At 67.0% G+C, this 57,671-nt stretch carries 52 protein-coding genes and 1 pseudogene (1 of these 53 running past the window's edge); 19 read left to right on the forward strand and 34 right to left on the reverse strand.

Annotated elements, in window-relative coordinates; translation table 11 throughout:
* Positions 1-212 precede the first annotated feature (212 nt).
* Positions 213-653 (forward strand): limonene-1,2-epoxide hydrolase family protein, encoded by a 441-nt coding sequence (locus NS4_RS26285; protein ID WP_063062184.1) that lies wholly within the window; start codon positions 213-215, stop codon positions 651-653.
* 78 nt (positions 654-731) lie between these two features.
* On the opposite strand, the gene NS4_RS26290 is transcribed toward NS4_RS26285, so the two are convergent.
* Positions 732-1,652 carry a bile acid:sodium symporter family protein gene (locus NS4_RS26290; RefSeq protein ID WP_063062185.1) on the reverse strand — a complete coding sequence of 307 codons (921 nt, stop codon included), beginning with the start codon at positions 1,650-1,652 and terminating at the stop codon, positions 732-734.
* Positions 1,653-1,898: 246 nt separating this feature from the next.
* Here NS4_RS26290 and NS4_RS26295 point away from each other — a divergent pair, with 246 nt between their 5' ends.
* Positions 1,899-2,645, forward strand: coding sequence for an IclR family transcriptional regulator (locus NS4_RS26295; protein WP_084487736.1), 747 nt, complete (start codon positions 1,899-1,901; stop codon positions 2,643-2,645).
* Positions 2,646-2,716: 71 nt separating this feature from the next.
* On the opposite strand, the gene NS4_RS26300 is transcribed toward NS4_RS26295, so the two are convergent.
* On the reverse strand, positions 2,717-3,067 hold the full coding sequence (locus NS4_RS26300) for a winged helix-turn-helix transcriptional regulator (RefSeq protein ID WP_063062187.1): 351 nt from the start codon (positions 3,065-3,067) through the stop codon (positions 2,717-2,719).
* Between the two features lie 74 nt (positions 3,068-3,141).
* Between NS4_RS26300 and NS4_RS26305 the strand changes: the two genes are divergently transcribed.
* The gene (locus tag NS4_RS26305) at positions 3,142-3,750 is read left to right on the forward strand and encodes a malonic semialdehyde reductase (protein ID WP_063062188.1); all 609 of its coding nucleotides are present in this window, start codon (positions 3,142-3,144) and stop codon (positions 3,748-3,750) included.
* A gap of 2 nt (positions 3,751-3,752) precedes the next feature.
* Entirely contained in the window at positions 3,753-4,100 is a 348-nt protein-coding gene (locus NS4_RS26310; protein WP_063062228.1) for a DoxX family protein, read from the forward strand.
* Between the two features lie 77 nt (positions 4,101-4,177).
* Here NS4_RS26310 and NS4_RS26315 read toward each other — a convergent pair whose 3' ends face one another.
* Complete coding sequence (locus tag NS4_RS26315) at positions 4,178-4,882, reverse strand: GTP pyrophosphokinase (protein WP_063062229.1); 705 nt, start codon at positions 4,880-4,882, stop codon at positions 4,178-4,180.
* A gap of 397 nt (positions 4,883-5,279) precedes the next feature.
* Between NS4_RS26315 and NS4_RS26320 the strand changes: the two genes are divergently transcribed.
* Positions 5,280-6,386 (forward strand): LuxR C-terminal-related transcriptional regulator, encoded by a 1,107-nt coding sequence (locus NS4_RS26320; protein ID WP_063062189.1) that lies wholly within the window; start codon positions 5,280-5,282, stop codon positions 6,384-6,386.
* Positions 6,387-6,612: 226 nt separating this feature from the next.
* On the opposite strand, the pseudogene NS4_RS31735 reads toward NS4_RS26320, so the two are convergent.
* The 6 genes and pseudogenes from NS4_RS31735 to NS4_RS26350 form a co-directional block, all read right to left on the reverse strand.
* Positions 6,613-7,219, reverse strand: a pseudogene (locus tag NS4_RS31735) (IS3 family transposase); the annotation flags it as partial.
* 285 nt (positions 7,220-7,504) lie between these two features.
* Positions 7,505-8,590 carry a tyrosine-type recombinase/integrase gene (locus NS4_RS31740; protein ID WP_084487738.1) on the reverse strand — a complete coding sequence of 362 codons (1,086 nt, stop codon included), beginning with the start codon at positions 8,588-8,590 and terminating at the stop codon, positions 7,505-7,507.
* 776 nt (positions 8,591-9,366) lie between these two features.
* Positions 9,367-12,306: a PrgI family protein gene (locus tag NS4_RS31745; RefSeq protein ID WP_084487739.1), complete on the reverse strand. Its 2,940-nt coding sequence runs from the start codon at positions 12,304-12,306 to the stop codon at positions 9,367-9,369.
* Positions 12,303-14,180: a TrbL/VirB6 family protein gene (locus NS4_RS26340; protein ID WP_157106254.1), complete on the reverse strand. Its 1,878-nt coding sequence runs from the start codon at positions 14,178-14,180 to the stop codon at positions 12,303-12,305. Before NS4_RS26340 ends, NS4_RS31745 begins: the two co-directional genes overlap by 4 nt.
* A 1-nt stretch (position 14,181) precedes the next feature.
* Positions 14,182-14,586, reverse strand: coding sequence for a pilin (locus NS4_RS26345; RefSeq protein ID WP_245665741.1), 405 nt, complete (start codon positions 14,584-14,586; stop codon positions 14,182-14,184).
* Positions 14,583-15,509, reverse strand: a complete 927-nt coding sequence (locus tag NS4_RS26350; RefSeq protein ID WP_063062192.1) for a hypothetical protein — start codon at positions 15,507-15,509, stop codon at positions 14,583-14,585. Before NS4_RS26350 ends, NS4_RS26345 begins: the two co-directional genes overlap by 4 nt.
* A gap of 443 nt (positions 15,510-15,952) precedes the next feature.
* Here NS4_RS26350 and NS4_RS26355 point away from each other — a divergent pair, with 443 nt between their 5' ends.
* The 6 genes from NS4_RS26355 to NS4_RS26380 all read left to right on the forward strand — a co-directional run bounded on the left by NS4_RS26355 (position 15,953) and on the right by NS4_RS26380 (position 23,794).
* Positions 15,953-16,615, forward strand: a complete 663-nt coding sequence (locus tag NS4_RS26355; protein WP_157106255.1) for a hypothetical protein — start codon at positions 15,953-15,955, stop codon at positions 16,613-16,615.
* A gap of 54 nt (positions 16,616-16,669) precedes the next feature.
* Positions 16,670-17,680, forward strand: a complete 1,011-nt coding sequence (locus NS4_RS26360) for a TRM11 family SAM-dependent methyltransferase (RefSeq protein WP_063062194.1) — start codon at positions 16,670-16,672, stop codon at positions 17,678-17,680.
* Complete coding sequence (locus tag NS4_RS26365) at positions 17,677-20,217, forward strand: helicase HerA domain-containing protein (protein ID WP_157106256.1); 2,541 nt, start codon at positions 17,677-17,679, stop codon at positions 20,215-20,217. The genes NS4_RS26360 and NS4_RS26365 overlap by 4 nt, the downstream gene beginning before the upstream one ends.
* A 39-nt stretch (positions 20,218-20,256) precedes the next feature.
* Positions 20,257-21,279: a replication-relaxation family protein gene (locus NS4_RS26370; protein WP_084487740.1), complete on the forward strand. Its 1,023-nt coding sequence runs from the start codon at positions 20,257-20,259 to the stop codon at positions 21,277-21,279.
* Positions 21,280-21,286: 7 nt separating this feature from the next.
* Positions 21,287-22,300, forward strand: coding sequence for a C40 family peptidase (locus NS4_RS26375; RefSeq protein ID WP_063062196.1), 1,014 nt, complete (start codon positions 21,287-21,289; stop codon positions 22,298-22,300).
* Between the two features lie 87 nt (positions 22,301-22,387).
* On the forward strand, positions 22,388-23,794 hold the full coding sequence (locus tag NS4_RS26380; RefSeq protein ID WP_169811816.1) for a cutinase family protein: 1,407 nt from the start codon (positions 22,388-22,390) through the stop codon (positions 23,792-23,794).
* 86 nt (positions 23,795-23,880) lie between these two features.
* Here NS4_RS26380 and NS4_RS26385 read toward each other — a convergent pair whose 3' ends face one another.
* The 12 genes from NS4_RS26385 to NS4_RS33720 form a co-directional block, all read right to left on the reverse strand.
* The gene (locus NS4_RS26385; protein ID WP_157106257.1) at positions 23,881-24,330 is read right to left on the reverse strand and encodes a hypothetical protein; all 450 of its coding nucleotides are present in this window, start codon (positions 24,328-24,330) and stop codon (positions 23,881-23,883) included.
* Between the two features lie 87 nt (positions 24,331-24,417).
* Positions 24,418-25,185: a hypothetical protein gene (locus tag NS4_RS26390; protein ID WP_157106258.1), complete on the reverse strand. Its 768-nt coding sequence runs from the start codon at positions 25,183-25,185 to the stop codon at positions 24,418-24,420.
* A 431-nt stretch (positions 25,186-25,616) separates the two neighbouring features.
* Positions 25,617-26,567 (reverse strand): hypothetical protein, encoded by a 951-nt coding sequence (locus tag NS4_RS26395; RefSeq protein ID WP_157106259.1) that lies wholly within the window; start codon positions 26,565-26,567, stop codon positions 25,617-25,619.
* 566 nt (positions 26,568-27,133) lie between these two features.
* A complete protein-coding gene (locus tag NS4_RS26400) occupies positions 27,134-27,700 on the reverse strand; it encodes a hypothetical protein (RefSeq protein WP_063062201.1) in 567 nt (188 codons plus the stop codon).
* A 140-nt stretch (positions 27,701-27,840) separates the two neighbouring features.
* Positions 27,841-29,589: a VWA domain-containing protein gene (locus NS4_RS26405; protein ID WP_245665743.1), complete on the reverse strand. Its 1,749-nt coding sequence runs from the start codon at positions 29,587-29,589 to the stop codon at positions 27,841-27,843.
* 44 nt (positions 29,590-29,633) lie between these two features.
* Positions 29,634-30,809, reverse strand: a complete 1,176-nt coding sequence (locus NS4_RS26410) for an AAA family ATPase (RefSeq protein WP_063062203.1) — start codon at positions 30,807-30,809, stop codon at positions 29,634-29,636.
* Positions 30,810-31,566: 757 nt separating this feature from the next.
* Positions 31,567-33,390 (reverse strand): AfsR/SARP family transcriptional regulator, encoded by a 1,824-nt coding sequence (locus NS4_RS26415; RefSeq protein WP_157106260.1) that lies wholly within the window; start codon positions 33,388-33,390, stop codon positions 31,567-31,569.
* Between the two features lie 22 nt (positions 33,391-33,412).
* Complete coding sequence (locus tag NS4_RS26420) at positions 33,413-34,120, reverse strand: DUF8176 domain-containing protein (RefSeq protein ID WP_063062205.1); 708 nt, start codon at positions 34,118-34,120, stop codon at positions 33,413-33,415.
* 109 nt (positions 34,121-34,229) lie between these two features.
* Positions 34,230-35,372 (reverse strand): lipase family protein, encoded by a 1,143-nt coding sequence (locus NS4_RS26425; RefSeq protein WP_157106261.1) that lies wholly within the window; start codon positions 35,370-35,372, stop codon positions 34,230-34,232.
* Positions 35,373-35,407: 35 nt separating this feature from the next.
* A complete protein-coding gene (locus tag NS4_RS26430) occupies positions 35,408-36,532 on the reverse strand; it encodes a lipase family protein (protein ID WP_169811817.1) in 1,125 nt (374 codons plus the stop codon).
* Positions 36,529-37,764 carry a cutinase family protein gene (locus NS4_RS26435; protein ID WP_245665745.1) on the reverse strand — a complete coding sequence of 412 codons (1,236 nt, stop codon included), beginning with the start codon at positions 37,762-37,764 and terminating at the stop codon, positions 36,529-36,531. The genes NS4_RS26430 and NS4_RS26435 overlap by 4 nt, the downstream gene beginning before the upstream one ends.
* Before the next feature lie 5 nt (positions 37,765-37,769).
* A complete protein-coding gene (locus tag NS4_RS33720; RefSeq protein ID WP_063062208.1) occupies positions 37,770-38,399 on the reverse strand; it encodes a hypothetical protein in 630 nt (209 codons plus the stop codon).
* Positions 38,400-39,278: 879 nt separating this feature from the next.
* Here NS4_RS33720 and NS4_RS26445 point away from each other — a divergent pair.
* Positions 39,279-40,097: an MmyB family transcriptional regulator gene (locus tag NS4_RS26445; protein ID WP_063062209.1), complete on the forward strand. Its 819-nt coding sequence runs from the start codon at positions 39,279-39,281 to the stop codon at positions 40,095-40,097.
* Positions 40,098-40,131: 34 nt separating this feature from the next.
* On the opposite strand, the gene NS4_RS32460 is transcribed toward NS4_RS26445, so the two are convergent.
* The 5 genes from NS4_RS32460 to NS4_RS26460 all read right to left on the reverse strand — a co-directional run bounded on the left by NS4_RS32460 (position 40,132) and on the right by NS4_RS26460 (position 45,859).
* Positions 40,132-40,275 (reverse strand): hypothetical protein, encoded by a 144-nt coding sequence (locus tag NS4_RS32460; RefSeq protein WP_157106262.1) that lies wholly within the window; start codon positions 40,273-40,275, stop codon positions 40,132-40,134.
* Positions 40,276-40,643: 368 nt separating this feature from the next.
* The gene (locus tag NS4_RS26450; protein WP_157106263.1) at positions 40,644-41,927 is read right to left on the reverse strand and encodes an IS256 family transposase; all 1,284 of its coding nucleotides are present in this window, start codon (positions 41,925-41,927) and stop codon (positions 40,644-40,646) included.
* A gap of 432 nt (positions 41,928-42,359) precedes the next feature.
* Positions 42,360-42,629, reverse strand: a complete 270-nt coding sequence (locus NS4_RS32465; RefSeq protein ID WP_157106264.1) for a hypothetical protein — start codon at positions 42,627-42,629, stop codon at positions 42,360-42,362.
* A gap of 2 nt (positions 42,630-42,631) precedes the next feature.
* Complete coding sequence (locus NS4_RS26455) at positions 42,632-43,825, reverse strand: cytochrome P450 family protein (protein WP_369690227.1); 1,194 nt, start codon at positions 43,823-43,825, stop codon at positions 42,632-42,634.
* A gap of 258 nt (positions 43,826-44,083) precedes the next feature.
* Complete coding sequence (locus NS4_RS26460; RefSeq protein ID WP_084487745.1) at positions 44,084-45,859, reverse strand: FAD-dependent monooxygenase; 1,776 nt, start codon at positions 45,857-45,859, stop codon at positions 44,084-44,086.
* Between the two features lie 239 nt (positions 45,860-46,098).
* Between NS4_RS26460 and NS4_RS26465 the strand changes: the two genes are divergently transcribed.
* Genes NS4_RS26465 through NS4_RS26475 form a run of 3 tightly spaced genes read left to right on the forward strand, consistent with a single transcriptional unit; the run spans position 46,099 to position 49,178 of the window.
* Complete coding sequence (locus NS4_RS26465; RefSeq protein ID WP_063062213.1) at positions 46,099-47,619, forward strand: hypothetical protein; 1,521 nt, start codon at positions 46,099-46,101, stop codon at positions 47,617-47,619.
* A gap of 9 nt (positions 47,620-47,628) precedes the next feature.
* Positions 47,629-48,684, forward strand: coding sequence for an asparaginase (locus tag NS4_RS26470; RefSeq protein ID WP_218020412.1), 1,056 nt, complete (start codon positions 47,629-47,631; stop codon positions 48,682-48,684).
* 2 nt (positions 48,685-48,686) lie between these two features.
* Positions 48,687-49,178, forward strand: coding sequence for a PPC domain-containing DNA-binding protein (locus NS4_RS26475; protein ID WP_063062214.1), 492 nt, complete (start codon positions 48,687-48,689; stop codon positions 49,176-49,178).
* Between the two features lie 109 nt (positions 49,179-49,287).
* Here NS4_RS26475 and NS4_RS26480 read toward each other — a convergent pair whose 3' ends face one another.
* Positions 49,288-50,175, reverse strand: coding sequence for a hypothetical protein (locus NS4_RS26480; RefSeq protein ID WP_157106265.1), 888 nt, complete (start codon positions 50,173-50,175; stop codon positions 49,288-49,290).
* A gap of 15 nt (positions 50,176-50,190) precedes the next feature.
* On the reverse strand, positions 50,191-50,778 hold the full coding sequence (locus NS4_RS26485; RefSeq protein WP_063062216.1) for a hypothetical protein: 588 nt from the start codon (positions 50,776-50,778) through the stop codon (positions 50,191-50,193).
* Positions 50,779-51,027: 249 nt separating this feature from the next.
* Between NS4_RS26485 and NS4_RS34060 the strand changes: the two genes are divergently transcribed.
* Positions 51,028-51,315 carry a hypothetical protein gene (locus NS4_RS34060; protein WP_063062217.1) on the forward strand — a complete coding sequence of 96 codons (288 nt, stop codon included), beginning with the start codon at positions 51,028-51,030 and terminating at the stop codon, positions 51,313-51,315.
* Between the two features lie 10 nt (positions 51,316-51,325).
* Here the strand turns inward: NS4_RS34060 and NS4_RS26495 are convergent, their stop codons facing one another.
* From NS4_RS26495 to NS4_RS26505, 3 genes are read right to left on the reverse strand one after another with little or no spacing between them, the layout of a single operon-like run.
* Complete coding sequence (locus NS4_RS26495) at positions 51,326-51,766, reverse strand: NUDIX hydrolase (RefSeq protein WP_063062218.1); 441 nt, start codon at positions 51,764-51,766, stop codon at positions 51,326-51,328.
* Between the two features lie 6 nt (positions 51,767-51,772).
* Entirely contained in the window at positions 51,773-53,026 is a 1,254-nt protein-coding gene (locus NS4_RS26500) for a DegT/DnrJ/EryC1/StrS family aminotransferase (protein ID WP_063062219.1), read from the reverse strand.
* Entirely contained in the window at positions 53,023-54,084 is a 1,062-nt protein-coding gene (locus NS4_RS26505; RefSeq protein WP_245665747.1) for a Gfo/Idh/MocA family protein, read from the reverse strand. Before NS4_RS26505 ends, NS4_RS26500 begins: the two co-directional genes overlap by 4 nt.
* On the opposite strand from NS4_RS26505, the gene NS4_RS26510 reads away from it, so the two are divergent.
* Positions 54,074-54,463, forward strand: a complete 390-nt coding sequence (locus NS4_RS26510; RefSeq protein ID WP_245665748.1) for a PfkB family carbohydrate kinase — start codon at positions 54,074-54,076, stop codon at positions 54,461-54,463. The two genes, NS4_RS26505 and NS4_RS26510, sit on opposite strands and share 11 nt — an antisense overlap.
* Here NS4_RS26510 and NS4_RS26515 read toward each other — a convergent pair.
* The 3 genes from NS4_RS26515 to NS4_RS26525 all read right to left on the reverse strand — a co-directional run bounded on the left by NS4_RS26515 (position 54,456) and on the right by NS4_RS26525 (position 56,795).
* Positions 54,456-55,124, reverse strand: coding sequence for a nucleoside/nucleotide kinase family protein (locus NS4_RS26515; protein WP_063062235.1), 669 nt, complete (start codon positions 55,122-55,124; stop codon positions 54,456-54,458). The genes NS4_RS26510 and NS4_RS26515 overlap by 8 nt on opposite strands.
* A gap of 423 nt (positions 55,125-55,547) precedes the next feature.
* A complete protein-coding gene (locus NS4_RS26520) occupies positions 55,548-55,928 on the reverse strand; it encodes a DUF397 domain-containing protein (protein ID WP_063062220.1) in 381 nt (126 codons plus the stop codon).
* 9 nt (positions 55,929-55,937) lie between these two features.
* Positions 55,938-56,795 carry a helix-turn-helix domain-containing protein gene (locus tag NS4_RS26525; protein WP_218020413.1) on the reverse strand — a complete coding sequence of 286 codons (858 nt, stop codon included), beginning with the start codon at positions 56,793-56,795 and terminating at the stop codon, positions 55,938-55,940.
* Positions 56,796-56,961: 166 nt separating this feature from the next.
* On the opposite strand from NS4_RS26525, the gene NS4_RS33005 reads away from it, so the two are divergent.
* Positions 56,962-57,261 (forward strand): hypothetical protein, encoded by a 300-nt coding sequence (locus NS4_RS33005; RefSeq protein ID WP_084487752.1) that lies wholly within the window; start codon positions 56,962-56,964, stop codon positions 57,259-57,261.
* A gap of 151 nt (positions 57,262-57,412) precedes the next feature.
* A protein-coding gene (locus tag NS4_RS26530) for a hypothetical protein (RefSeq protein ID WP_063062222.1) crosses the window boundary here: on the forward strand, positions 57,413-57,671 show its 5' portion. 194 nt of this gene lie beyond the right edge of the window; only the first 259 of its 453 coding nucleotides appear in the window; its start codon is at positions 57,413-57,415; the stop codon falls past the right edge of the window.

The raw sequence follows: 57,671 nt of genomic DNA on the forward strand, positions 1-57,671 counted from the left end.
CAGCCATCATGTCCCGCTTCCCGTACTCGACCCGGATGGTCCGCCCGATAACCCCTGAGGATGCCACGCGGACCTTCGACCTTCAGCAGCGGTCTTCCCAGCGTCTTCGTCGCGCCGCGCACAGGCCCAGCGGTCCGCAACCCACACTGTGTTCTATATTATAATAATGCATAATTGTTCCCGCTGGGTCGACACGACATTACCCTGACCCCATGACCAAGATCACCCAGATTCCCCGAGCCGACCTCGATGCCGTCGAGGTCGTGGAGACGTTCCTGCATGCGGTGCAGGCCGACGACTTCACCACCGTCGCCGCGTTCGCCGACGAAAGCTTGGTGTGGCAGAACGTCGGCCTCCCGACCCTGCGCGGCCGGGACCGCATCGTGCGGGCCATGCGCGCCGGAGAAGGGCGCCTCGAGATCCAGATGCGGATCCGCCGGATCGCGGCCGACGGCGGCACCGTGCTCGTGGAACGCACCGATGCCTGGATCATCGGCCGAGTGCGGATGCAGCTGTGGGTCTGCGGAGTATTCGAGGTACGGCACGGACAGGTGGTGCTGTGGCGGGACTACTTCGACTACCTGACACTGGCCAGGGCCGCGGTGCGGGGCCTCATCGGCGCGGTCTTCCCGGCGGTGAAGAAGACCTTCTAGGCACTTCGGCGGGCTCCCGCCCCCACCTCGGCCCGAGTCACGTGACAGCGACCGGCAGCGGTGGCGGCGCCCGTCCGGTCAGTTCCCGGTTCGGCCGGGTTCGGCGGACCGGGCAGCTTCGCGCACCGCCGACTGCCCGCCACGATTCCCCCGGGTGACGAGCCAGCCGAAAGCCGCCGCGAGCGGGTTCATCAGAAGACCGTAAACCGCCGCCGGAATGGCCAATTCGGTACTGTCCAGGACGCTGATCGCGATGGTGATGGCGACCGTGCTGTTGTGGATGCCGATCTCCATCGAGCATGCGATCGCCTGGCGTTCCACGACCCCGAACCAGCGCGGCACGAAGTACCCCACGGTCAGGCTGATCAGACAGAACAACACGATGACCGCGCCGACGTCGACGATGTAGGACACCAGGTCCGCGCGTTCGGCGACGAGCGCGGCGATCACGACGAGCGCCAGTATCAGCCCCGACCCGATCCGCACCGGGCGGTCCATTCGGTCGGCGAATCCGGTTCGCCAGCGCCGCACCAGCATTCCGATCACCACCGGTATCAGGACGATCGCGAATACCTGAACCACCTTGCCGAACTGCAGACCGACCCCTCCGGCGGTCTCAGGGGGGTCGAAATATCCCAGTGCGAAGTTGGTCACCAGCGGAATGCTGATCACGGCGATGACCGAATTCAACGCGGTCAGCGACACATTCAACGCGACGTCGCCGTGGAACAGGTGGCTGAACAGGTTCGCGGTCGTCCCGCCCGGCGATGCGGCGAGCAGCATCACGCCCACCGCGAGCACGGCGGGCAGATCGAAGAGATGAACCAGCCCGAAGGCCGCGATCGGCAGCAGGAACAACTGACACACCAACGCGATCGCGACGGTCTTCGGGTGCCGCGCGATCCCCGCGAAGTCCGCCGTCGTGAGGGACAACCCCAACCCGAACATGATCACTGCCAACGCGAGTGGCAGCGCGACGGATACGAGTGCTGAGTCCATGGTGGTCCTCTTCCAGCCCTGAGGCTCTAGACCGCGGCTGCGCCGAGATGTCGCTCCCGGCCCATCGACGCTGCCGAGAGTTCGGTCTCGGTAGCGTCGTTCCCGGACGACCGGCGCGAGATCATCCGCCGGTACGTCTGTCCAGCGGCGGGAGGCTACCGCTATATGGGCTATAATCGCCTGATAGTGAGCGATCATCGCTCAGCATGCCGTCTGGCCAGACCGTAGTCAAGAGAGCGGAGAAGGATGCGACCCGAAGCGGGAGAGTCCGAGGGTGGCCAATCGGCGCAAACCGCCGACAGGGCCATCCGCGTGCTGGAGACGGTCGCCCGGCACGGCCCGTGCCGGATCGCCGACGTCGCGCGCGAGACCAACCTGGAACGCCGCATCGTCGGCCGCCTCATGACGAGCCTGGTCGGCGGCGGCCTGATCGAGCGGGGGGCCTCCGCGGGGCAGTACGACCTCGGAAGCCGGTTGATCGAACTGGGCGAGCTGGCCGAACACCGGAACGGCCTGCTGACGCGGGCCCGGCCGGAGGTCGAGAAACTGATGCGGGCCGCTTCGGCCACGACGGTCCTGCACAAGGTCTACGACGGCTATATCGCGCCGGTCCTGGTGCGGACGCCGAACGATGTCGTCTCGGTGGGCTACCCGCGCGGCCTGCGCATAGCCTTCCACGAGGGAACCGGCCGGGCCGCACTCGCGTGGCTGCCGGAAGGCACCATCGACGCGACCCTGGCACGGCTCGCTCCGGATGACCGCCTACGCTGCGAAGCCGGCTTGGCCGAGGTCAGGACCGGCGGCGTGGCCTTCTCATTCGGGGAGGTCACCCGGGGGGTGGTAGCCATCGGCGCGGCGGTGCGCGATGCTTCCGGGCTTCCGGTCGGCGTCCTGGTCGTCGTGGCACCCGAGGGCCGCCACCCCGAGCGATACAGCTCCGAGTTGGCCGCTGCCGCGCGCAGGATCAGTATCGCCGGCGATTCGGCGACGTAGGGGCCGAGGTACCGGGTCGCCTCGTCCGGACCACGGCCGAGCAGATCGCCAACGATGAAGCCGTCACCGACTCAGCGGTCACAGGCACCGGCGGGGAGATTCTCCGCCGCCCAGGCCGTGAGGGCTTCGATCGCCGGAAGCAGCGCCTGCCCCGACTGCGTCAACTCGTAGGCCACCGAGATGGGCGGCCCGTCGGCAACGGTCCGCTGAACCAGCCCCGCCCTCCCCAGCTCACCCAGCCGATCCGACAGCATCGAATCACTGATGCCTTCCACCGCCCTGCGAAGTTCCGCGAACCCCGCCGGGCCGCCGAGGAGGGTGCCCAAGATGATCCCGTTCCAGCGCTTGCCCAGGAACTCGAAGGCACGAGCCAAGGCGCCGTCGCACGCTCGCGCATCGTGCGCCCCGACACTTCCGTCCACGAGGCCAGCCTACCAAGGTGCTACCATCCTACGGGTCACTCTGTTTTTACTAGTCGCATCAGAAATGGAAGCCCATGACAGAGACGAAGCAGCTCGGTCGCATCGACGCCGACGCACTCGCCACGCTCTTCACCGATGCTCGCACCGCGAACACCTTCGCCCCGACGCCGGTCACCGACGACGAGCTCGCTGCCGTCTGGGAGATCGCCCAGTGGCCGCCCACCGCGGCGAACACCCAGCCCCTGCGCGTTCTGTACATCCGGACGGACGAGGGCCGGGCGCGCCTGCTCTCCCACCTGAACGAGGGCAACGTGGAGAAGACGCGGTCCGCGCCCGCCGTCGCCGTGCTCGCGGTCGATACCCGATTTCATGAGCACCTCCCGACCGTCCTTCCCTTCAGGCCGGAGCTGAAGGACGTCTTCGCCGAGAACGATGCGATGCGCGAGCACACCGGATCGTTCAACAGCGCACTCCAGGCGGGTTACTTCATCCTCGCCGTGCGTGCCGTCGGACTGGCCGCCGGGCCGATGGCAGGCTTCGACAAGGCCGCGCTCGACGCCGACTTCTTCCCCGACGGACGCTGGAAGTCGATCCTGGTGGTGAACATCGGGCACCCCGGGGAAGACCCGTGGTTCGATCGGCTCCCCCGGCTCGGTACCGGCAACGCGGTGGGATGGGCCTGATCATGTTCATTGCCACCGTCATCGTCACGATCCTGCTGAGCGCGGTGCTGCTGGCGTCCGCGACCGCCAAACTCACGCGGCACGACAGCATCCGCGCCTCCATGGAGACGGTCCGGGTAACGGCCGACAAGCTGCCCTGGCTCGCCTCCCTCGAAATCGCCGGTGCGCTGGGACTCCTCGGGGGCCTGTTCTGGTGGCCGATCGGCGTCGCCGCGGCGATCGGGGTGATCCTCTACTTCATCGGCGCGGTCGGCGCCCACGTCCGAGTGCGGGACAAGGAGCTGGCGCCCGCCGCGGTGCTCGGTCTCGTAGCCGTCGCCGCCCTGGTATTGCGCCTGCTGACCATATAGCCGGCGGCTCGCACCGCGGTGTCGGATCCGGAAGCCGGCGGGCCGGGGAATCGAGCTCGACGCCCCGGCCGCGGCTTTCAGGATCGGGAATCTCGGACGTGCTCCCACACGAACTTCAGCAGTTCATCGTCGATATCGGCCTGTGGGCCCCGGGTTCTGCCGTCCACACCGTGGACATCGGTGTGCAACTGTTCCATCCGGCGATCGAGTTCCGCCGCCGTGGCCGCGGCACTCGTCAGGTCGTCGATGAACCGCTGCGGAACATCCCCGTCGTACTTGTAGAAGATCTTGTGCTCGAGGGTGGCCCAGAAATCCATGGCCACGGTCCGCACCTGGAGTTCGACGGTGACGTTCACCGGCCCGGTCGACAGGAACACCGGGATCTTGAGCAGGGCGTGCAGGCTCTTGTACCCGTTCGGCTTGGGGTCGGCGATGTAGTCCTTGATGGCGAGCACCTCGACATCGGCCTGCGAGGTGAGCGCCTCCAGCACCCGATAGGTATCGGTGATGAAGCTACACGTGATCCGCACGCCGGCGATGTCGCTGATGTGGTCCCGCAGAATCGACAACTCGGGTCGGATGTTCTTCCGGATCGCCTTCTGCAGAATGCTCGTCGGCGACTTCACCCGAGAGGTGACGTGCTCGATCGGGTTGTAATCGTGCAGACGGAGGAATTCCTCCCGCAAGATCGTCACCTTGGTGAGCAGTTCTTTCACGGCGAACTCGTACTCCATCACGAAGCGGGTCATCTCGTCCCGCATCCGCGACATGAACCCGATCATCGACTCGGCGTCCGCCTCCGGCCGGTCGCCCTGATCGACTACTTCTGCCACCGCCCGGCCCCTTCCACTGCATCACCCTGGATTCGGCCCGGCAGCCCGCATCGCGGTGATGCGGTCCGTGACCTACAGCAACCCTACGCACCGGCCACTCCGCGACCGCCACGGCGGCGGTGGCGATCCTGACCCGGCGGGAGTTCTCGCCACCACCGTTCCCGTTCGTCTCCACCGCCCCGCCCCCGGATCACATCTGCGCGTTTCCCAGTACTGTGCCTGCCTTCGCAGTACTATCCAGGTGAGCTGCGCGACGGCCAGCGGCAACCCCCGGGCATCGGACCAGAGCGGACTCTGCCGAGCGCACTCGCACTATGCGTTGGATCACCGACACGGGAGCGTGAAGATGGGCAGCGCGGCGGAACTCGATAGCCGGGTTCGCACTGTGCTGGCGAATCTGAACAACCTACCGGCGGACGACCGAGCGATCGGCGAGACAGCGGTCTCCACCCAGGAAGCCCTCGATGAGGCGTGGACGGCGATCGCCGATGCCCTGGCCAAAACCGAGGGTCACCCCCATCGCGCCCTGCTCGACGCGCTTAACCGGCTGCGGCTGCTCGACCGCGCGCTGACCCGTGCCGGGGAGGCCAGGTCCGCCGAGATCGGCCGGCGCATGGGCGATGTGCTCGCCCAGCTCGAAGCCATTCCCTGCTCCGTACGGGCTATCGTGGAAGCCGCCCCGCGACTGGCGGCACAGCTCGGATTCGATCGCGCGATCGTCTCCCGGATCCAGGACAATCTCTGGATATCCGAGCAGGTGTATATCGTCGACGATCCGGGCTGGGCCGAATCGATCAATCGCGCCGGCCAGGAGAGCCCGCAAGCCCTGTTTCCCGGTCTCTTCGAGTCCGAGATGGTGCGGCGACGCCAGGCCATCCTTGTTCACGACGTCCAGAACCAGTCGCGGGTCCATCGACGCATCGCCGAGGAATCGATGTCGCGGTCCTACGTGGCGGCCCCGATCGTCTCCAGCGGCAGGGTGGTCGGATTCATTCACGGGGACCGCTACCTGCAGGGCCGGGACACCGACACACTCGATCGCGACGCGCTGCGGACCTTCACCGAGGGGCTGCGGTTGACGCTGACCAGGGCCGCCCTCGCGGAGCGCCTCGACAACGCCGACTCGATGCTGCGCGAGGCCGTGGCGGTCACCTCTGCCGCGCTCGAGGCCACACTCGATGTCGATCTCGCACGGCCCGCCCAGCACGACCACTCCGCGGCGCAGCCCGTCATGCTCCCTCGCCCGTCGGTGCCTGCACAGGTCCGAGACCGGCTCACCAAACGCGAGGTGCAGATTCTCGAGATGATGGCGCAGGGCCGGACCAACTCCTCGATCGCGGGCGAGCTGGTCATCTCCGAGGGCACCGTGAAACAGCACGTGAAGCACATCCTGCGGAAGCTCGGCGTTCCCAACCGCGCAGGTGCGGTCGCGCGCATGTATGACAACCGCTAGAGCTACGGCCGCCCCTCGGTGCGACCACTGATCGGCCAACCGACCCCGCTGGCCGCGCGCTCACCCGGGTCGGCGAGTGCCCCCGTGCGGGGAATCGGAGTGCCGTCCCCGGTGTGCCCGCCGGCTACGAGCCGAGCTCGGCATACTTCTCGCGGAGGACGCCCTTGACGAGTTTCCCGGTCGGGGTGCGCGGCAGTTCGTCGACGAACTCGATCACCCTGGGAACCTTGATCAGCCGCTCCACAGTGCAGCGGGCCACTTCGATGCCCTGTCGTTGCAGGTGGGCCCACATCTTCTCGGCGCCATACAGCGATTCCGGTTTCCGCCGGCCTGCGCCGTCGGGGTTGTAGTAGCCGGCCAGGACCTCGGTCACCACGGTGTCCCACAAGCCACGTTTCGACAGCGGACGCCGGTTCCGGGCATGGAAAGTCCTCGGGGCGATCTTGACACCGTGTGCTCTCAGCACACGGCAGATCGGAACGACCCCGAACCGAGCGCGATGCTCGGCGATGAACTCGCAGATCAACGGTGTCGCGGGTCGCTCTCCCGCGCGAAGAAACTCGCTGCCCCTTCAGGATCTCGATGGTCTGCTCGAGCTCGGCGTTCTTGCGTTTCAACTCGCGGATCTGCCGCGCCGACTCCGTGGTGACCCCGTCGGCCTCACCGGCGTCGACCGCGGCCTTACGCACCCATTTGCGCAGAGTCTCCGTGGTCATTCCCAACCGCGCGGAGACCGCTTTCATCGCGGCCCACTCACTGTCGTAGTCGTCACGGTGATCGACGACCAGCCGGACAGCCTTGGCCTTGGTCGCTTCGTCGTACTTCGCAGGCATGATCTGCCCATCCTTCCCAAGAAAGAAGGTGAGCACCAAAACCGGGGTGGTTCACGGCTCCCTGCCGGGACGGCATCCGATGGGCACATCCAGCCTTGCGTGCCCGGACATACGCTTGGACACCCAGAACCCTGGCGACCTGCATGTCGCACGCCGGTGCGCCGTTGTGCGAGACCGACACCAAGCGAACCTCAGTGCGCCGCGACAACTCGCGCGGTTCTCTTCTGAACCCTTCGAGCAAAGCACAATTGGAATCCCTGGCAGTTCCAGGTTGGCACACAACCGTTACACAGGTTCGGTGCCATGCCTCTCGGATATCGGTCCAGTCGCCGTGCCTTCCTCTCGCTCCATAAATCCGATCCGGCCCATGCCAGGCGCAAGGGGGTGAGGCTGTCCAGTGACCGCTACGAGCGCTTCAGCACATTCCATTAGAGACGCCTTTGTGTAGATCGGGGTTGCGGTAGTCCCAGGATCCCGGTGCGCTGCGTATCGCCGAGCCACAGCCTCACCGTATGCGCGTTCGACAAAGGTGAGGGTAGTGTGCCGCAGCCAGTGCACGGTCACCCCTTTCGCCTCGGCCCACGCCAGATGCTGATGGAACCGCCCGTGCAGGTTGTCATAGCGGCGGTCGGTGATCGGTCTCCCGCCACGAGTCCGCAGCACCTGATGCCCCGAGGCACCAACACCGCGACGGTCGACGTGCTCGAGTAATCGCAGCATGAGAAGCGGTGTGATCGGATGCCAGGTATCCACCCCGCCCTTGTGGTGCAGCAGAACGGTGCAATCGTCAACGCTGAGGTCATCGACACGCAACCTCAGCGCCGCCTGACGCCGGCACGCAGTCTCGACATGCAGACGGACAATCAACGCGTCCAGCTCGCCATCGTTGCCTGTCTCCGCAGCAACACGACCTAGCTCGGACACTTGGCGGGCGGTCAGAGCGTGTCGGGTGCTCTCCAGCTTGCGCGGCATCGGCACCTTCGCTGCCGGATTCGACGCGGGCGCAATCAAACCGTCCATCTCGGCCAGCCGATACAGCCGACGCACCCCATGCAGAAAGTTCCGCGCCGCGGCACTACCTCCACGCCAGTTCGACCTGACTACGGCGCCGGCCTTGTACCGGTTCACCAGCTGCAACACCTCGGTCGGGGTTGGCTCATCCAAAGGGCGTCCACCCCAAGCACCGAGTAGAAATCGCCAGCAGGCGCCGTAGGATTCTCGCTGCGATTCGGATTCCGCTTCGAGCATCCGGGGAATGAACTCGTCAAAAGTCGGAGCCCTTAACACGACCGGCTCAGCAGGCCCTCGGACTACTGTCAGGCCCAAACGGCTCACCGTCTGCAGCAGATCGGCTACTTCGGAGTCTTTCATAGCGATTACCGCCCTAGACCTGGAGTGAACGCACACAACGCCGCCGCCAAGACACGGGGCGGGTATACCCAGAGCACCTCGTCGTCCAGCGCTGCGGCCAGCAACACTCGATCACCTGCGTACAGACCGACCCGACTACGAATCCTGGAGGGCAGAAAAAGAAGCCCGGACCGCGATAATCGCCGACCCGTCCGCGAGCGGCGCATCACAACCAGCCCGTGCTTCACCTCGATCGAAACCATCAGATCAGAAGTCCAACCGAGCCGGCGCACTGTGGACCGGGCGGCCAGCCTGCCTCGTTCATCGATCGAAACGACCGAGCAATGAAGTTCTCCGCACTCCGCTTGCGGCAAGACCTCCGGATACAGGAACTCCGGCGCCAGGCCTCCAGACGGAAGATCCCCTGACTTGGGTGCCTCGAATAGGCCCTCGTAGAGAGGCTCACGCGAGTTCACTCTCGGCCCTCACAATCGGTGCCGGGGCAGCCTTTCGCTGCTGCGGTGGGCACGAGTAATTTGCTACCCGTGGTCCGTGTGGTTCTTTCGCAGAATGTCTTGAGATTCGCGTCGCGGAGGGAACGTCTTTTCTCACCATGACGGGGACGCCTTTACTTGAGAGTGGGTGTCGCACAGAGTTCATATGGGACATGGGGTTACAGGCTGACGAGCGCGGGCAGAAGTGGATGGCGCTTTCTTGTTCGAACACGCCGGTATGCAGGGCGTGCGATCGGGTCGGGTCGCGGATCGGCCCCTCAGCAGCCCACCGAGGTATTTCCCTCATACCGGCCGCCTGTCTAGGACTTCTTCTTGACGGTGCTCGGCAGCGTGGTCATCGTCACCGAAGACGGCGGTTGAAGTCCCGGGGTCCGTCAGCGAGGGCGCGTTGAGGTCGATATCGGTGTCGTATTCGTCGTTACTGGCGGCGAGTTCGCCGGGCTCGGTGGTGATCAGAGCGTCCTCGGTGGGTGAGGCCAGTGATGCGAACACCGCGCGGTCGGTGCCGCCGATCGTGAGCAGTCCGCTGCCGCGTGCGGCGGAGAGCAGGAACTGTTGCTCGCCGTCGGAGAGCCGGAACGCGGCGGCGACTTCGTCGATGGCTTGGGGTGCTTGGCGGAGCAGGATTTGGGTGGCAGCGTTGGAGACGATTGCGCGCCCGAGTTCGGTGGACAGGACATCGGCGCTGTCCTGGGTGGCGACCGTCAATCCCGCCCAGTGTTTGCGGAAGCTCTTCGCCGCCTTGAACAGGAACTGGGCTCCGGCGGGTTGGCGCATCAGCAGCCATGCTTCGTCCACGGTGACCATCCGGGGCCGCCGGTCGGCCGGGTTGGAGACTTGTCGCCAGGTCGCGTCCAGGACCAGCAGGGTGCCGATGGTCTTGAGTTCCTCGGGTAGCTCCCGCAGTGAGAACACCACCAGCCCGCCCTCGGCGTCAGTAGTAGTGGGCCCGTCGAGCAGGCCCGCATAGGCGCCGGCGCCGACGTAGGGCGCGAGTCCGTCAGCGAGCTCGCCGGCCGCGGGCGTATCGAGCCGGGCCAGGTGGCCGCGCAGGCTGCTCAGGGTCGGGGCGGGGTGGGTCCAGGTGGCGGGGTCGTCGGTGATTCCGGCATCGGCGTAGGTCGCGGTCAAGGCAATGTCGAGGGCGGCTCGCTGGGCCGGGTTTTGGTTGCCGAGCAGGACCGTGATGAGGGTGTGCAGGAACAGTTTGCGGCGGGTGAGGGCGTCGGCGGGGGCGCTGCGGCTGCCGTCGGGGCGGATGTGGATTTCCAGGTCGAAGGGATTGAGTCGCTGCCCTTCCGCACCGAGGCGCAGGTAGGTGCCGCCGACCGCGTGGGCGAGGCGGCGGTATTCGTCTACGGGGTCGATGACGATTTGTTCGATCCCCCGGTAGAGCGAGCGCAGGATCTCGGCTTTGACCAGATACGACTTGCCTGCGCCACTGCGGCCGAGGACGACCAGGTTGTGGTTGTGGGACTCGGGGGCGAAGCGGTCCACGAACAGCAACCCTGCAGCGGCGTCTCGGCCGTAGAACACGCCCGAAGGGCGTTCGGCCTGTGCCGGGTCGGCGGCGGGCAGTTGCGGGGAGTCGAACGGGAACGCCGCAGCGAGGGCGGTGGTGTCGAAGGTGCGCCGCACCCGGATCAGATCCAGGCCCAGGGGCAAGGTGGTGGCCCAGGCTTGAGCGGCGCGGTAGGCCAGCGTGCAGGTGTCCACGAGCAGGCTCGCGGCCAGCGCGCGGACCGCGGCGAGTTCGTCGGCGAGTTCGGCTTCGGTGTCGGCGTGGACGGTGAGGTAGATCCCCACCCGGAACAACCTCGCTTCGGCGCGTGCCACGCGCGCCGACAGCTCGGCGGCGTCTTCGACCGCGACATCGACCTGCGGATCCGACAGCCGGCCCCGGCCCACGTCGTGCATGCGAGAGGACTCCAGGCGCGCGAGCTGGCGACGCAACCGGGTGCCGGCGGTGACCGGGTCGACAGGGTCGATGTGCACGGCGACCTCGACGCGCCCGGGATGGGTCAGCAGCGGCGCGAGCCAGCCGGCCGCGACTTCCCTCGGGTATCCGGTGACCGCAAGAGTGGCGGCCCAGTCTCCGCCGATCTCAAGGTGCCGGGTCCCGATCGTCAACGACTCGGGCGCGAAATCGGCTCCCTCCGGGCCTGCGAACGGGTCCGGCACCCCGGCCTCGCCCGATCCGGTGGCGGTGACGACGGCTGTGCCAGGCGAGACGTCGGCGGCGGCGGAGACGAGGCCCTCGGGATTGCAGCAGTTGCGCAGGACCGCGCTGGCCTGGAGGTCGTCGAGGGCGGTGACGGTCACACCCAGCGGGGACAGGACATCGGCGGCCTCGTTGAGCCGACGCAGCAGCCGCGACTCCGCGCCGCGCCGCGCACCGGCCGACACAGCGCGCCGGGCCCGGCCGCGCCGCCCGAATAGTCTCGGCGCGGGCGCGGTGGTGGGGTGGTTGAGCGGTTCGCGCCAGACGAGCAGTACTTGGCGGCGGGCCAGGTACTCCCCTGCGGCGAGGTCGTTCAGGTGCGCGGCGTGGTCGGCTGCGGCGGCGGCCAGCTCCGGCGACATGTCGCGGGCGGCGGCGTGCAGGCCGGTGAGGTGGGCGGTGAGGTCGAGGCGGGCCGAGCGGATGAGGATCTGGACGGGCTGGCGCAGGGTGTGCAGCCAGCCCGCGAGCTGCCCGACGAGACTGTCCTGCTCGGCCGGGGTCCGCAACGACAGGTTCAGGGTGCCCGCGACCGCGACGACAGCCAGCCCGTCGGCCCCGAGGTCGACCACCCCGACAGCGCTGCTCGGGGTGACCGCTTCCGGTAGCCGTTGCTCCTGAGTCGATAGTGCTGCCGGGCGCGGCGGACGGGGGCGGGATCGTTTGGCGTGGTTGGTGATCCACCTCGGTGTCGCGAGCGCCGTTGCCTCGGTGCCGGTCACGAGGTGGCGGGCTCGGAGGCGGTGCCGGATCGCGGCGACCAGCAGCAGGTCAGCCGGGAGCCCGTCGCGGCGGGTCGAGACGGCGACAGTGACCACGACCGCGATCGGCGTGGCAGCGGCCAGGAACACCACAGGCGCCAGGACGGACCGGGTCGCGATCCACGCCGAGTACAGCAATAGTGCGGTGACGGCGAGGATGGCGAGCTGACGGGCGGTAAAAGGGCCGAGCAGCCTATCGCTGCGGTCGACATCAGCGGGGATACGCACGATCGTGCTCATCGCGGTGTTCCTCCTCCGGGAGCGCGTGGCGCGCGGCGGCGCACGGGCAGGTCGGGCATCGGCAAATGCAGCTGACGCCCCGCCGGACGCGCTGGCGCGGGTGGTTGTGGTGGGTTCGGTGACGGCGGTGCGGGTTTGACCCGGGCCACCGGGAACGGCAGCAGGTACTGACCGCTACGGGTCGGCCGCAGACCGGCGTAGGGATCGGCCTGGGAGTGTTCAGAGAAATCGAAAGCGAGTTGGCGGGCCTGCCTACCCCGGGTAGCGGACCGCTGCGGTGGCGGCACCGATGCCGAGGGTGCGGGCCTGACCCGGCGCACCGGGATCGGCAGGGGTAGCTGCCCCCCGGCTCCGGCGCGGATGCCCCGGTAGGGGTCGGGCTCGGTGAAGTCGAACGCGAGCTGACGTCCGCGCCCAGCCCTTGGCGGACGCGGCGGAGTGGAGTTGGCCGAATCGGCGGGAACCGGGCTCGGTTGCCGGGCGACTCGGCGTACTCCTTCCAGGGGCAGCATCAGTTGCCCGCCACGGGTAGCGCGCACCCGCGCATACGGATCGGAAGGCCCGGAGCCGCCCGTGGGGGTGTGGGGCATTCGCGGCGGGGGCCGGGTCGCTTGCCCGGCGGGGGCCGCTGTCGCGGCGGTCCGTGCGGTGGTCGTGGTGGCGCCTTTGAGCAGGCCGAGGGTCTTGTAGGCGAGCAAGCCCCGCACGATCGACCCGACGAATGAACGGCCTTGCCCGATCTTGAGCACCGACAGCAGCCAGAACGGGGTCTTGATCAACACGAACATCAACGCCAAAGCGACGATCATGTTCACGATCTCGTTGGCGTCGGGGCCGAACAGATGCCATCCGCCCGGGGTGAGCAGCACCCGCAAAACGGTCACCAGCGTCAGGGATTGCACGACTTGGATCCCCAGGCACGCAGCGAAACTGCGCCACCACCACCGCGCGACGCCGTCGAGGCCGGGCAGTGCGTGACACATCAACGCCAAGGGTGCGGCCACGACCAGCAGGATCGTGATCGTGACTCGCACGACGTAGCTGATGAGCAGCACGACCAGCATCACCACCAACGCCAGGAACAACAGCAACGCGAAACCCCGGCTCTGGTCGCTCGTGACCGCGAGCTCGGCCAGCGCACCAGCGGCCGAGTCGGAGTCGACACCGCCTCCGGCGACCGCGTGGGCGAGGGCGTTGGCGAAGCCGATCGCCGCCGTGGCGATCACCATGCTCAACGCCCCGGCAACGAACCCGACCACCAGCCGGGGCGCGAGTTCACGGATCGACCACTGGGTCTGCACGGTTTCGCGCATCATCAGCAGAACCCCCGCCGCCATCACGACCAGCACATACAGGGCGGTGACGATCTGCCACGACTGGTTCCACAGCACCCCGATCTGCGGTATCTCGCCGGGTTCGGGAGTAGTCAGTAGCGTTTTCGACAACAGGTCGAGCAGCGGGTTGAGCGCGGACTCGACGATCCGCTGGAAGAACCCGTCGATCGCGTTCTCCACACACCCGTTGATATCGGTGACCCCGCACTCGGCAGACCCCGACGAACCCCCCGGAACCGGAGACGGCGCACCCGGCTCGGTCGGCGTAGGCGAGACAGGGCCCGGGGTCGTGGTGGAGGGCGGAGTCACCCACCTCGACGGCGGAGTCGTGGTCGGCGGCACGGGCGTCGGTGGGGCGGGTGTGGCCGGTGTCGGTGTCACCGGCATGGTCGGTGGTGCGGGCTGGGCGGCGGCACCACCCGCACCGGTGACGCCGACGAGTATCGCGATCAACACCGCCACCGCTGCTGTGGCGGTATGGACAGGTTGCGGTCGTGGTGCGGAGCCGACGGTGGAGCCGTTGGTGTGCGAGGCGATCATGTCAGCCTCCGACGATGGACTTGAGAACAGCGACGATGACCGGTGCCAGCACCGCCAGCGCATAGCCGAGACAGGCGGCGCGGAAGGCAGTCTTGGCCTTCTCGGTCTCGGCGGGATCGCCGCCACCGAGCAGATAGCGCGCACCGGCCACGGTCAGGCACAGCGTCGCCAGCCCGGCAAGAATCCCCATCACCCAGTTGCGGGCGTTGTCGATCACCTCATCCAGCGACGAGGCCACCGCCAGCACCACGGTCTGCGGAGGCACGGCCGACGCCGATCCGGCCGTCAACACCAGCAGCGCCACGGTGGTGCAGACCGCCGCGAGGATCGTGGCCCACCGCCGCAGAACCGGCTGCCGACCCGGCGCCAGTAGCGCCGCACTGAGGTGTCCTCGGTTCGCGTTCATGCGGCCACCTGCCCGTGCTCGGTGCCCGAAGATTCCGGTGCCGGGGTGTCCTGTTTCGGCCGGCGACCTCGCCATGGCGCGGACCCGGTGTGCGGTGCGGGTGCGAGGGTGGTGACTGCCTGCGCTTCGACCGGGCTGGTGTTGCCTACATCCAGGTCCAGGGCTCGTTCGGTGAGCCAGGCCGCCAGCCGGTCTTCGGCGCGGCGACGTTGCTTGTGGAGTTTCCATAGCGATTGGCCGCGTTCGGCGGCGATCGCTGTCAGTGACCGGCCTTCCCACCGTGAGACCGCGATGAGTTCCGCCGCGTCCTCGGTGAGGACCCCGACGGTCACGGCATGGGCGAGTACCTCCTCGGGATGGCCAGGTTCGGCGATCATCGACCGCGCCTGCGTCACGAGCGGACCGAGGTCGCCGTCGATGTCGCCCGCCGACATCGCCCCCGATTGCTGCTGATTCGCTGCCTTGCGTGTGGCGCGGTAGGCCACCCACCGCAACCGATGCCACACCCCCGGCCGGTCTAATGCGACGCGGCCGAGGGAGGAGAGGAATTCCGTCAGTACCTCCGACTCGACATCGTGGCGATGGCTGCTGCCCACGGCGGCGTACTCTCTCGCGGCCCTGGCCAGCATCGGAACCGCCAGGCCGGCGCACACCAGCATCGCGTCCTCGCTACGGGTGCGAGCACGTTCGATCAGCCACACCCAGATCGCGTCGATCTCGGCGATCGGCACCGCAGGATCCCACAACCGCTCACGCAACCCGCCCCACGACTCGACAGGGCCCGCGACCGCTGCTGCCGGGCTCGGCACCGGTCGCGGATCGGTGGGCAACCGCTGATCGGTGATCCGGTCGAAACTCGACCGCACCACCCCGAGCGGCGAACCGCCCGATCCCGCATATTTCACGAATTCCGAATGCGTCACCAGTAACTCCCTGCTCGGTGGAACAATTCCGACCTCACAACGACACCAGCGACCCCTATCCGAAACGCATCCAAACCACATCCAAACCGCACCCGAAACACACCCAAGCCACCCCCAAGACCTATCCGCGCCCGACCAGCGAACAATGGGCGACCGGTCACTCTCGACCGCCGACCATCCGAAGAAGACGCCTCTACCAGGACTTGTGTATGCGCGGATGCGGTTTGGATGCGGTTTGGATAGACCGCGGATAGAGCACCTGCCCACCGAGGCAAACCACCGAAAAAGAATCTCGAAAAAATTTCCGGTACCCCCGAACCGAAGCACTTGCCGGTTCTCGTCATTCAGGGAAATTCTCCAGACTTGTTCGAGGAGCGTTGTCCAAAAATCGGCTTTTCGGCGGAAGTAAGCGAGTACACACCGCTCTCTCGTCAGGAGTCGTTATGACCGCCAGTTCTCGCCGACCCCGCTCCGCTACCCCCACACCCGCAGTGCGTGTCCCCTCAACCTTGTGGGCGGTCGGTACCGAGGCCCTCGATCCCGACGACCGCTGGCCCGGACCGGTCCTGGCCCACACGATCCGGGAGTTCTCCGAGCCGGGCTCGCGAGTGATGTTGATCGGCTGGCCGGCCCCGACCGGCCGCGGCAGGCTGCGGATGATCGAGCCCGACACCGCCCACGCCCTCGCCGCGATCCGCGATCTGGACCGCCACAGCCTCGATGCCCCCACCCACCCGAGCGATCCCGGTGAACCGGTGAATCTGGTCATCGCCAGCCTGCTCGCCGACCACTTCGACCCGATTCGAGCCGCCGAAAACATCACCACGCTCGCCACCGAAGTGATGGCGATGGGCGGTTTGCTGGCTGTTCTCAGCCGCTGCCGCCACAGCGATTCCGGGATCCTGCTGGACCCGGCCGGTTCGGTCGTGGCTGCCGCCCAGGCCGCCGATCTGCTCTACCTCCAGCACATCATCGCCGCCCCGGTCACCGGCCACACCATCACCGTCCCCGCGCCCGCGCTCGCCGAGCAGACAACGCCCGGCATTCCGCGGCACAGCGTCGCCCATACCGATGTGCTCGTTTTCCTCCAGCCCGAACACGGCTGACCCCTACCCCGACTCGGCATCTCGCAGACCGCTCGATCAGTGAAGGACCACTCGATGACTCCTGAACCCACCACCACCGCCTATACCAACTCGGTGACCACCACGCCCACCGGTCCCGTCGATGCGCCGGTGTCGGTGTGGGCGACCGCTCAGAACGCGCCCGCCGCGCAGCGGCGGGGCCGCTATCACCCCGACAGCACCGCGCACCCGGCGAAGATGTTCCCCGCGATCGTGCAACACGCGGTGACGACCTACACCCGCCCCGGCGGCCTCGTCCTGGATCCGATGTGCGGGATCGGCACCACCCTCGTCGAATCCCTGCACCTTGGCCGCCGCGCCGTGGGCGTGGAATACGAAGCCCGGTGGGCCGAACTGGCGCGCACCAATATCGGTCTGGCCCGCGAGGCGGGGATCGATCTCGATGCAGACGTCTACCACGGCAACGCCCGCAAACTCACCTCCCTGATTCCGCAGGAGTTGCGGGGGCAGGTGGATCTGGTGATCACCTCCCCGCCCTACGGCGACTCCCTGCACGGCCATGTCCGCGCCAACGGCGCTGACCCGGTACGCAAGACCAATCACCGCTACGGCGCGGTGCTCGACCGCGGCAACCTCGCCAACGTCGGCATCGGCCGGCTGCTGTCCGGATTCACGAAAATCCTCGCCGGTGCCGCCGAGTACCTTGCCCCGGGCGGGCATGTCGTGATCACCGCCCGGCCTTGGCGCCAGCACGCCGAACTGGTGAACCTGCCCACCCATTTGTTCACCTGCGGCGAGCTGGCCGGGCTGGTCCCCGTCGAACGGTGCGTCGCGCTGCTGGGGCGGCTGTCCGAGGGCGAACTCGTCGCCCGCAGCAGCTTCTTCCAACGCGACTTCGTCGTCAAACAACGCACCGCCGGACTGCCGATCCACCTCATAGCGCACGAGGACGTCGTTGTTCTACGCAAGCCGGACTCCGCTGCCGCCACTACCGAAAACCGCAGGGCACGTCCACGATTCCCCTACGGTACTACCCCGCTCCAGGGGACGAGCGGTAACGACGAACCGGGGTCGGTGGCGGCGTGAACGCGTCCGTCGCCAGCCCCGAGCAGGGGTGGCTCGGCCGGGCGCTGCTCGCACCCGGCGCGGCAGCTCGCGACCTGGCCGAGGTAGTCGAACAGGGGCTCGGATCGGCGGCCGAGCCTGTCGGGATGCTGGCTGTGCTGGGTGCGCTTGCCGCGGTGGGAATTCTGGGCCGGTGGCGTCGGCGCCGGCTGACCGCAGGTGCTCGCCAAATCACCGTGCTCACCCCACCCGAGGTCGATACCAAAGGCGCGCTCACCTTCTGGGCCCATTTGATCGGCCAATTGCGCCCGGCCTGGGCGCGGCTGCTTTTGGGGCAACCGCATATCGGGTTCGAATACACCGTGACCCCGGAAGAGGGGGCCGCGATCCGGCTCTGGGTGCCCGGCGCGGTCCCACCCGGGCTCATCGAACGCGCGATCGCCTCGGCCTGGCCCGGCGCGCACACCGACACCAGCGAACCCGCCCGCCCCCCGCTACCAGCGGCGGCGAAAGGCGTGGAGCGGATCGTGACCGGAGGCGAGCTACGGCTGGGACGGCGCGAAGGGCTCCCGTTGAGCACCGACCACGCTGGCGATCTCGTGCGTAACCTGATCACCGCCGCCGACGACCTCGCACCCGGGCAAGCCACCTGCGTGCAGATCCTGGCCCGCCCGGTCACCGGCCGCTGCGTCGCCCGCGCCCTCCGCGCCGCAGCGAGCACCCATGCCTCGACAGGAGTCGTGGCCGGGCTGCTGCGCGAGGCGTTGAATCTGCTCACCCCCGGCACGAGCACCGCGCGCCCGACCCGGGCCGGGGGCCTTGGTGAGCGTCGGGGCAGCGACCGGCAGGCGGTGATGGAGTACAGCGCCGCCGCCCGCGCAGCAGCCGTCAAAGCCCGGGGAGCGCACTGGGAAACCGTGGTCCGCTATGCCGCCTCGATCCCGGTCGCCGACGACCCCGACGACACGAACCCGCGAGCGCAGGCGCGGGCGGTGGCGCGCGGGCGCGCCGACGCTCTGGCCACGGTGTTCGGGGCGTGCACCGATCACAACTACTACCGGCGGCGTCGCCGCCTCCGCGTCGCGACATTGATCCGGCAGAGGCGGCTGGGACGCGGGGATGTGTTGTCGGTGCCCGAGCTGGCGACCATCGCGCATCTGCCCACCGAGACCGGGCTACCCGGCCTGCAACGCGCCGGAGCCCGCGCCCTATCCCCCGCCCCGGAGATCCCGGTCGGCGGGGAGCACACGAAACCCCTGGGCATGGCCGATACCGGTACGCGCCGCCCGGTCGCGGTCAAGATCTCCGACGCCCGCCACCACTTGCACATCCTCGGGCCCACCGGCGTCGGTAAATCGACTCTGCTGGCGCGCACGATCCTCGATGACGCCGAGGCCGGGCGCGGGGTGATCGTCGTCGACCCCAAGGGCGACCTCGTCACCGATGTGTTGTCGCGGTTGCCGGCGCGCATGGGTGAGCGGGTGGTGCTCTTCGACGCCGACTCCACCGCCCCACCACCGTGCGTGAACCCCCTGGACATCGGGCGGATCGGGCGGGCGGGAATGGATCTGGCGGTCGACAACCTCGTCACCGTCTTCCACCGGATCTTCCACCAATGGTGGGGGCCACGCACCGACGACATCATGCGCGCCAGCCTGCTCACCCTGTGTGCTCAACCCGGCACCGCCACTCTGGCCGACCTGCCCCGCCTGCTCACCGAACCTGCCTTCCGTGCCCGCGTCACCCGCACCACCAAAGACCCGGTCCTCCGCGGATTCTGGGACAGCTATGAGACGCTGTCCGACACCGGCCGCGCCCAGCTCACCGGCCCGTTGTTGAACAAGCTGCGCGCGTTCCTGCTGCGCCCGTTCGTGCGCGCGGCCATCGCGGGCGGGCCCTCCACGGTCGAGTTCGCCGACATCTTAGACCAGGGCGGGATATGCCTGGCGAGACTGCCGAAAGGCTCGCTCGGGGAGGAGACCAGCCGCCTGGTCGGGTCCCTGCTCGTGGCACGCACCTGGCAGGCCGTCACCGCCCGCGCTCGGGTGCCCTCCGCCGAGCGGCCCGACGCCGCGCTCGTACTCGACGAGGCACAGAACTTCCTCAACCTCTCGACGCCCATCGAGGACATGCTCGCCGAAGCCCGCGGACTGCGGCTGTCACTGCTGCTCGCGCACCAGAACCTCGGCCAACTCTCCCGCGAACTACGCGACGGGATCTCGGCGAATGCCCGCAACAAGGTCGTGTTCGCCGTCAGTCCCGACGACGCGCGGGATCTGGCCCGCCATACCGAGCCGTGGTTGTCCGAGCACGACCTGTCCCACCTCGATGCCTTCCATGCCGCCGCCCGCCTGCTGGTCGACGGCCGCAACGCCCGCCCATTCACCCTCACCACCCAACGGCTGCCCGCACCAACCCCGGGACGTGCCCGCGAAATCGCCGCCGCCGCCCGCGCCCACCTCACCACACCGGCACACACGCCCGACCCCGGCCGGGCGCCGGTCCTCGACCGTGACGAGAAGCCGAACCCTGCACGGCACGACCCGCGCCGGCGCTAGCCATCCGACCCGGCCTCTCCGAGAAAGGTTGCCGTAGCGATGATCTCTCGACCCGATCGGCAAGAAGATCGACGCAAGCCCCGCCCTGAGACCCGCGCCGCGCAGACCGGACCGGTCGACATGACCGTGCTGGTGGCGCGGTTGACCGAGCGTGACCGCTGGATTTTGCGGATGCTGCACGAGCACCGCGTCCTGACCACCAACCAGCTCGCCGCACTCGCCTTCACCAATACCGTCATTGCGTTGCGGCGCCTGAACCGCCTGCACCGCTACGGTGTCCTGGAACGGTTCCGGCCCTTACGCACCCGGGGCAGCGCACCGATGCACTGGGTCCTGGCCCCGCCTGGAGCCAGCGTGCTTGCCGCCGAAGTCGGCATCAGCGTGCGCGAACTGGGCTACAACCACCAACGCACCCTCGCCATCGCCCACAGCCTGCACCTGACCCACACCCTCGGCGTCAACACCTGGTTCACCACCCTCACCGCACACGCACCCCACGACGAACGCGGCCAGCAAGCCCGAGTACAGGCATGGTGGTCACAAACCCGCTGCCAACGCCTCTGGGGAGACCTCGCACGCCCCGACGCCTTCGGCCGCTACACGCTCGCCGAGGCGACTCTCGATTTCTTCCTCGAATACGACCTCGCCTCCACCACTCTGACCCGGGTCGCTGCCAAACTGCACGGCTACAGCGAACTGGCCCGCACCACCGGAATCCCCACCCCTGTGCTGCTGTGGACCCCGACCACGATGCGTGAAGCCAACGCTCGCACAGCCTTGCGACAAACCTGGCAACGCCTCCCCGACCCCGAAGCCGTACCCGTCGCCACCGCCGCCGCCGAACTCCTTACCCCAAAACCCGAGGCCAGCCCCGCCGACCAGGTGTGGCTACCGCTGGACCGTGACAGCGATCGGTTACGCCTGCACGAACTCGCCACCGTGTGGCCAGGGCGCACCCCGCCCGCCGACGAACTCCACAGCGAGCAGAACTGGGCGCCTTCGGGCGGGCTGATCCTCCTGGCCCCACCACCACCCACTCCACCGCTCTACGAGTCATGGTGAACCGCTGATGCTGGTCAAAGCACTCGGCGCGGGCTGCGCAGCGGTCGTGTTCCTCGTGGTCGTGATCGCGGCCGTGGTCACGACCGTCATCGTGTTCGACGAGTCTCTGTCCACCCCGGCCCCGGAAGCCTCGACCGGCACCGGCTCCACCCCGAGCCCAGAAGCCCGCCACGACATCCCGGCGGAGATGCTGGTGCTGTATCAAGCCGCGGCCCAGCACTGTCCCGGATTGGACTGGTCGGTGCTCGCCGCGATCGGCAAGATCGAAACCGACCACGGCCGCTCCCCCCTCCCCGGAGTGACCTCGGGCGAGAACTCCTCCGGTGCTGGTGGGCCGATGCAGTTCCTGGCCTCGACCTTCGACGCCGTGACCACCCGCCACCGGCTGCCTGCCGGCGGGGAGAGCCCGCCCTCGCGCTACAACCCGCACGATGCCGTGCACGCTGCCGCGTTCTACTTGTGCGACTCCGGCGCACCCGCCGACCTGCGCGCCGCGATCTTCGCCTACAACCACGCCGACTGGTACGTCGACCAAGTCCTCGATCAGGCCGCCCGCTACGGCGCCACCGACACCCCCGGCGGGGGCGACTGCCACACCCAGACAGGCACGAACCGTGCTGCCGCGCAGATTATTTCCTTCGCTTGTGCTCAGCTCGGACAGCCATATGTCTGGGGTGGCAACGGGCCCGAATTGAGCGGGGGCTGGGACTGTTCCGGACTCGCCCAGGCCGCCTACCGGTCCGCCGGAATCGCTCTCCCCCGCACCACCTACGACCAGGTCCACACCGGCCCCACCGTCCCCGAAGCGGGGCTGGCCTCTGGGGATCTGCTGTTCTACGGCACCGCTGTTGACGTCCACCACGTCGGTATCTATCTCGGGAGCGGACAGATGATCCACGCACCCACTTTCGATGAGCCCGTCCAGATCTCGCCCTACCGCTGGACAGGCGACGACTTCTACACCGCTACCCGCCCGTCCAACGGCTCGCCCACCCACACCGAACCCCGTGCCGTGCCCTGAACCGGCATGCCCGCGCCGCGCCCCACTCGCTTCGGACTCGCCGTGAAAGACGGCGCTCGGCCCATCCACCCGACAAGGAGATCCTTCATGCGCATCCGCCCTACCTGCCATCGGCCCGTCAGCACGGGCCGCCGCGTCGCCCACGCAGCATTGTGTGCGGCCATCACCACCGCCACGATCTCCGGCGCCGGTGTCGCCAACGCCGACCCGACACCCGGCCCCGCTGCCGCGAACTGCCCACGGTGGACCGCACTGCTGGTACCGGGCACGTTCGAGACGACCCCTGCCACCGGTTCGAGCGGGCCGGTAAGGGTGCTCCCCCAGGTCGCAGACTCGCTGACCACCCGCTACGGCACCGATATCGAGGTCCGCACACTCACCCGCACCACCGACACGACTCACTCCCCGACCGCATCCCCCGGCGAACCGGCGCTCACCGCAGCGCTGTCGGCGTTGTGCGCGCAGACGCGCGTAGTCCTGGCCGGGCATGCCGAAGGCGCCGCTACCGTCGGTGACCTCGCCGCGGCGATCGGCAACAGCCACGGCCCGCTCCCGGCCTCCCGAGTGGTGGCGGTCGGTCTCGTCTCGGACCCTCACCGCGACCCGAGCACCCCGCAGTTGGGGACCCCGGTGGCCGGCCGCGGCGTCGCGGGCCCTCGTCCACGGGACTTCGGCGATCTCACCGGCCGTGTCCGCACTATTTGCCCCGCCCAAGACCCGTACTGCTCCACCACTGCTCGGGAATCGACCGCCCTCGATGCGGTCGTGGGCGCCCTTACCGCCACTCCGGCCCCGGGCGCGGCCTCGGCGCAGCCGCGGACCACCACGACGACACCGGCCACCGCCTCGGCTCAGACGGGGGCGCTCACTCCTGCTCAGGTGCTCACGCAGGTGGTCACCGTGGTGCACGGGCTGGCCGCCTTCGCCGCGAACGTGCCCGCCATCGTCACCGGCCTCGCCGAGCTACCCGCTCTCCTGGGCCGTGGTGATGTTCCTGGGCTGCACCGGGTCGCGGGGAATCTGAACAACCAGTTCCACCCGCTGGTCGCAATGACCGCCGATATCGACCTGCGGCTGGTGGCGCGCGCCCTGGCCCTGGCCGCGCCGCTGGACAGCACCGGCGTGGCCACCATCGCCTCCGAGGTCGTCGGGCTCCTCGCCGGCCTCGACATCACCCGCATCGCCGAAGGAGTCGGCCGTGCCCAGGAGATCACCTGGACCGCCGCCGAAATACTGGTCGCCGGGGACCCCCTCGGGGCCGCGCTGGCGCTATCGGGAATGGCCCCGATCGCCGCCGACCTACTCGCCGCCACCGCCTCGGCGTTCACCGGCACACAGTTTTCCTCCCTGGCCCAGACCTACACCGCCACCACCGGTACCGCCCCGGACGATCCGGCCCGCACAGACAGTGACACGGGCGCGCCCACCGGTCACGACACCGCCGTCGCGCTGCTGGCGAACTGGCTCACCCAGACGATCGACGCCACGAAATAACCCGCACACCACACGACCAGCCAAACGACGAACGGGGTGGGACCGAGCAGATGCTCGGCCCCACCGGCGGTTTCAGCGAGCAGCGGCTAGAAAGTGAGCGGCAACACAGCAGGTGGCGTAGCCGAGGCACCGGTGGCCCGGAATCGCCACGACGGCACCTGCCTGGGCGATTCGACTGTGTCGGTCTGGTCACCGGTCTCGGTGTCGGCGCGGCCGATCACCAGGGCGGGGGCCGCACTGACAACCGCACGGGCGGCGCTTTCGGGGTCGGTGTAGGCCGTGCCGGTCAACGGTCCTGTCACGATCCGTGTTGCGCCGGTGAACGGGAAGAACTCGCCCTCGGTGCGCGCCATCCGATAGTGCACGAACACCGGCACCCACGACGCCAGGGCCGGGTGGACGCGCAAGCGCAGCTGACGGTCGGCCTCGGCCGACACCGCAAGCCACAACTCGAGACTGTCGGCGGCGTGCGGGGAGTTGGCGAACACGCGATGCAGGGACTCCGCCATAACAGCCGAGTGGGAAGTAGTGAACATGGTCAAGCACCTTTCGAAGAGATAAATTGTGGGAGCGGTGCCGGGCTCCCCGGAGCTAGGCTCTCCGGGGATCCCGGCATCGTCTCGTCAGGCCGAGGCGAGGGTGAATCGTTTGGGCGCCGTCCTTGTTTGGCGCGCGGTCCCGCCCTTGGTGAGAGTGGCCAAGGCGTTGTGGACCGCGCCGCTGGAACGGTCGAGTGCCTTGCCGATCTCGTGCGGGCTGAACTCCTCGTCCGGGTGATCGCGCAGGAAATCCTCGACCTGCCCCCGCAACGCACCCGAACGCAACCGGGGGCCCGACTCCGGCGGGGCCGCTGCCGGATCATCGCCCCCGGTCGGGGTAATCGGGGTCGTGTCGGCGCTCTCGTCGCCCGTGGGGCCTGCTACGGGCGTGTCTGCCTGCCCGGGATCGGCGGGCGCGGGGTCAGCGGGCGCATCGGAGTCGGTGCTCGTCGTGACCGCCTCGACGGCCGGTTCGGGCGCAGCCGGTTCGGAGGCTGCCGGTTCCTGTGCGGTGGCGGGCTGGGATGCAGCAGCGGGTTCGGCTGTGGTCCATGTTTTGGCCGCGCGGGGCGATTCGGGGTCGCTGTGGGAGCAGACAGCCCCGGCGGTCTCCCAGCTGAGCAGCGCGCGCCGGGCTGTTGACACCCCGACCCCGGCCACATCTGCCAATGCGGCCGTGGTGGATCCGGGGTGGGTGCCCAGCGCGGCCCACAGCGCCGCGTCGGTGTCGTTGCGCAGCACGGGCACACCAGCGTCCCCTGATCCACTGTCCGGGGCGGCAGCGGCGGTGTCAGAGGCCTGATCGGGCGTGGCGGATGCGGGCGCCGTGGCGTTCTTCTTACGTGTGGACATGACAGTTCCCTCCAGCAATGTGGTTCGGGTGAATGAGTCATGTCCCGGCCGGGACGGCAACCGCACCGGATCGGGGTGAAATTCCCGGGGTCGGTGTCATCGCCGCTCCTATGAACGCTCGATACCCCGGTCGCTGTCAAGCGGATCGTGAAAAGAAAATTCCGCGCCCCGAACTCCTCTCATCGGAACCCGAAATAGCTTCGGCACGAGTGGAATCAGCCTGAACGACACCCCTCGGGCGAGCCGACAGGGCTCACCACAGGCGAGTCCGCCGGCGAACTGCCGCGGGCGGTTTCAGTGACCAATTCGGCTTCTGCCCGATCACCGCGCACACCGGAGAACGGCTGGCGCCCGCACCACCTGGGCCGTCTACCTCACCGCCGCGACAGGCACCGGCGACACATCAGCGAGCATCCTGCCCAGGGCCACTATCAGTGATCCTGGCGGTTGCGCCACGGCGGCACGGGCATACTCCGTTCCCCGGACGTGTTCTTTTCCTGTTCGCGCTGGAGCTGGTCACGTTCGCGGCGTACCTGTTCGGCGAGGTCGTAGATCGTGTCCAGATCAGCGGTCGTACCGCCCATCACCTCGACACCGGTCATGCCGTCCTCGACGTCGTGATCGCAGTTGACGATCTCTTCAGCGGCGTGTCGGGGGCACCCGGGGACGGTCACGAGGGTGTCGTCATCGAAGATCCTTACGCGCACACGGACCTCACCGCCATCGCAGAGTGAGTACCCCCAGCCCCGGCGGCGGGAACGGTCCGCGCCGAGGAGGCAGCCTCTACTGTGGACGGCTTCGGCCGTCATGGACAGTATGTTGGCCGCGTCCATGGCCGATTCGAGTCGGTCGCGTAGCGGCCCGCCGGTGGTCCGTTCCAGCCCATTGAGTGTGACGCGCACTCCGTAGTAGGCCGCGGCAACGGTCGTCCACTCCATACAGTGGAGGTCGGCGTCTTCACGAACGCGGTTCAGATCGTCGAGTACCTCCCGGATCGTTGTGCGGAATTGCTCGTTCGCCTCGTTCTGGGTCAGCCGGTGCCGCTGCCAGGAGGGCACGACCACGGTCGTCGGCTTCAGCTTGGCGGACCGAAGCGCACGGACCCTCGGCAACAAGACATCCGCCGCGGCAACGACGTCGGCACAGGTCGGATCCGCCAAGCCGTCTTGGCCGAGCTGTTCGGCATCCTCGCGACGCGAGTACTTTTCGACTCCGCCGATCTCGAATTTCACGGGCCGCAACCACGAGTTCTTCTCGGCCTGCTCGCGGACTCGCGCAGTGCTTTCGTCGCCGCGCATGAGAGCTTGCCTGTATTTCACGCCGTCCTCGGCCTCGATCCTGCGAGCCCGGCGTCGCCGGCGCGCACTGGTGTTCTTCGGCATGTTCTCGTCCATTCCCGGCAGAGGTGCCCACGCCACCCTGCCTGCGACGAAATAAGCATGCGAACAGGGGAAAGGTGTGAACGCGGGCCCCGGGAAGGACCTTGGCCATCAACGTCACCGAACCGGCGTGGGCGAGGCAACTCAGGCGAGGAAGAGGAGCGCGTGCGCGGCCTGACACTCCATGCGGAGCATATCCTCCCGACACCCAGCGAAAGACCGAACTTCGCCGAAACAACCACGGCAATAGTGCACGGGCGGAATATCGGCCGTTCCCGGGGTGGCGTGACCACCCGGTTCATGATTCGCCGACTTCCGGGCAAGGGACAGCAGGTGATCGAGGTGTCGCCCGCCACCGGGCCGCGCAGAGGGCCCGCCTGCCCGGCGGCATGACTGGCCTGCAAGAGGACCGACGGCCATGGCAGGGCGATGACGACGTTTGAAACCTCGGGGTGGCCGACGAGGTTGGGGCCGCCCCAACCTCGTCAGGTGGCGGCTAGGGTTTGTCGATGGACTCGGCCGGGAGTATTTCGAACGGGTCGCTGTCGAGCAGGATCAGCGAGCGCCCGTTATCCCAGTCGACGTGCATCTGTCCCCAGGCGTGGCGCGCTGAGATGGGTGACGGTGCCGGTGGCGCCGAGTTCGAAGGGGTCGGGGTCGCCGGGCAGCGGGTCGGTGATACGGACCCGGTCGCCCACGCTGGGGGTGGTCGTCATAGGCGTGTCTGTCGTGCAGTCGTGGCTGGTCGTGGTCGTGAGGTCGAGTCGGAACAGGCCGGGCTCATGGGGTCGCGGACGAGTGAGGGCCGTGTCGGCGGTAGCGCGGATATCGGTGGCGTAGCGGATGATATCGAGATCGAGGTCGTGATCGGCGACCGGGTTGCCGTGGCGGTCGCGGAATCCGGCGACACCGAGGCCGCCGTAGGGTTCCCAGTCGAACAACACCGTGGTAATGGCGGGATGACGGTCGCCGATCTCGGCTGCGACTAGTTCGAGGACGGCCTCGGTGATGCGCTGTTCACGCACCGGCCCCAGCGGCAGCGCGAACGCCGCTGCCAGCCGGGCCCGTGCCGAGTCGGCGGCACCGGGACCCGAGCGGCCCATGGCGGCGGTGGGGTTGTGGGTGGGGTGGTTCATGTCGTGTCCTCCACCGGGTGTGGCGGTGGCCTGTTTTCGTGGTTGCTGTTCGTTGGCCGAGGTTCGGTCCGGCCGGGTAGTGCCTGGTTTCACCGCTTCTGGGGGCGCGGTGCGGGACCGCGCCCCCATGGCGGTGTGGGTTATGCGTTGCGGACTGCGGTGGTGGCGGCGCGGCCGATGGCGGCGGCGGTGGCGGCCGGGGCGGTGACTAGGTGCACGTTCACCCCGGTCAGCGGGTCCGGGTCGCTGTCGGCCGGTGCGAGCCACAGCACCGCGCACCCGGTGCCGCGCAGCGCATCGACCCGCCGCTGGGCACGGTCGCGGTTGCCGCCGCTGTAGTGGCCGTCGGAGATGATCACCAACAGCCGGGTCGCGCCAGGCCGGGCCAGGCCGAGGGCACCGTCGAGGGCCTCGATAGCGGCATCGATGACGTGGAGGTAATCCGGGCAACTGAATTCGGTGACCCGCGCGGGAGCGGTGCCGGGGTAGGTGATCGGTTTGACCGAGCCCCCGAACGTCACGGTCGCGGTCTCGGCGGGCATGGTGGCCAGCTCGGCCGCGCGGGCGATGATCCACGCGGCCGAGGCCACCGGGGCGGCGTACTCCCCCATCGAGGAGGACACGTCACAGGCGATACCGACCCGCAACGGTTGCAGCGGAACGGTTTTGCGTGTGGTGCGGGTGAACGGTTCGGCGGTCGGGATGGCCCCGGCGGCGCGTTGGGCCTCACGCGCCAGCGCGCCACGCATCCGCAACCGGCCCGGCGGCAGCGCGGAGGTCGTGCGCACCGTGGTCCGTTCCCGAGTGGCGGCGGTGTTGAGGGCGCGGGCCAGCACCCGGGCGGCGGTGTGCTCGTCCGGGCGGGCGGCGCGGGTCCGTCGCCTGCTTGCGGTCCGGCCCCGGCCCGACCCGTCGCCGAACACCTGCCGCGCTTGCGCGGCAGCGTCGTTGGCGGCGCGTTGCGCGGCGTCACGGGCGGCGGCAGCGACCTCGGCGGGGTCGGGTTCCACCGGCGAGGCAGCGACTGCGTCGCCGATGTTGGCAACGGTGTCGCCGATCGCGGCCCCCAGCGGCGAGTCCGGTACGGGGTCGGTATGGGGGTCGGGGCCGACGATATCGAGCCAGCGCTGCCCGAGCTCGAGCATGGCGGCGGCGTCGGTGTCGGCCACGGTGTGGGCCTCGCGCCAAATGGCCTGCAGTTTTTCGAGGGTGTCGGTGCCGAGGATGGTCTCGATCGCGGTGGCGGCGGGCGCGCATTCCGCCTTGTCGAGGATGCCGCCGTCGCGGCGGGCCAGGATGAGGGCTGCGTTGACGGCCGCGTTGTAGGGGGTGGGCGGAATCCGTGAGGTGGCGATCGCGCCGCCGTTGTCGCCGATCACGATCTCGGTGGCGCTGGCACGCAACCAATGCCGGTCATCGGGGCGCAGGCGTATCTGGGCGGCCTCGATCCGGGATTCCTCGAGCAGCATCGCGGCATCGACCACCCCCGGGTGCGCCACCAGCGGCGGGGTCCACCTCGTGTGCTTGGCGTGTGCGCACTCGTGCACAAACGCACCCCACACCGCCGGGTAGCGGTTGCGGTCGCTCGTGCGTTCCGGGCGGGCGGTGGCGGGGTCGATGGCCATGCGGGTGCCGTCGATCTCGATCGCCGCACGGCCCGGCATGAACACCGCCGGGTGCCCGAAAGCAGCACCGGGGGCGATCGTCACGGACAAGTCCTCACGGTCGGCGATCGGCGGGGCCTCGGCGGTCATCGCGGCCGAGAGCGTGGCCCATCCGCCGGTGACAGGCACAGAGGCCGAGGCAGGTGCGGGCGTAGCGGGGGCGGTCGTCGGGGCAGCAGCGGCGGCGGGGGCGGGGGCGGGGGCAGTGATCACGTGGCCGGTCATGGCGGGTAACGCCTTTCGTAATGTGTGGTCGGAGCTGGGCGGGGTTAGAGGCGGGCGCCGAGGGCCAGGGGTTCCAGTGAGGTGCCGAACACCGTGCGGACCACAGCGGCCACGAAAGGGCGGTCGTCCTCGGGGGCGGCGCCGAGGAGATTCGCGGCGGCGGTGTTCGTGTCGGTGGCGGTGGCGATTTTCTGGAACGCCAGCAGTTCGCGCAGCTGCGGCGCCCACCCGACCTCGCCTTTGGCCTGCCGCTGGGCCAGCGTGCGCGCCACTTTCACGGCCCGCCTGTCGACCCCGAGCTGTCCGGCGAGGTCGTAGTCGCTGCCGACCTGCACCTGGAACGCGAACCGGGAGGCCAGCGCATCGGACAGGATCGCCCCGTGGACCCCGGGGTTGTGTCCGGCCACCACGAAGAACCCAGGCTCGGCTTTCACGACCTCGCCGCCGTGGGCTTTGATCACGATCTCGCGGCGGCCGTCCATCGCCGGGTACACCACCGACAGCACGGTCGGCGGAATGAGAGTCGCGTCGTCGATGAACAGCACCCGGCCCTCACGCATCGCGCGGACCAGCGGGCCGTGCACGAAAACGAAAGTTCCGTCGGGGTTCTGGGTGTACTCGCCCACGAAATCGGCGACCGTGGTGTCCCCGTCACCCTGCACGGTCAGCAGATCCCCGTAGGCGGCCTCGATCAGCGAGGTTTTGCCCGTTCCTGGCGGGCCGTACAGCAGCACCGGGACCTCGGCGGTGCGCATCGTCTGCAACACATCCACATCGGCGCGCCCGGCGAGCTTGCGCACGTGGTAGTCCTGCCCGTTCGGGCGGACCACCGTGTTCCCGGTGCGCGCCGGGGTTTTGGGTGTTGTTTTGGCTTTGGGTGTTTTGCGGGGGCGTGGTGCGGCCGGGGTGGCGGATCCGCCGGGGGCCGGGGTGGGTGCGGTAGGCGTGGTGGCGGGGGCCGGGGTAGCGGCGGAGGCGGTGTTTGCGTTGGCGCAATAGCGGCGCGGTGAGGCCGAGGTGCGGTCGGCGTGCCCGGCGGCGGTCAGGGCCTCGAGCGCGTTACCGACAGCCCCGGACGACCGCGCGAGGGTTTTCGCGATCTCACGGGGTGATAGCTCGTCACCCGCAGCATCCACTAGCGCACCGGCGACCATGCGCCGCAATTCCCCATTGCCCAAACGAGCACCAGTTGCGGGGGCCGGGGTCGCGTTGCTTGCCATTTCATCTCCTGAAAGTTCAATCCCATTTCACGCACCAATGCGCGGATCGTGGCATACGTGTAGCGAGGCCACCAATAGGATTTCCGTTGATTTCCCGGCGAATTCCGGGAACGGCTCGACGCTAGCTCGACTCACAGTGTGCTCACAACCCGAAAAGGACGAAATATTTACGGAATTCCGCCTCGACCACGCGAATTCGACCGCGCAAGACAGGGAAGAAATGCGCGCGCCACCGAGGCCGGCCGTGTCGGTGTTTCAAAAAGGAATAACCGATTCAAGCCGGACAGAAGAATAAAGAATGGGCAGGGAATGGAGATAAGTGGATTCAGAGGGGGTGAGAGGCGGTTACCGACAGAGTGAAAGCCGGACAGACGCGGGCACACGGGCCGCCCGAGCATGTCTATACAGCTTTGTGCATAGACAATCCCGGGTAACACCCCGCCGGATACATACCGATCTACCTGCTATTTTTGCACGGCAGGGTGGTCCGGTTTGATCATTGCACCGAATAGTGCACGGAACCTCACCACCGAACAGCGCACGGATTATTTTTCATCGAACCACCCCACCTTCGATCGAGCCACTGCACAGAAACCGCCGCCGATCAGCTGCCGGAGATAGTCTCTGATCGATGTCGTTCAGAATATGCCGGAAAATGCGGGCACAGGCAATTTGGCACCATTCCCATGATCGTAGCAATGACATTTACGCGACGATCGGTATTCGCCGAATACAGAATGCCGGGGCTGGTTCTTCTCTATTGGGTGGTGCGGCGGAGCTGGGCGAGGAGTTGCCGAGTCTCAGCGCTGGGGGTTTGGCCTATTTCGGCTAGGGTGCGGGTGAGGAGCGAGTAGGTGCGTGCGAGGGCGGCGTATTCGCCAAGGCGGGCGTGGAGGCGGAGAATGTCTTGCCAGACGGCTTCGTTGTAGGGGTCGTTCTCGGCGGTTTTCTCGAGCAGGCCCAGGGTGGCACGCGGATCATTTTCGGTATTGCGGGCGGCCAGCCAGCTCAAGGCGTTGAGCGCGTTGCGTCGTGCCGATTCACGTAGCGCTTCTGCCCAGGTCTCGGTGAGGTCGCTGGCCAGTTCGCGGGTGGCCAGGTCCGCGATACGGCGGGCCGCGGCGACCTGGTCGGTGTGGCTGCCCGCGCGGCGTTCGGCGACGGCGGCGTTGAAGTCCCAGTAGTCGACGCCGAGCACTGTGCTCTCCAAGCGGCAGTGCAGCCGGTCGTCGGTGACCAGCCCGGTGATCTGCCCGCCGGTCACAGCGCTGAGGGAGGTCCGTAGTCGGCTCATGGTGTTGGTGAGCGCGCTGGTGCCCCGCCCGGGTGGGCGTTCACCCCACAACATGTCGATCAACTGAGCCCGCGATAGGCCGTCCGGATGCAGGGCGAGCACCGTCAGCAGCTCACGAACGCGGGGCTGAAACTGCGCGGTGACCTCCACACCCTCCGCAGCGCCCCGCGCACTCCAGAAGATCCGTGTAGGCCCGAACACCCGCAATACCAAGGCAGGCGCAGCCTCGTGCGGCGCCGGAACCGGTGGAGAGTCCGTGGGTGCGATGACGAAGCCGGGCTCGGGTGCCGCGGCGAGTTCTTCCTCACCGAGGTGGCCGGCATCTTCGCGCCCGCGGCCGAGGACTGGGTCGGGGGCTGGCGGCGGTGCAGTGGGTTCCGCGACCGCTGGCCCGGGTGTGCGCGGGTCCGGTGTGGCCGCTGGTGGCTGTTCGATGCGGTAGATCGTCGGAGGGGTGTTCTGGTGGCGGGTTCGGCCGTTGCGGCGTGCGGCGGCCGTGGCGAGCTGTTCTGTGGGCTGCCTGTCACCGCGGGCGGGGGTGCGGAGACGGATGTTCAAGTCCGCAGCGATGTCTCGGGCTGCCGGGAGGAGGGGCGCGCCGCGGCGGCGGCGTGGCGCGCGGGTGCCGTGCAACAGCGCCTCGGCGCGGGCCCGGCTGTCGGGCAGGGCACCCAGCAGTGGGAGCCCGAGGGCGGCAGCGAACTCACCGCGGGCATCGGCACCAACGAGGACGATCCCCGGGTGGGTGCTGTGGCGGGCGAGTACGCGGATCCGGTGGGCGGCCGAATCAGAGTCCCAGTGATCAGAACGCACAACCACCAGGCAGGCATCGGCAGCAGCCATCACCGGCTCTATATCCGAATTCGGCTCGGGGGCCCCGCAATCGGCGAACACGGTAGCCCCGAGGTTGCGCCAGCTCGGGGACGGACCGGCCAACAGCTCAACGGTGAAAGCCGCGCGGCCGGGATCGCGGTGAGTTGGCGCGGCCAGCAGCGCCTGTCCGCCGGGTAGGAACTGCACGTGCCGGGCCAGGCTATCCGGGTCGATCGGCGCACCGGTGGTGACCATGCGGGCCAGGCTCGCCAACCCGAGATATGGGTCAGCACCCGCCATGTCGGCGAGCTGGCCGCCTGCGGGGTCGGCTTCCACGATCAGAGTGGGTTCCGGACCGGGCCAGGTGCGGGCGAGAGCCAGGGTGGTTGTGGTGGTCCCGGCGCGTGGACTCAGGCCCGCGACCGCGATCAGCAGCGGCGCCTGCGGGCCTGTGCGCACAGGTGAGGCGTTCACGGTGCCAAACCGGTGGTCGGGGTCATCCTTGCCTCTGGATATTGGTGATCAGCAAGGCACGGCCCTCACCAGGGCGGGTATTGACGACTTGGAGGTAGTCGATGCGTTGCCCCTCGGCGCGCAGTTCGACGATGTGCACGTTCGCGGTGGTCGCCGAGATCGGGGTGATCGCCACGCAATGCGTGGTGCCGCGCGGGATCGACACGATGCCGGCGGCGAGCCCGTCGAAGCCGATCCCGGACTCGGGCGCCAGCAGCCGCATCGCCGCCTCGGCGTCGCGGCTCAGATAGTAGGCAGCCTGGAATGAGGCGATCACGCCGGGCACCGTGGCGGGGTCACCGGCATGGTCGGTGACCACCGTGCCCGACAACCCGGTACACGCGCCCTCCGGCGCGGGTGCCGGGCTCGGAGACGCCGTGGTGACCGCTGGTGCGCCTGCCTCACAGGAATCAACCGATAACGCCACCACACCGATCAGGATCGCGACGACAGCGGCCGGCACCGCCCAGCCCCCGGCCGGTAGCCGATTCCGCACCGCGGACCATCGTGCCCGATGGCCACCGGTGACGCCGGTGTCGGGAGTCCGCGGCAGTGCGACCAGCCAACGGTCCTCCGGCAGTTCGGGGTCCGGGTCGGGATCGGGCACGGCGTGCAGCTCGGGCGTGGGTCGTTGCTCGTCCAGCCACGCCCAGGCGTCGTCGTCATCGGGTGGTGGGTCGGGGTACTTCATTCACCTCGCCTCGTCGGGGTTGATCTCGGGTCGGTGGGGATTGCTCCGGGGGCCTGCCCGCACCCGGCAGGGGGAAGAGCGGAGGTGCGGGCAGGGTCCCCCGGAGGGGTCAGTGGTGGCTCGTGTGCTCGGCGCCCTCCTCCCCCGCGTGGTAGCCCTGGACGGGTGTGGTTGCCGGTCGGCTGGTGATGTTGTCGGCGAGCCGGGCGAGGACATCGCTGATGGCCAGGTGCGCGGTGGAGCGGTGGTCGGCGTCGTACTCTCGCCAGCTCACCGCGGCGCCGCGTTGCCGGTAGGCGATGAGTGTGCGTCGGCCGGCGTGCACGGGCACGATCGGGTCGAGTTCACCGTGATACAGGTGCAGGGGCGTCGCCGGTGTGACATGGGCGAGGGTCTCGAGCGCCAGTACCCGCCGCCACCAGGGGTCGTTCCAGGGATCAGGGCGCCGACACCAGTGCGCCAGCGGGTGGGTGAACTGTTGCAGCAGTTCGATGCCCGTGAGGTGCTGTGCTTCGGCTGCGGCGGCGATTCCGTCCTCGGTGAGTACGTGGCGCAGGGGAAGCGGGTCGTAGGCGCGTGCCAGCCCGATCAGCGCGGCCAGTCCCAGTCCCGGGTCCGGGCCCTGGCTGATGACCGGTGCCAGGGCGGCGAGGTCGGAGGCGACGGCGCCGGCTGCGGTACCACGCAGGTCCACCTCGGGCGCGTACCACGGATGCACCTCCCCGGCAGCCGCAGCTACTCGCCCACCATCGGCATAGCCCCAGACCACCACCGGGGCGATAGGTAGATCCAGGTTCGCGCCCCGGTAGACGGCTCGGGCGAGATCGAGCACGAGCCTCGCGCCGGCACGGGCGGCGAGGAAGGCATGCGGACTGGGACCGACACCGAGCCCGTGGCCATCGGGGATGGCCACCACCCATCCCCGCTCCAGGGCGGCCTCGATGGCGGCGGTGTCGGGTTCGGTCCCGGTCGCAAGCAGTTGCGACGGCGCGCACACACCTCCCAGGCCGCGGAAGGGCGGGCAATACACCAGGATCGCGGTCGTGCCGGGCTCGGGGACCGCATCGGGGATCAGAACGATCGCCGAGGCCGCAATGAGCTGGGAGCGGGAATTGGTGGAGACGTACACAATCTGCCACGCTTCCGCGGCGGCCTCGATTTGCGGGGTGAATACCGCGCGGGTGCGCATGAGATCGCCGGGCCGCAGCCCTTCGCGCAGGTTCGGTGTCTGATAGAAGTCTATGATGTTCACGGGTGGCTCCCGTTCGAGGTCGTGGACGAGGGCGGTCAAGCGGTCTCAGGGTTGTGGGTCGGGGCTGTGTGGGCTGTCAGGAATTCGGCAGCGTGGTCGAGGGCGTCCTCGGTGGTGGCGGTGGCGGTGTGGTCGCTGGGGTATTCACGCCAGCTGACCTGTACTTGAGCTGCGCGGTAGTCCTCGGCGAGTTGTCGGCCCATTGCGATGGGGATCAGCGGGTCGTTGCTGCCGTGGTAGAGGTGCACCGGGACCTGTGGGAGGTGTCCGCTGCGGTGTTCGGTACGCAGGACATAGCTCCACATGGGGTCGTTCCACGGGTCGGGGCGTTCGCACCAGCGGCTCGATGAGCAGGCTTGATGCTGTGCGAGCAGCCCGGCCACATCCAGCTCCCCCGCCTGCCGGGCGGCGAGCGCACCGAACGGGGTGAGCAGGTGGTCCATCGGCAGATGGGAATAGGCGCGTCCCAACCCGGCCAGTCCAGCCAGCACCAGCCCGGCGCACGGGGCGCCATCGAGAACTCGGGCCAGCGAACGCAAATCGGTGGGAACGGCGCCGGCGATTACTCCGCGTAAGTCGACATCGGGGGAATATCGTGGGGCGAGTTCGGCAGCCCATATTGCGGCGCGTCCCCCGTCGGCGTAACCCCAGACCACCGAAGCGGTCGTTGCCGCGTCGGGGCCCAGGAGTTCGGGAACTGTACGTACCAGGTCGAGTCCGGCGTGCGCTGCTCCTGCACCCGAAAGCCACAGATGCGGGCCGCCACCGGTTATTCCGAGGCCGATCCCGTCGGGTACTGCGACGGTCCAGCCGTGGGCGAGGGCGGCCTGGATCTGTGGGGCTTCGCTTTCGGTCCCGGCAGCCAGTTTCTGCGACGGCGCGCACTGGCCACCGAGACCGTGAAAGGTCGGGCAGTACAGCAAGACCCGAGGCCCGCCTGCGGCTGTTGCGGGGTCGGGTAGCACTACAGTTCCCGAACCCGGGACCGGGACCCCGAACCCTGTGCGCGTGGCATACACCACCTGCCATGCGGTACTCACGCCCGCGAGACCGGGCAAGGTCACCGGGCGACGTCGCAGAATTGTTCCGGCTGCGGATTCGAAGCCAATAGGCGGTGCGTCGTAGAAGTCGTCGGCCGTAGCCGTGGCGGTGTCCGTCAAAATGATCCTCCTGCGAGGTCGTGGGCCAACGCGGTCATCCAGGCGGCGCCCGAAACGAGGAGTCCGCCGGTGGCGTAGTCGGTATGCGCGGCCACGGTGCCGGCGAAGCGGACCCAAACCGCCGGGTCGAGCAGTGCGGCGTTATCGGCCAGCAGCTGCCCCCATGCCGCACCGAGCTGCCCGACCAGGGCAGGGACAACATTTAGCGGGTTCGTGGCGACGGTGGCGGTGATCGCGTTCCATCGGGCCGACGCCGCGGTGTGCTCGGCGGGCCCCGGGGTGGGGAGTCGGGGGTCGGCGGCGTCGATCAGCCTTTGTGCCAACGGCACCGTGGGCTGGTAGTCGACGCGGCCGGGGGTGAGGTGGAAGTCGTTCAGCAGCACGGTGGTCCACGCGTCACCCAGCGCAGCCGACAGCAGCGCGGCCAGCGAGTTCACCGCGGCCAGCGGGTCACGCAGATCGGCTCGCGCGGCGATCTCGGCGCCGAGCCGCAGCAGCGCAGCTCGGTCCGGCGCCGAGCACGCCAAGTCCCTCTCAGCGCAAAAATCGGCAACCCGGCCCGTCAGCGTCCCGTAGCCGGTGCCGCGCTCGGCGATCCCGGACCCCGGCGCAACCGGGGCACTCATCTGCACACCCGCGACCGCCTCACCTGATGTGCCCGGCGCAGGGTCAGGGGACGATTGCCCCGGACGACCGGGAAGCACTGGTGAGGAATGTGTCCGGTCCGGGTTGGCGTACAACGCGATTCCTGCGATCTGCTCGGCCGGGACCGGTCCGCTGCCTGCGCCGATATCGCGGGCGAACCACGACACCGCCTGCGCGCCTTGGGAGTACCCGACTGCCGCGATCGCCGTCTCGGGACACGTGTCGGCGAGCTGGGTGACTGCCGTGTCCAGCCGGTTGCGTGCTTCGGCGACCGACACCGTGTACGGGGCCGCGCCTCCACCGGGCACCGCGCCACCGAATCCGGCGCTGTAGGGAATGTAGCTGCGGGTCACCAAACCGGGTGCTGCCGCCAGGACGGGAGCGATCAATGCCCCGACGACACCCGAATCCGTGCTCGGGTCCGCGGTCGGGGAGGACTGGCCGGTGCCTTGCACCCCGAAGATGTGCAACCTTGCGCATTCACTGCCTATGGGGGCGGCGGAAGCCGGAATACTCACCACAGCGACGGCAGCCAGACATACTCCGGCTACCAGCGCGGCAACGGCGCGGTGGCGGGTTCTGTTCACAGCGGTCACTGCTGCCCGACCCCGACGCCCGCTCCGAACCCCGCACCCACGGTGCCACCGGCCAAGGCGCCCGCAACCGCGACCGGAATGCCGGCGATCGCCGCCCCCGCGGCGGCTCCGGCCGCCGCGCCGATCGCGGTCCCGGCCACGCCAGAGGTGACGGTGCCGATCACCGGTATCGGTACCACGGTGCCCAAAGCGGCCCCGGCTATTCCTCCGACGGTGCCTCCGATCAGGCCACCGACCGCCGCACCAGCGGCAGCTGCCGGAATACCTACGGCGGCGGCTCCGGCCGCGCCGCCGAGACCGGCACCGGCCAGGGTGGCGCCGCTGACACGGTCGGAGCGCCCCGCCGGGATACCGACCGAGTCCAGCGCGGTCGCGACCTGAGCTTCAGCAGTCGCCGCGGCGCCGTTGATGGTGTCGCGGACCTCCGGCGGCACCCACGGCGGGCTGGGGGCCTGCCACTGACCGATCCGGATCGTGTCCGGCGGAGGCGCAATCGGGGCCACCGCTGGCACCGGAGCGGGCAGATGCAGTTGCTCGATCCGCACCGGCTCCACCGGCTCCTCGATCGGCGGGGCCGGACGCGAGGGCGCCTCATTACGGACCTCCGGCGGCTGCGCGTAATACACCGGCGGCTCCGGTGCAGGAGGCGGTGGAGGGGGTGCGCTCGTTCCCGGTTGGGCGGGACCCGTGACCCCCGGCTGGTCAGCGATAGACGCCGGCAACGGACCCGCCGCGGACGCCGTCCCGTGTGCAGCCACCAACACGGCAACGGGCAATGCCGCAGCCAATGCGATGCGGCCACCAGAGGCAAAGGCGATTGGCCTATACCGTTCGCAGTGCGATTCACCGCACCGGCGCTCACGACCATTCCGTAACGGCTGAGGCTGCAAGAACGAAATCGGGTATCGGTAAAAAGGCATGCGGAAATAACCCTTCATTGAGGGGTAGGGGAAAGTATCGGAAGGAATGATCAACGCGCCCGGACCCGCTCTACCGGGGCATCGGAAGCATCCGATAGAGCGGGCGTCACGGGCTAATGGATCAGATGAAAGCCAGCACGATGCCGGCCAGCTGAGAAGCCACCGACAGCCCATTCGCGAGCACTGACAGTCCGGTGTCTACCCAGCTCAGAACAATGTAGGGGTCCATCGAATTCCTTTCCAGTCTTTGGATTGACGCCCTTATCCAAACCCCGAAACAAGTCGCAATGGAAGAGTTTGCAGTTACCTATTTTGCGTTAACTCAATATTTCTCATCCCCGAAATAGGTGATGTACTGCGCGAACGCGCTACGCGGAAAAATTTTGCGTAACCCGTAAGAGTTCCGTCGTACGACCAGCGGACCCCAGGAGCGTGGCGCGCGTCACTACTGCAGGAGATGTTTCTTGAATTTTTCTGTTGCCCGGCCACTTTCGGGTGTGATATCCCTTGATGTCCACTCGGGGGCAGGAATTCACTGGCAGAACTGTGCCGCCCTCGTCGACTCGCACATCCGGGGGGTGCCGCATGGCCACGACCACACACCGATCCACGCCCGACTCTGGACCCGCGCCGAAGGCGCGGATCCCCGACCTACCCAGCACACTGCTCACCATCCGAGAACATTTCGGATTGACTCGCGCCGACGCCCACGAGCGCCACAGGGTCAGCAGCTCATACCTCAGCCAGATCGAAGACGGAAAACGCACACCCAGCCTGGACTTGCTGGAACAGATCATCGCTGGCTACGAACTCTCCTGCGCCCAAGCTCAATACCTGCGCGAACTCCGCGCTCCCGCCCGCAGACTCTCTCCGATCTCACACCTACGCCGGTTCATCGCCCGGACGCCGCAGCTTGTCCAGCATCTCGACAAGCTCGAGCAGCACGGCGTACCGGCCGCCTTCATCGACCCGCTCAAGCAGGTCCTCGCGGCCAATAACGCGTTGCGAACAGCCTTGCCCGGCATGTTCGATATCGGCTGCATCCCTGAGTGGATGTTCAGCGCCACCGGCAGGGCCGCAGTGCTCAACTGGCCGGCCGAAGCCCTCTACACCGTCGCGTCCCTACGACCCGGACTCGCCCGCTACCGCGACTCCCCCCGAGCCCGCGCTCTCCTGGCCGACCTCGCCAAAGACCCCACCTTCAACGAGATCTGGCACAACAACATCGACATCATCTACGGCCGCGACACCAGCAATCCCCTGCAGTGCCACCACCCCGACACCGACAACCACTACTCACTCACCCTCGCCATCTCTCCCGTCACCCAAACCCAAGAAATCCTGCTCGCCACCGCAGTCCCAGGGCCACCTGCCAACCTCTCTACGTCGTCGGAGCAGGGATGACGTTGATGTCAGCACAGATAGTTGACGCGCGAATTCACGCCCGCCGCATGAGTCGGATCGAGCGGACCTGGCTGAACAGAGTAGCGCGGTCCTCCCGCCGAATCGCGCCCTCGCTGGATACGGCGTCGAGTACCGGGGCGGCTGCGTTGGCGAGTAGGTCGGCCGTAGTGCCAGCCATCGGCTCTCCGTCGGCATCGAGATCGACGAGTACAGCGCTTATCCGGACGTCCGCATCGACCTCGGCGTCTACAACACACTCACCATCACCCGCAGAGACACTGACCCCTGAGCCACGACCTCACTGCCGCCGGACCGTGCTCCGATCCCTCCAGCGAAGCGGGGCGAACCTCCCCTTTCGTCGACCTCGGTGAAGTCCGACAACAGCAACGGCGACCTCACCACAGTGCGCAGAGTCAACCCCGCTGCCCAGGGACCAAACGGAAGTCATGCGAAGCCCGGCTTTCGGCGCGGTAACAGCGAGCCGCCCTCCCTGCTCAGTGACCCGGGATGGGACTATCTCGGTAACGGTGTTTCCGGCGGTTTCTCTCAGTAGGTTCGAGCGTCGGGCCAGCGGTCGGCGAAGGTGATCGCGAACGCGTTGACCGCGGGCTTCCAGCGCATCGTCCATCGTGCCCGACCGGCACCGGTCGGGTCGAGCGAACGAGTCACCAGATACAGGCATTTGAGGGCGGCCTGCTCGGTGGGGAAATGTCCGCGGGCCTTGATCGCGCGCCGGTAGCGGGCGTTCAAGGACTCGATCGCATTCGTCGAGCAGATCACCTTTCGGATCTCGACGTCGTAGTCGAGGAACGGGATGAACTCCTCCCACGCGTTGTTCCACAAGCGCACGATCGCCCCGTATTTCGAGCCCCACCGCTCGGTCAGCTCATCGAGCGCAGCCCGGGCGGCATCAGCATTTACCGCGGTATAGAGCGGTTTCACATCCCGCTTCAACGCGTCCCAATGCTGCCGCCCGGCCAGCCGGAACGTGTTCCGGATCAAATGGATGATGCAGGTCTGCACCGTCGCTAGCGGCCACACATTCCCGACCACCTCCGGCAAGCCTTTCAAACCGTCGCAGACCAGGAAGAACACGTCCTTGACCCCACGGTTACGGATCTCGGTCAGCACACTGAGCCAGAACTTCGCGCCCTCTCCACCGGATCCGGCCCACAACCCGAGGATGTCCTTCTCGCCGGTCAAGGTGACCCCGATCGCGGCATAGATCGGCCGGTTGGCGACCTGGCCGTCGCGGATCTTGACCACGATGGCGTCGATGAAGATCGCGACATAGACCTCGTCCAGGGGCCGGCTCGACCATTCCTGCATCTCCGCCACGACTTTGTCGGTGATGCGGGAGACGGTTTCCTTCGACACCGAGGCGCCATAGATCTCGGCGAAATGCGCCGAGATCTCCCCGGTGGTCAGGCCTTTGGCATACAGCGACAGCACGATTTCATCGACCCCGGTCAACCGGCGCTGGCGTTTCTTCACGATCTGCGGTTGAAAGCTGCCGTCGCGGTCGCGGGGCACCTCGATCGGCACCGGTCCGGTCGTCTCGGTCAACACCGTCTTCGACCGGGTCCCGTTCCGCACGTTGGCCGACTCCCGCTCGGCAGGAGCTTCGTTCGGCTCGAAGCCCAAGTGCTCGGTCATTTCCTCGTTCAGCGCGGTCTCGAGGACTGTCTTGGTGAACTGCTGAAGCAACCCGTCCGGTCCGGTCAGGGACAAGCCCTGTTCTTTGGCCATCCGGACCAACTCGACCGCTGCCAGCTGCTCGGCCGAGGCTTCGGCCTTCTTCTTCGCCACGGCATCAAGTGTCGTCATCACGGCACCTTCCCGCTGACCATCGGTCAGCGAATCAGGCCGGAAACACCGTTAAATCCACAGTCCCCCCGGGATCGGCCAGGGAAGGATCTGCGTTCACTGCGGTGGCCAGACCGACGATCAGTTGTCTATCAAAAACCGTCGTGCCTCTGCGGTATCGGGCCTTGTGGCTACCTCGACGTCGCTGCGACCGAGCGTGTCGAGGCATCGGGGCGTCGCCCCCGCTCGTCGGCCACCGGTTCATCGCTGGTGATCGCGGTCAAGTCCTCGACGCTAATGCGGCCAACGCGAGCGATACGGCGTCGTGCGGGTCTTAGCGGCTGTCGGTGCGCATCACCATCGCGGCCGGGATCCGGGCGTCGATTCGAGAAGTGTGTCCGGCCGGTTTGCTGTGCGGTCATTCACTGAGGACCTCCGATCGGCTTCGGGATGTCGTTATTCGTAGTCGTCGTTGTGGAGACCGCCGAGGTAGGCAATTGCCCCCAGATACTGACGGCACAGCGGTACATGGTCGGTGTGTGTTTCACGGGTTTGCATTGCCTCGTCCAGTGAATCGAACCTCGGTTCGACGGCGCAGTCGTCGAACCGGCCGGGCACGGGTGGGGTTTCGATATCGGGGCGGGAGCTGGCTCCTTCAACAGGATGCCTGGTCCGGGGGCGGCTGTGGGCGAGGGTGATGAGTTGGTGGATTGCCAGGGAACTCACGATCATCTCCTTGACTGCGCTGTTGTGTCGGGGAGGGGTACTGGCGGGGTTGGAGGGAAGGCGACCGGTAGTGCTGTCAAGGCCCGGTGGAACGGTCCGGGTCGCCATGTCAGGTCCCCGGCCGGGACGGCCAGGGCCATGTCCGGGATCGCGTCGAGGAGTTGGTCGATCGCGTCACGCACGATCAGATACGCGAGGGTGCGGGCCGGGCATGCGTGCGGGCCGACGCTCCAGGCCAGGTGGGAACGGTTGCCCGTGAGGTCACCGGCGGTGACGTTCGGGTCGGTGTTGGCGGCGGCGAGGCTGATCAGCACGGGTTGGTGGGCGGGCAGCCAGGTCTGGCCGATGAGGGTGGGGGTGCGGGGGTAGGTGGTGCAGAAATTCGCCATCGGGGGGTCGTGGAACAACACCTCGTCCAGCGCGTCTTGGGTTGACAGGCTGCCGCTGATCAGGCCACCGCCGAACCGCTCATCGGTCATCATCAACAGCAGTGTGTTGGTGATCAGATTCGGTTGCGCTTCGGCGCCGGCTCCATAGAAGCTCATCAATTGGGCGAGCACTTCTCCTTCGTCGAGGCCGTGCTCGTGGGCGAGTAGCCGTGAGGTGGCGTCGTCGCCGGGATGCCGGTGTTTGAGGTCGATCAGTTCTGTCAGTGCTGTCCGCAGCAGCGTCATTCCTTCGGCCGCGCCGACGGTATCGAAACGTGCGGCCATTCCCGCGGTGACCCGTGCCCCGATTTCGGTTGGGCAGCCGATGATCTGGTTGAGGACCGCGATCACGAGGGGACGGGCGTAGTCGGCGACCAGGTCCGCGGATCCCGACTCGCAGAAGGTGTTGATCAGCGGGACGGCGAGGTCTTCGACGACTGCGTGCATCGTGTGGCCGTCGACGGCGTCGATGCTGTCCTTCGACGCTTCCCGATAGCGGGTGTGGTCGAGGCCGGTGCTGTAGCGGGCCGCCGGAAGCCAGCGCATCATCGGCAGTACCGGCGAATCCGTCGGTACTGTGGTCTGCCAGGTGCGGGGGTCGGTGGGGAAGTGCTCGACGTCGTGCAGGATCCGTACCGCGACCTTATGGCCGAGGACCAGTGTGGCCGGTACGCCGGGCGCGATATCGACCGGCGCCAGATCACCGAATTCCGCACGCAGTTCGGCGTAGACACGGTGGGGGTCGGCCGCGAATTCGGGGGTGTACATGGGTGTTCGCGGATCACTGGAATTCTCTGGTGATGCGTGCGCGACCGGACACCGGGCCACCGGTCCTGCGCCGGGATAAGAGATCGAGGGCATCGAGGGCAAAGAAGACATGTTCCGTTTCTTCGAACGTGGGTGAGGAGACCGAGAAGCCGGCTCGGTCTCCAATATCTGGGGGCGACCCGCGAACCCTGCGGGAGGAACTGGCCTGGGGTGACGTGTTCGTCACCGGCACCGACCGGCCAGTCAGGTCAGGTCAGGTCAGGTCAGCGTGTCGCGCACGGTCGAGACCAGCGCGTTCTGCTCGGTGCGGGGGCAGCGGACGCTGATGTAGCCGTCGGGCCGGATGAGGCACAGCGCGTCACCCTCGGGTGCCCCGTATAGATCGTGTACCCGCCGCGAATCGGCAGCGACCGCGCCGACCGGTCCGGGTCCGTGGTATCCAGGCGCGAGGACGACCACCGGTTCGACCCGGCGGCCGAATTCCCGACGGACACCCATGACCAGCGCCGTGGTGTCCGCGACGGTGTTGGGATCGCGGTGGGTAACCAGCAGAGTGTGGCCGCCGTGCCGCAACCGTTCGTGTAGCCGCAGGCGTGGGGTGATCTCTACGTCGGGCGCTCGATCCCCGGCCGATACCCCGGCCAAGAGCTGTCCGGAGCAGGTGCTGGCCGGGGTGGCCTGCCCATATCCGAAGGCCAGTGCCGAGATCCGGCCCACCGCCCGCTCGGTGAACCCGGGTTCCCGGGCGATCGCCAGCCGCTCGGGGACCGGGCGGCCGTGGTCCATCAGCACCGAGTGCAGTTCGTGGGTGCCTTCTACGACCTGTTCGGCGATCGGACGCCGCTCAGCGTCATAGGTGTCCAACAGCGATTCCCCAGCATGGCCGTTGACGACGGCGGCCAGTTTCCAACCGAGGTTGAATGCGTCCTGCATCGAGGTGTTCATGCCTTGCCCACCTGCCGGGGAACGCTCATGGCCGGCGTCTCCGCACACGAGGATCCGCCCGTTGCGATACCGGGAGGTCGTCCGCCGCCGTGTCCGGAACACCGTCGTCCACTCCGGGGTACCCAACCGCACCGCACCGCCGAAATGCTCGTCGAGCACCGTCTGGAATGCTGCCGCGGACGCATCTATCTCGCGGGCATCTCCGGTTCCGCTGATCAATACCCGCCACAGACCACCCGGTAGCGCGGTCGTCAACAGCATGTGATCGCGGGTGATGCGGTAATCGACACCTCCGACCTCCACCGGGCAACCCGATAGCGTCACGTCCATCATCCGCATCGCGGTCCCCACGTACTCCGCGCTGGTGACCTCCGCCCCGAGGTAACCGGCGACGCGGCTGTGCACGCCATCGCACCCGATCAGCCACTCAGGGCGAACCGTTTCGGTTTCGCCGCTGTTCGTATCGCGCAACGTGGCTGCAACTTCCCCGCCGGGGTCGACAGCCACCGAAACCAGTTCGGTATGCCAACCGATACTCCCACCCAGCGCAATGAAATGACCTCGCAGAATATCCTCGGTGTCGCGCTGGCTGATCGTCCGGTAATAGGGATACCGACTATCGAGGCGCGTGAAATCCAACTGCACCTTTTCCTCGAACCCCTCGAAGCGATAATCCATCCACTCGCTCCGCAAACCCCTGTCCTGGAACTCCTCGACGATCCCGACCTGCTCCAACAACTCCAGGGTGCGGGTATGCACTGTGAACGACCGCGACGTCATCACCGAGGCGGTGAGCCTGTCGATCACCCGACACTCCACGCCACGACGCAACAACTCGATACCGAGAATGAGCCCGGTCGGACCAGCACCCACGATGAGAACAGAAACCCGTGAAACACGCGAAAACCACATCGAGATATCTCCAACTTGATCAAGATCGAAATCGAATCGTGCATCCGTCTGCGACACACGACGGCACCGAATTGGTCGCGACGTCAGCAGCGGAGCTTCGATGAGCGGACGAATGGCACGGTCACAGCCTCCAAGTGGTATACGTCGGATGCGCGTGACGGCAGTGGCACACGCCATGGAACGGTGGCTCGGCGTGAAAGCACTACAGGTCTTGCCGGATCGCACGAATCAGTTCACCGTCGCCTCTGCCGACCGTCGGTCGGCATGTCCTGACTGTGCCGCGGCGGGGTGTCGCATCTCGACACCCATCACATGCCCATCTCAAACTTCTTGTGCCCCTGCCGTCCCCTCTACGATGGGCACCGCCAGCAGACGCAGGGAATCGAAAGGTCTCAAGGGGTAAAGGGGAAACGGCGATGGCAACACGCCTCAAAACCGTGCTACAGCAACAGCACCTGCAAACACACACAGCGTTCTGCCGCGAATACGACAAGATCGCCGCCACCATCGACCCCGACCTCGTCGGATCCGCCCCACGGCGATCGCAGTTCCACCGCTGGCTCTCCGGCGACGTGAAAGGACTCCCCTACCCCCACCACTGCCGCATCCTGGAAAAAATGCTGCCCGGACACACCGCCACCGAACTGTTTCAACCGGAAACCACCGGCCGGCAGTACAACGCGCCCGTTATTCCCGCCCGATCGGACAGCACTGTCAGACCCTTTGGCTCGTGGTTGCCTCCGGGAGTCGAGTACCCCGAATCAGGCGTCGCGGCAGAGGAATTCGCCGACTCGCACGGATGGTTGGATGGCTCCCGTCTTCCCTTCTTGCGCATGCCTGCGGGTCGGTTCTTCGCCGGGGCGGATATTCCGGCTGTCGTTGTTGCGGCGGTGCCTGATCGCGGTCGTATCGTGGCTGCTGCGCCGACCGGAACGGCTCGGTATCCGGCACTGTCCGGCTCGGGGCGATCGGTGGTGGTCGCCCACATCGACGATGCTGATCAGCCGCGTCGCTATGTGATGGATCGCCGCCGAGTTCGGGCCCGGCTGGCGACCACCTCGCCGGAGGCGCCGCTGCTGTTCCCTCGCGCATACGTGCTCGATGATTTCACACTTGCCATCATTTGGGCTGTGACCGGCCTGGACAGCGCGCTGCTGGATGACGACGCCGACTTGGCCGAAGTGGTCGGGCTGCTGGAAGCAAGGACGTCCGACCCGCATCTGGCCTTGGGGCGCGATCTCGGCGCCGAATTGTCCCCGGTGTCGAGGATGTGGCTTGGCTCGGAGGTCTGTGCTCGCCATATCCTGCGAAACGCTGACACGTTAACCGACACTCCACAGTTCTGGAGCCGGGAACAGCGTGGAGAAGAGGCGAGCACGTGGCTGCTGTTCGGACACAAGTACCGGTATCTGCATGCCACGAGCAGCCCGGACTCCGACCGGCCCGTACGCGCATTCTGCGTCCCTCCCGCCGCCGTCCATCATTCCGGACGACCTGAGCGGATACTGCTACTCCTCGCGGCGGTCCTACACGAATCCACCGGTGTCACCACTGTCATCTGCTCCGAACCCGAGTACACGACCACTCCCGGGTTCGTCCTCGACCGCAACCACCGCGCGTTGGTGGCCAACTGGGTCAACACCGACCGGATCTGGCAGGTCGACGTCACCGACCGCCGACCGACTCTGCGCGAGTTCGATGACGCGATCCGATGGGCACGATCGCGCACTGTCCTGCCCGGTGCATCACCGCGTGACCGGCTTCAGGCGTTGGCCGATTACCTCGATCTGGACTGGAGTTGGCTGGTTCGCCGGGCAACTGAGTTTGCCGACAGCGGGATCGCCGGTTTGTGTGCCCCGCGCAGTCGACTGCTGTCGACCGCTGGTCTCGACCAGGCATGCACCTTCCTTTCCAGCCTCGACGCCGCCGGTCGTTAGGCTGCTAGAGTGCCTACCGTCGAATCTCCACGCCGTGTCACCGCATTCGCCCTCGGTGGCACCATCGCCATGACCGATACCGGCGGCGGCACTGTGACTCCGACCTTGTCGGCGCAACAACTCTTGGCGGCCGTCCCCGGTCTGGCCACCACCGGTATTGCGATCGACACTGTCGACTTCCGGCACAAGCCCGGTGCCAGTCTGACGTCAGCCGATATCGCCGCTCTCGCCAGCGAGATCGCCTCCCGACGCGACGAAATCGACGGTGCGGTCATCACCCAGGGCACTGACACCATCGAGGAAACCGCCTACCTGCTCGACCTGCTCCACACCCCGGACTTTCCGGTGGTCGTCACAGGAGCCATGCGTAACCCGACGCTGGCCGGCGCCGACGGCCCCGCCAATATCCTCGCCGCGACCCTCACCGCAGCCGATCCCACGATGCGCGGCCAGGGCTGCCTGGTGGTGTTCAACGACGAAATCCACGCAGCACACCGGGTCCGTAAGACTCACACCACCAGCACCGCCACCTTCTCCTCCCCCAACGGAGGTCCGCTGGGCTTCCTCACCGAAAACCGGCCCTGCCTGCTCAACCGCCGCCTACACCGACCGACTCTACCGACAGCGGCACCGGGGGCTATTCCATCACCACATATCCCTATCGTCACCGTGACGCTCGGCGATACCGGCACAGGTCTACGTGCCCTCTCCGGGAATGTTTCCGGGCTCGTCGTCGCCGGGTTCGGTGCCGGCCACGTCCCGGCCGACCTCGTCGATATCCTCACCGAGCTCGCTGCCAGAGTTCCAGTAGTCCTGGCCTCACGCGCCGGCGCCGGGACAGTCCTGTCGGCTACCTACGGATTCCCAGGATCGGAGCAAGACCTCCTCGCCCGGGGCTTGATACGCGCCGGATATCTCGATCCACTAAAGGCCCGTATCTTGCTGCATACCCTGTTAGGGCTCACTGTCGATCGGGCCGTCATCGCCGACGCATTCGCCGTCTCCGGCGGCTACGCCGACCCAGATTCTTGGCCCTGGCCCGACCACCTACGCAAGGAGCATTGACGATGCGCGCCCACGAACTCCGCCTCGGACGCTCCTTCGGCCTCGTCTTCGACCACGGCGACGACTTCTACACCGCCCTCGACGAGTTCTGCCGCACTCACCACATCCGCCAGGGTTACATTCCCTCGTTCATCGCCGGATTCAGCGAGGTCGACCTCGTCGGCGCCTGTGACCGCATCGACGACCCCGCCGCCCCCGTCTGGTCCAAAGTTCATCTCCGCAACGTCGAAGCATTCGGAGGCGGAACCCTCGCGTACGACCCCGACAGCGGCGAACTCAAACCACACATTCACGTCGCGATCGGACTCAAGGAACACGCCGCCTCCGGCTACACCAGCCACCTCCTCGGCGCTACCGTCCAATTCCTCACCGAAATGCTCGTCATCGAAGTCCTGACACCGGACATGACCCGAACACCACAATCAGACCTCTACAACGTTCCCCTGCTCCGGTTCGACACCGCGCCCGGCCACGGCGCGACCGAACCGAGATGACCGGCGGGAAGCGACTCACCTCGATCGAAGAGCAGCTCGCCAAGAAGTGGCCACAGCTCGGCGGTCGGGATGCCAAGGACGCTCTGGCCTCGATCCTCAGCAAGCACAGCTAGCGGCCCCGCTCTACCCCTCGGTCTCGACCCCTGCCCGGGGCATCCCTTCCGCCGCGGGTGGGCTGTGGCGGTTCCCGGAAGGGAGATTCAACCCCCGGCGGCGGACGGTTGATGCGGAGTATGTCTGCGGCCTCGTGTCCGGTCATAGCCGGATGTTCCCCACGGGCCGCAGCTTCCCGATCCAGGCGCACGCGCTCGGCCACCCGATCGACGGCTTCGCGCCGCCTCTGCTGCTCCTCGCGTATCTGTCGCTCGCGTTCCTGCTTCTCCAGGGCCTCCTTGGCAGCGGCTCGGGTCCGCTCCCTCTCCTCGGCCTTTTTCTGGACTTCGCGAATCCTTTCCTTTGCTCGAAGCTCCGAGGATTTGAAGAGCTCTGGCTGTTGCTGTTCTCGACTGCGCTCCAGTTCCCGGCCGAGCTTTTTCGCTTGTCTCGCCTGCTCCTGGGTGACCTCGTCAACACGGAAGCGGTCACCGAAGTCGCGCACCATGTCATCGAGGGCTTTGCGAATCTCCTGGTCCGGGGCGCCTTCGATGACAATCCAAGCTCCCATGGCCCTTCTGTCGATCGTAAGGGCTTCGCGGTCCAGCTTGATCTGCTTCAGTGTGAAGTCGTCGGCTTTGAGCCTCCTGGCGCCCTTGTACTCCCGAAATTCGTACTGGTTTATTGCTCTGCCGGCGTCGTGGATGCGGCGGCCCGAAGCCAGTTGCTGAGGCACCTCGTGCTGCCAACCCCTGTCGGGCGTCTCACCTCGCATCTCGGCAATGCCGTAGTGAAACCAGCGTCCGATGTCCTGGGAGGTACGGCCACGCTGGGAACGCTCACGTTGTTCCCGGCGCTCCTGCTCGACAAACCGTCGGCGACGCTCTTCTTCTTCGCTAGGCATCCCCCCGCCCCCCGATTAGATCAGGCCATGTTTTCGTTGTAGGTCCAGGCCTTCATGCTCGAGTCCATGGGCCTTGGCGTAATCGACGGCGCGCGAATACCACTCGCCTACGACCGCAGATCCGAACTCCGCGTCCGGCGAGTCGAACAGCATGTTGACCGGGAAGTCGGCTTCGTCAGTCCAGTCGTATCGGATCGTCGGCCCGAAGTTCTGAAGTCGGCCGTCCTCGGCGAAAAGCACTCTGCCCATTGAGGGGTCGTTGATCCAGCGGCCGTCGCAGTGCCTGACGAAGTATTCGCCGATGTAGGCCACGAACGCATCCACCAACTGGGTCTTGTCGGCGTCGAACAGCGCGTCTTCGTCGACGAAGAAATAGTCAAAGGCGTGGTCTAGCCAGTGCAGCGCCATCTCGTCGCTGTAGCGATCAACACCCGATGGCATCGGACCTATGGGCTTGGCCGAGCCGGTCTGAGTCTTCCAGTCGGCGGGCACCCTCGGCAGCGCTTCGGTAAACAGCCAGTCGATCACCCCCGCGATGCGTTCGGGGCTCGACCACACCACCCACTCCGGATCGTCCTGTGCCGCCACGTCGATCTCATCCATCACTGGTCGATTCCTTCCCCTTGTGTCCACCAACCCGATTCGGACCACCGCAGCGTACCCGCCGGTTCGCACGATCTATCGCTCTCAGAGGAGACGAGGAAGCAGACCGATGCATCCGTCAAATCGGCGCTCTCGGGCGCCACTGCGGTGGCCATATCCAGAAACATCTCGGCAACGACGAGATGCAGCAGCTGTCGCGCTTAGCGGTCAAGGCGGTGTAGGTGGTGTGTATGCCGTCGGTGACGGTGGTTGTTTCACCCCAGTGCCGGGGCGGGTGGGCATTGTCTGCCCTCCGATACCCGCTACCTGGCATGGCGGAGCCGCGAAATCGGACACGGACGCGTCTGGTCCCTCGACTCGGCAGCGCACTATATCGCCGCGGCCTGCGGAGACGGGACAGTCCGGCTCCATTCGACCGCCGACACCGACCAATCGACAGTGCTGGATACAGAGGCACGCCGCATCTGGGCGGTGGCGATAGCACAGTCCGGCGACCGGCTCGCCGCAGCGGGCGACGACGGCCGGGCCCGGGTATAGCTGCACCTGATCAGGTTTGCCGGTAGCGCGCCAGTATCTTCTTCACAGCGTCCGTGACCGGTGGTTCCTCGGCCAGACTGGTCCAGGTGTAGGCGTCGTGTTCGGTGAGTTCCACGGGCTCGGTGTGTCCGACCTCGACAGTGAAGTTGAATTGTCGGCTTTTCTTGCCGCTGCCGGACTGGTAGTCGAACTTGCCGAGGTAGTTCGTGATGGCGGTTACCTCAAGGCTGGTTTCTTCCTTGACTTCGCGAATCAGGGCTTGGTCGATGGCTTCGCCGGGGTCGACCTTGCCGCTGGGAAGCTCCCAGATTCCGCCCATGAAGTCGTCGGCGGGGCGTTGCAACAGAAGGACTTTGCCGTCGTGTTGGACGACGGCGCCGACGACGAGTTGTTGCACCTCGTCCTGGTCGGCTTCCCGTGTCAACGTATCCAGCAGTGGCGTCTTGATCATCGAGCCTTATCCTTTCAGATCGGTGTGGTGGGTGGTCACTTTGTGGAGCGCTTCGATGTAGCGATCGACGAGTGGTAGGTCCTCGTCTCGATGCCACACGGGGAGTTTGAACGTGGCGTGGTGCAGAGATTCGGCCCTTGGATAGTCGCCTGGTGCGTATGCCAGTTTGCCAGTGAAGCCTGCAAACAGAGGACCTGGCTCTTGGAAGAGCGGCAGGAGGTTGAGGGGGCAAGTCGATCCGGGCCGGTCGATCTCGTAGCAGCCTTCGGCTTGAAGCGCGGCGTGGAAGCGCTCGACCGGCACATCGTCGAACATTGCGTCGTCGTAGACAATCGTGAACCCATACCAGGCTGGTCGCGCCTGCAGGTCGTGCCAATTGACAGTCAGACCGGGCTCTTGCCGGAGTTCGTCGTGGATGTGCTCAGCGATGCGCTGACGCCCTTCGAGGTATTCATCCAGATGCGACAGCTGCTCCAGGGCAATGGCTGCAGCCAACGGATGGATGCGATGCTTGAGCCCCATACCGGTCACGGCGAAACGGCTGAGGTCAGAGTGCGCTGGGATTTCGTTTCGGCACCGCTTGTTGTATTGGCCGTGCAGCAAGACGCGATGGTAGACGTCTTCGTCATCAGTAATGACGAAGCCACCCTCCCCTGCTGACAGCGGCTTCGGGCCGTTCATGCTGAACGCGGCGGCTTGCCCGAAGGTGCCGAGCTTCTGCCCACCAAGGCTTGCCCCGTGAGCGTGGGAAGCATCTTCGAGCAGTGGCAGACCATGGCTGTCCGCCAGAGTTTTCAGGCGCCGAATCTGAGCTGGCATCCCCCACATATGTGTGACGACGATGGCTTTGGTGCGCTTTGTGATACGTCTCGGCACGTCGTCCGGATCGAGGTTGCCGCTGGCGTCGCAATCACCCAGGACGGGGGTTGCGCCCAGGTGCAGCAGCGGGGTGGCGGTAGCGAAGAAGGTATACGCCGGCACTATCACCTCGTCACCTGGCCCGATGCCGCAGGCGGCATACATCGAGTGCAGTGCCGCGGTGCCTGAGCTGGTGAGGACGGCGTAGCGGGCGCCGAAGTACTGCTGGAGTCCATCTTCGAGTCGAGCGATGACACCTGAGCGGTCATAGATCGAGATGCCTTCATCAAGCTGATCGAGGATGGCAATTCTGGTGGCCTCTGTCAGTGGCGGCCATGAGAAATGCGGTGCCGCCTCAGAAATGACAGGGGTCCCGCCGAGCAGCGCCAGAGGTGAAGTCACAACAGCTCCTTGGGATTGATGTAGTTGCGGGTGCGCGCGGCCTCGTAGCAGGCGGAGACAAAGGCCATGTGATCCAGGTTTTCGGCGGGACCGCTGAGGTTCGGCCGGTCGCCATCGATGACGCGGTGGAAGTAGTCGATCTGGCAGGCCGCGGCCGAGGGCCAGGCTTGCTCACGATGCAGCGACTCGATGACCTCGCCGCTGTTCGTCAGCCGGCGGATGCGGCCCCGTTCCAGATGCACGACGCCGTCAGACCCGACAAGCCGGATCTCTTCGGTCTTCGGCCCGATGAACCGCGAGAGCAGCAACGAACCGTAGAGGCCGCTGTCATAAGCGAAGTGGATGAGTGCGGTGTCTTCGGCGTCATAGCACCGGTCCGGTCGTGCGCCGACCGACAGCTCGGCTGCGATGCTGTCGGGCAATCCGAAGTACCACAGGATCAGGTCGATGAGGTGGTAGCCCATATCAATCACGCAGCCGCCGCCCGCCTTGGCGGTCTGCCCACGCCAGCCTTCGGAGGGGTCATCGACGTGGACGGTGTAGCGGGCGTCGATCAGAAACGGCGTGCCGATCTGGTCAGCGAGCTGCGGAAAGCTCGTGTAGATCGGATTGAATCGCCGTTGCAGCGTGACCATCAGCTCGATACCAGATCGCTCGCACAACTGCGCCAGTTCGATGGCTTCGATCAGGTTGGTGGCGAACGGTTTCTCCTTGAGGACGTGGACCTGATGCTCCGCGGCTACTTCGATCACCGCCCGGCCAACATCGTGCGGCACGCAGACCACCACGAGGTCGAGTGTCTCGGCGTCGAACATTGCGCGATAGTCGTCGAAGCCAGGCACCTGGTGCATGGTTTCCTGCTCGCGCACGGCCCTCGCGTCCTCATCACAGACGGCGGCCAGCTCGACATGGCGCGACCGCGCGAGTGCCGGCAGGTGATCGTTGATTGCCTGGCGTCCGAGGCCCACGACCCCAGCCCGCAGTGTCTTACTGCCGTTACTGATGCGGCGCGAGGTGCGCCAACTGGTTTCGATGTCCGGGCGGTCGATGCGCGACACCGGTGCTGAACCGCACGACCAACTCCTACCGCTGACCGATATTGCGATCTGCTCCGCAGACTTCACACCACCCGGCTTCGAAGGCGACACCGCAGCGTTGATCGATCACCTATGTTCAGCTGGGCCCAAACACGCCGCAGTCACGCGAGGCCCGGACCCGATCATCTTCGCCGACGACGGCCGACACGGCATCATTGAGGTCACACCGGTCACCGCCGCCGCCGACACTCTCGGCGCCGGGGATATTTTGCACGGCGCGTTCTGCGCCTATTACGTCCAGAGCCGCGATTTCGTCAACGCGCTCACCCGTGCCTCAGAGGTGTCGACGTTGTCGTGCCGCACCTTCGGTACGCGGAACTGGGCTACAGCACTCAGCTGATCACAACGTAGTTCCCGCCAGTCTCGCGCAACACGATGTCAGCGCGATCCCGCGTGCCCGCGATCAGACGGGCGTTCGGCATATCGCTGTCGGCAATCTTGACCTGCGCCTGTTCAATCGTTCTGCCGCCCTGGAGATGACGGACGGTCAATCTCTGCTCGATAACGTCGTCGGCGGCGTCGAGGTACCACACCTCATCGAGCTGAGCGCGGACCTCGGCCCAACCAGGCTGTTCGAGCAGCAGGTAGTTGCCCTCCACGACCGCCAGTTGCTGCGCGGCGAACACTATGGCATCGGGCACGGGATCATGCAGGTCGCGATCGTAGAGCGGCCACGGTATACGCCGCCCAAGTGGAGCTTCACGCAGCACTTTTAGACGCGCAACGAACCCCGCGACGTCGAGGGTGTGCGGTTCGCCTTTGAGATGGAGGGCCCCGACCGCGTCCAGTTCGGCGGAGGTCTTGTGGAAACCGTCCATCGGGGCGATCTCCGCAGGCACAGCGTGCCCAGCCCGGACTGTGGCGGCCAGATTCTGCGACAACGTCGACTTGCCTGCTGCAGGAGGCCCAGCGATTCCGAGCACGTGCCGCCGACCCTGTGGAATGCGGGCCGCCACATTCGCCGCCAGCTCGGCCACAGACACTTCAGAACCTGCACGCATCCCGGAATTCCTTGCACGAGAATCAAGCCAGTGCAACCACGTTAGCAAGCCCAAGAGGCCCCGCCGGGCGTCGATGATACCGATCCGGGGTTCCGCCAACTGCACGGGAAGTAAAGAGACTTCCCGCACCGGCGAATGTTTACCGCGCGCTGGCCGTCTGCTGGGCACGCTCAACCGGTCAGTCGCTGCACCTGGTCCCCTCAGATCGGCTCTGCGGGAGCGCCGGGCTCGGGTTGAAGGTGATCCGGGCAGCGACACCGCCGAGGGCCGCGAGCCAACCGGCGAAAATCATGCACCAATCAGCCCGGCGCCGGAGCGGAGGCTCAAAACTATGACGGATACGCTACGGCACCGTCCAATCATTCTGAGATTCCGACACGTTTTCTGAGCTCCTACACGACGCCTCAAGGACGGGAGACACTACTAGGCGGCGTGCAGATCGAATTCCTGCGCCTTGGCGCCTGCGATGAACGCGGCCCATTCGGTGGGCGTGAAGACCATGGCGGGCGCTTCGGTGTCAGAATCGCGTAGGACGATGTAGCCGTCTGTGCGCTGTTCGATTTCGGGGAGGCCGTCGCCGAGTGGGTGGCCGCTGCCTGCCTTCACGTGGTCGAGGAAGCGTGGCCAGAGGGTGCTATCGATGGCGATGATGGGTTGGACTGCGGGATCGTTGGCGGGATCTCGGAGGTATTTGCTGTCGCGTATGAAGACCGTCTGGCTTCCGAAGGCAACCTGGACGCACTGGCCGCCGTTGGTCCCGCTGTAGCTCGAGGTCCGCCAGTGCAGGCGGTCCTGGGAAGTCATTCCGTTCTCCTACGCTTGTTCGAGGCGATCTCTGCGCCCGCGGATGATGTGGGCGGACTCCTCGACTGGCAGGGCCAGGGAGAGAAGTCGATCTGCAATCATTTTATACATCGCGACCTGCTCTCGATCCTGCACGTACAGGGCGCCGGTCTGGTACTCGATGTAGCCGAGGCTCAGCGCGGTGTCGAAGTGGAGCAGGGTGAAGTCCCCGTCGAGACCGGCGTGAACGGGGGTACTCGTCGGCATCACGCGGAGTTCGACATTCTCGCGGTCCATCAGATCGACGAGGTGGCCGAGCTGTTCCGCCATGACTTCGGGGCCACCGACGAGCCGGTCGAGGGTGTGTTCCTCGATGACGGCCTGCAGGTATAACGGGTTATCTTCGCTGGTCAACCGCTGGCGGGCCATCCGTGCTCGGATGGTTTGGGGTAGGTCCAGTGGCGCGATCTGCAGGCCCCCGCTGAGCAGGGCGGTGGCGTAGCCCTCGGTCTGGAGCTGGCCGGTCAGGGTCATCGCCTGGTAGGTGAATTGGCTTGTCGCCAGCCCTTCGAGTCCGATGAACGTTTTGAACCAGCCGGGCAGGACTTCGCTGAACGGCGCCCACCACGTGCTCTGATCGGCGCGGCCGGCCAGTGACGTGATCCGATCAATCTGATCGACCTCTGCCCCGTAGAGACGCATGAGGGTGGCGGTTTCGTCGGGTTGCTGCTGGTACTTGCCGTTCTCCATGTTGTTGATCTTCGGCTGGGTGCAGCCGAGTTCTTTGGCGGCTTCGGCCTGGCTGACCCCGGCACGCACTCTGGCGGATCGCAGCTCGTGACCGATCAAGAAGCGCAGTGCTGACGGATCTGATCGGCTCACGGTCACTGTGTGGTCCTCCTGCGGTTTCAGGGTCGTGCGACTCAGTATCCACCACATCCACAAGCGTACTCATAATGAATTTCATAAGCGCTTGTATCAGCTTATATATTTGCTTATGGTCGATTCAGGGGTGGTATGTACCGCCACACGACGACCGGGAGCAGTGATCAACATGACGGTTCTGCAGGAGTCACAACATCTCGTCAGCGACTGCACACCGCACCACGCGCGCAGCACAGGCGACGGCGGATGGGTAGTGAGTTATCTACCCGGGCGAACCTTGACACGCGATCAAGCCGAAGCGGCGCTACTTGCCCTCGAAGACATGGCGGCCCTGCAGGCTCACGTCGGGCTGCTGGGGCTGACCGTGTTGGAAGCCATGGGCATGGCTGCCATGGAGTGTCCGTGGCCGCCGCCCCGTAAGGAAGGGTTCGCCGCGCGGGCGCTGGCCTGGGCAGGGGTGTCGCGGTGATCGCGCGGCGGGCGTGGTCGATCGCTAACACGACCGTGGCGTTCAGCGCGGTCGCGGCCCGCGGCCAACGCAGGGTCGTCCCGATACAGCCGGTACCCGGGTCTCCGTTGGGTGTGGTCAAAGGCGGGCCTCACCGGAAGGACAAATCCTGATGTTCGAGAACTGCCACACGCCCTTCGAGGTAGCCCACATCTACCGGGGGATGGGATTTCCGGTCTCCTGCACATTCGGCCGGGTCGCGGTAACCGCGTCCAGATCGCTGGGTGCGGTGGTGATGCCACCGGACCTGGGCACTCTGGTCCGTCACGAACTCGAACACAACCGCAGCCTCATTGCGCCGGTATTCACCTATCAGCGACCGCGCCGAGACTGGGTGTTCCTCGTTGGCCCCGGCACAGGGGGCGCGCTCG

This window comes from Nocardia sienata NBRC 100364, assembly GCF_001613205.1.
Lineage (GTDB): Bacteria > Actinomycetota > Actinomycetes > Mycobacteriales > Mycobacteriaceae > Nocardia > Nocardia sienata.

Coding starts and splice junctions, on each gene's coding strand:
- NS4_RS26445 (WP_063062209.1), top strand. CDS start 39,279: ATGGCCACGACCACACACCGATCCACGCCCGACTCTGGACCCGCGCCG.
- NS4_RS26375 (WP_063062196.1), top strand. CDS start 21,287: ATGCTGGTCAAAGCACTCGGCGCGGGCTGCGCAGCGGTCGTGTTCCTC.
- NS4_RS31745 (WP_084487739.1), bottom strand. CDS start 12,306: ATGAGCACGATCGTGCGTATCCCCGCTGATGTCGACCGCAGCGATAGG.
- NS4_RS26515 (WP_063062235.1), bottom strand. CDS start 55,124: ATGCGTGCAGGTTCTGAAGTGTCTGTGGCCGAGCTGGCGGCGAATGTG.
- NS4_RS26310 (WP_063062228.1), top strand. CDS start 3,753: ATGTTCATTGCCACCGTCATCGTCACGATCCTGCTGAGCGCGGTGCTG.
- NS4_RS26320 (WP_063062189.1), top strand. CDS start 5,280: ATGGGCAGCGCGGCGGAACTCGATAGCCGGGTTCGCACTGTGCTGGCG.
- NS4_RS26495 (WP_063062218.1), bottom strand. CDS start 51,766: ATGATCAAGACGCCACTGCTGGATACGTTGACACGGGAAGCCGACCAG.
- NS4_RS26480 (WP_157106265.1), bottom strand. CDS start 50,175: ATGCCTAGCGAAGAAGAAGAGCGTCGCCGACGGTTTGTCGAGCAGGAG.
- NS4_RS26305 (WP_063062188.1), top strand. CDS start 3,142: ATGACAGAGACGAAGCAGCTCGGTCGCATCGACGCCGACGCACTCGCC.
- NS4_RS32460 (WP_157106262.1), bottom strand. CDS start 40,275: ATGGCTGGCACTACGGCCGACCTACTCGCCAACGCAGCCGCCCCGGTA.
- NS4_RS31740 (WP_084487738.1), bottom strand. CDS start 8,590: ATGAAAGACTCCGAAGTAGCCGATCTGCTGCAGACGGTGAGCCGTTTG.
- NS4_RS26370 (WP_084487740.1), top strand. CDS start 20,257: ATGATCTCTCGACCCGATCGGCAAGAAGATCGACGCAAGCCCCGCCCT.
- NS4_RS26465 (WP_063062213.1), top strand. CDS start 46,099: ATGGCAACACGCCTCAAAACCGTGCTACAGCAACAGCACCTGCAAACA.
- NS4_RS26520 (WP_063062220.1), bottom strand. CDS start 55,928: ATGACTTCCCAGGACCGCCTGCACTGGCGGACCTCGAGCTACAGCGGG.
- NS4_RS26475 (WP_063062214.1), top strand. CDS start 48,687: ATGCGCGCCCACGAACTCCGCCTCGGACGCTCCTTCGGCCTCGTCTTC.
- NS4_RS26390 (WP_157106258.1), bottom strand. CDS start 25,185: ATGTCCACACGTAAGAAGAACGCCACGGCGCCCGCATCCGCCACGCCC.
- NS4_RS26295 (WP_084487736.1), top strand. CDS start 1,899: ATGCGACCCGAAGCGGGAGAGTCCGAGGGTGGCCAATCGGCGCAAACC.
- NS4_RS26380 (WP_169811816.1), top strand. CDS start 22,388: ATGCGCATCCGCCCTACCTGCCATCGGCCCGTCAGCACGGGCCGCCGC.
- NS4_RS26510 (WP_245665748.1), top strand. CDS start 54,074: ATGCGCGACACCGGTGCTGAACCGCACGACCAACTCCTACCGCTGACC.
- NS4_RS26385 (WP_157106257.1), bottom strand. CDS start 24,330: ATGTTCACTACTTCCCACTCGGCTGTTATGGCGGAGTCCCTGCATCGC.
- NS4_RS26285 (WP_063062184.1), top strand. CDS start 213: ATGACCAAGATCACCCAGATTCCCCGAGCCGACCTCGATGCCGTCGAG.
- NS4_RS26340 (WP_157106254.1), bottom strand. CDS start 14,180: ATGATCGCCTCGCACACCAACGGCTCCACCGTCGGCTCCGCACCACGA.
- NS4_RS26455 (WP_369690227.1), bottom strand. CDS start 43,825: ATGTACACCCCCGAATTCGCGGCCGACCCCCACCGTGTCTACGCCGAA.
- NS4_RS26315 (WP_063062229.1), bottom strand. CDS start 4,882: ATGATCGGGTTCATGTCGCGGATGCGGGACGAGATGACCCGCTTCGTG.
- NS4_RS26395 (WP_157106259.1), bottom strand. CDS start 26,567: ATGCCGAAGAACACCAGTGCGCGCCGGCGACGCCGGGCTCGCAGGATC.
- NS4_RS26405 (WP_245665743.1), bottom strand. CDS start 29,589: ATGACCGGCCACGTGATCACTGCCCCCGCCCCCGCCCCCGCCGCCGCT.
- NS4_RS26460 (WP_084487745.1), bottom strand. CDS start 45,859: ATGGCGTGTGCCACTGCCGTCACGCGCATCCGACGTATACCACTTGGA.
- NS4_RS26420 (WP_063062205.1), bottom strand. CDS start 34,120: ATGAAGTACCCCGACCCACCACCCGATGACGACGACGCCTGGGCGTGG.
- NS4_RS33005 (WP_084487752.1), top strand. CDS start 56,962: ATGACGGTTCTGCAGGAGTCACAACATCTCGTCAGCGACTGCACACCG.
- NS4_RS26290 (WP_063062185.1), bottom strand. CDS start 1,652: ATGGACTCAGCACTCGTATCCGTCGCGCTGCCACTCGCGTTGGCAGTG.
- NS4_RS26410 (WP_063062203.1), bottom strand. CDS start 30,809: ATGGCAAGCAACGCGACCCCGGCCCCCGCAACTGGTGCTCGTTTGGGC.
- NS4_RS26345 (WP_245665741.1), bottom strand. CDS start 14,586: ATGAACGCGAACCGAGGACACCTCAGTGCGGCGCTACTGGCGCCGGGT.
- NS4_RS26485 (WP_063062216.1), bottom strand. CDS start 50,778: ATGGATGAGATCGACGTGGCGGCACAGGACGATCCGGAGTGGGTGGTG.
- NS4_RS26355 (WP_157106255.1), top strand. CDS start 15,953: ATGACCGCCAGTTCTCGCCGACCCCGCTCCGCTACCCCCACACCCGCA.
- NS4_RS26400 (WP_063062201.1), bottom strand. CDS start 27,700: ATGAACCACCCCACCCACAACCCCACCGCCGCCATGGGCCGCTCGGGT.
- NS4_RS26360 (WP_063062194.1), top strand. CDS start 16,670: ATGACTCCTGAACCCACCACCACCGCCTATACCAACTCGGTGACCACC.